The organism is Streptomyces sp. NPDC101393, from assembly GCF_044767385.1.
GTDB lineage: Bacteria > Actinomycetota > Actinomycetes > Streptomycetales > Streptomycetaceae > Streptomyces.
The window spans coordinates 828,032-884,608 of sequence record NZ_JBIWNU010000002.1 but is presented as its reverse complement, the minus strand read 5'-3'; the positions used below and the strand labels follow the sequence as shown (position 1 = coordinate 884,608).

Below are 56,577 nucleotides of genomic sequence, written 5' to 3'. Positions count from 1 at the left end.
GTCACCGCTCCACCCACTGCCGTCGCACCCGCACCCGCACCCGTTTCCGTGACCACTGCCGCACCCGTTTCCGTGACCGCCGCACCTGTATCCGTGCCTGCTTCCGCCCCCATCAGATGTAGCCCTCCCGCAGCGCGTATGCGACGGCGTGCGCGCGGTTGTGCAATTGCAGCCGCGTCATCAGCGCGTGCAGGACGTTCTTGACGGTGCGCTCGGAATAGGCGAGCTTCTCGGAGATCTGCCGGGTGTCCAGCCCCTCGGCGACCAGCCGCAGCACATCGACCTCGCGCGGCGCCATACCGAGCGCCGGTACGAACGCCACCGAGGCGGAGGACACCGCCGACCGCCGCAGCCGCCCCACCTGGGTGAGCAGCCTGCTGATCAGGTCCGGCGGCAGATCCCCCTCGCCGCGCGCCGCGCTCTGCACCGCCCGCAACAGCCGCTGCGGGGTGGCCTGATGGCGCCAGAGTATGGCCCGTACGCCGTACTCCACGACCGTCAGCAGCTCCGGCTCGCGCAGGTCCCGGGCGATCAGCACCACACGCTGCTCACCACTGCGTACAAGCCGTCTCAGCTCGGTCGCGGCGATCTCGTCGAACCGGTCGATGAGCATGATCGCCACGGTCCCGACCGGGTCTCCACCGCCTTCCTTCTCCCTGCCGCCCTCGGCCTGTTCCGCCCGCTCCCTGACCGCCACTGCGGCCTGGTTCTGGACGATCTCGACAGCGGGCTGGTGCTGTAAGTGGCTGACGACCCCGGCCCGACTGAGCGGGTCGGCGGCGTGCACCGTCACCGTGACCTGTGTATCCAGCACTTATGTTCCTCGTCTCGCCCCCGTTTACCGACTGCCGCAGAGTCCGTGAAGGCAATCAACAAACGCTTACCGGGAAATAAACGCCGGAAGTGGACTCTTCGGCGATCTGAGCATGTCCCTGTGATCCGCAGCCAGTTGGCCCGACGCGAGTGCGCTCCTTTCGTGGAGCGAGCGCGGCGGGCGTCGTACTGAGTGCACGATCAGAGCTTGTGGGGTGATGCGTCCCAGCTGCCAGGGAAGCCGGCCAGTTGGGACGGCTGGAATGCCCAACCGGGGCTTGACCAGGGGTGACGTGGGAGGTTTGGAACGCGGAATCGGGACGCTCCGTCGCGCCGATCGAGAGGCGGCCGCGGGCTCTCGGCGGCATACGCGAGGGCGTTGAGGGCCAATATGGCCGCGGCCAGTGCGGGCTGAGGGGTGAAGGTTGGTACCGGTCTTCGACACCCTTGTGGGCTGGTCCGAGGCACACCTGCCGCAGGTCGCCGCCGCGCGCCGCGCCTATGACACCGCACGGGAGGAAGAGGAGGCCTGGGTCCAGGGCTGACTGGTGACCCCGCTCCCATCCGGCCCACGGGACCGCACGCAGCATTTCAGCCGGCCGTGTGAGGACCTGCGAGCCTGTGATGATCGGCGGGCTTGTGAAGGCCTGCGGACCGATGGGTTCGTTCGTGCGGCGGCTTCACCCCGGTGGCTTGGCGCTCATCGCCCGGAGCTCACCGGCGCGCGCGTTCCGCAGTCTTGGGCAGTTGCTGGGTGGAGCAGTGGATGCCGCCCCCTCCCTCGCCAAGGGTGTCGACGGGCACTTGGAGGACCTTCCGACCCGGGTAGAGATCGCGCACGATGGACGCGGCTTCCCTGTCGGCCCTCTTGTCGCCGAAGCCGGGCATGATGACCGCGCCGTTGGCCACGTAGTAGTTCACGTAGCAGGCAAGGAATCCGTCCCCGCGGCGGCCGATGTCGAACGGTTCGGGCAGCTCGACGACCTCGATCCGCTTGCCCCGGGCGTCCACGGCCCGGTCCAGGACCTTCCGGGCCTGATCGTAGGCGTCTGTCCAGACGTCCCGGGGGGCCTGCTCGTCCGGTGTGCTCATGACCACGACGCCGGGTTCGGAAAAACGCGCCAGCGCATCGATGTGGTAGTCCGTGATGTCCTTGCCCCTGACGCCGTCCACCCAGATCACCGTGGTGATGCCGAACAGCGTCTTGAGGGCCCGCTCGATGTCGTCGCGGGATGCGCCGGCATTGCGATTCCCGTTGACCAGAGAACTCTCGGTCGCCAAGAGCGTGCCCTTGCCGTCGACCTCGATCGAACCGCCCTCGCCTGTGATCGGCGCCTTGATCCTGGTGAGGTGCTCATCGTCCAGGATCGCCTCCGCGACCTGGCTGTCGCGTCCGTGGGCCTGCTTGCCACCCCAGCCGTTGAAGTTGAGGTCGACTCCGGCGATGCCCTCGGGCCCGACGACGAAGGTTGGCCCGATGTCGCGCATCCACAGGTCGTCCACCGGAATCGGCAGGACCTCCACCCCGGAGCCGCAGGCCGCCCGGGCCGCCTTCACGTCCTGCTCATTGGCCAGCAGGACCACCGGCTCGAACTCGGCGATCGTCCGCGCGATCCGCGCGATGTCCGCACGCACTCCGCGGGTGTCCGACGTCCAGATCTGCCGGGTGGGCCATGCCATGTAGGTCAGCTCGTGGGGGTGCGACTCGTCGGGCATCCGCCATCGAGCGGCCGGTGTCGCCCCCACGGGACCAGCACCGCCACCGCCCTGCGCAGGCCGGCTGTGGCCTTCGGTGCTGCAGGCGCTCAGCGCCGCACCGAAGGCGGCCAGGGCCCCGCTCTGCAGGGTCCGACGTCTGGACATGCGCATGATCCAACCTCCTGACTGAAAATTTAGTCAGAACGATGATAGGACATGATCAGACCAGTCACCTGTTGATCGTTCAGACCGTGGGAGCACTCGATGCCGGACAGGCCCGCCCAGATCCTCGAAGCCGCAGCCCGGCTGATCGCCCGACGCGGGGTGCGCGGGCTGCGCGTCGAGGAAGTCTCCGCAGAGGCCGGCGTCTCGACCGCACTGATCTACTACCACTTCAAGGACCGCGCCGGGCTGCTGCGCCGCACCCTCGAATTCATCAACCAGCGCGCCGTGCGCTACACCGACGCCGCCATGCAGCCCTCCGGCGACCCGCGTACCCAACTCACCGAAATGCTGCTCCTGGAACTGCAGGACGCCCCCCAGGTCAGGGAGAACAGCGCAGCCTGGGGCGAGTTCCGCGCCACCGCGATCTTCGACCCGGACCTGCGGGAACAGCTCGCCACCTCGACCAGGGAATGGGTGGAGGACCTCGCAGACCTGGTACGCCAGGCCCAGGCCGCCGGCCTGGCAGGCCCCGGGATCGCCCCGAGTGCCGCGGCCGAACGCCTCACCGCCCTGGTCGAGGGCCTGAGCGAACGATGGCTGAGCGGGACCACGCCACTCCCTCGCGCCCACGAGCTGCTCCGTGACGCCATCGACATGGAACTCCGCCAGCCATGACCACGGGACGGGGCTGACGGCTCGCCGACAAACGGAGGGACACAGCACCCGCTGCGCCCATCCGTTCGTCGTGCCACCCGACAGCCCCCCCGTACGCGCCGTGCCGGCCGCGCCGTCAGCCGAGGGTGACCGAGTCTCCCTTGACGTTGACCTTGGCCGGCGCCAGCGCGCTGGTCGCGGGGCCGTCCTTCACGCTGCCGTCGGTGATGTCGAACTTGCTGCCGTGGCAGAGGCAGTTGATGGTGCCGCCGGAGATCTCGCCGACGACACAGCCCGCGTGCGTGCAGATCGCGGAGAACGCCTTGAACTCCCCGTCCTGTGGCTGGGTCACCACCACCTTCTCGGCCTTGAAGATCTTGCCGCCGCCCTGGGGGATCTCGGCTGTCTTCGCGAGGCCGCCCCCGGCCCCGGCCTCACCTCCGGCCTCGGACCCGCCCCCGGTGTCGGACCCGCCCCCGGCCTCCGATCCGGCCTCCCCGGCGCCCTTGGGCCCGCTCTTCTGGGGGGCGGCCGCCTTTCCGCCGCCTTCCTCCATGCCGCCGCACGCGGCCAGGGCCGCCGTCAGCCCCGCGGCACCTACGGCCGCGACGACGGCTCGTCGCGACGTGCCCGCTCCCGCCACGTGATCCGGTCCGTCGGCCGCACCCGCGCCTGCCGCCGCTCCCGCTGTCCCGTCCGTGTCGCCCGTCCGCTCGGGTGCTGCCTGTCGAGCCATGGTGTGCCTCCGGTTCCTGGTGCCTTCGGTGCGCGATGTACGGCCGGTGGCCACGTACGTCGTCACGTGAACCACCCGCCCCACACAGCCGTGCAGTGCACACGTCACGCGCCCCGCGGAGCGCCCAAGTACCCGGGCGCGCGGGGCTCGTGTGAGCCGTGTGCTCCATGGACGTTGCACAGATCCATACGGACGCGCGGCGCCCCGTGTTCAAACCGGGCCGACGCACTTCGTCAGCAGGCTGCCAGCGCGCAGCCGGCGCCCCGCACTCCGTCAGCACGCGCCGCCGAAAAAACCGGACGTCTTCAACGCACGTCTTCAGGGCATGACGTCACAGCGCGCCGCCGGCCTCCTCCGCCCCGCTGCTGGGTGCGCCCGCCCCGTTCGTCGCCCCTCCCGGTGCGCGGCCCAGTGCGTCGAGCAGGAAGTCCCGCTGGAACCGGAGCAGGTTTTCGTTGACCCGTTCGTCTGCCGGGAGATGGGTGGCACCGGAGAGCGGCAGCACGCTGTGCGGCCGGCCCGCCGCGAGCAGTTCGGCCGAGAAGCGCAGGGTGTGCGCGGCCGCCACGTTGTCGTCCGCCAGACCGTGGACGAGCAGCAACGGGCGGCGCAGCAGATGGCCGTGTCCGGCCAGCGAGGAGCGGGCGTAGTTCTCCGGCTTCTCCTCCGGGTGGCCCAGGAACCTCTCCTTCCAGTGGGTGTCGTACAGCCGCTGGTCGGTGGGCGGGGCACCGGCGACCGCCGCGTGGAAGACGTCGGGCCGGTGCAGCACCGCGGCGGCCGCGAGGAAACCGCCGAACGACCAGCCGCGGATGGCCACCCGCTCCAGGTCCAGCTCCGGGAACCGGGCGCCGGCTGCGCGCAGCGCGTCGACCTGGTCGTCCAGGACAGGGGCCAACTGATCGCCGTGAACCGCCTTCTCCCAGGCGGGGCCCCGGCCCGGGGTGCCGCGCCCGTCGACGACGAGCACCGCGAAGCCCTGGTCGGCGAACCACTGGGACACGCAGGCGAACCACGGCCGGGCCCGCCCCACCAGCTGCATGCCGGGCCCCGCGTACGGGTCGAGCAGCACCGGAAGCGTGCCCTCCCCTTCCGCGTGCCATGACGGCAGGTAGAGCGCGCCGCGCAACTCCCGCTCTCCGAGCGTGAGAGGGAGCGGACGCGGGTCGACGACCGGGTCCTCCGCCGACGAGACGATGACGTCGTACGGCGCCCGGCCGGCTCCGGAGGCCGCCCTCGCTGCCTGGTCTCCCGTGGCCTCGTCCGCCCGCACCACGCTCACCTCGTTGCCCCGAGGCGTCGCCGATTCCAGCACGACCGTGCCGCCGCGCCCCGTGCCCGTATGGCGGCCGGGATCCCGGCTCAGGCGGCGGAGGGCGCGGCCGGGTTCGTGGCGCCACACATGGGTCTCGGTCGGGTCCTCGGTCGCGCGGAACAGCACCTGCTCGCCCTCGATCGCGAGGACCTCGCGCAGCTGCATTCCCTCCGGGGTGACCCGCTCGCCGCCGACGGTCAGATACCGGGTGCCGCCCGCGTCCTCGGGCAGGACCAGAGCCCCGGACGCGGTCCTGGCCGGAGTGCCGGACACCAGCTCGACCCAGGCGGGGTCGGTCCGCTCGTGCAGCAACGTGGTGGCCCCGGTCGCCGGATCCACCGCCAGCATGCGAAGAGTGCACTGGTCACGGCTCTGTACGGCGAGGAAGGGGCCGTGCGCGTCCCAGCCGGCGTCCACGAGGTACTCGTACGCCGCACGGTCCCAGCGCACGTCGATCCGCTCACCATCCAGGGAGTGCAGCTGGACCGTGACGTCCGCGTTGGGGGTGCCTGCCGCCGGATAGGGGATGGACCGCGGGGGTTTCGCCGGGTCGGAAGGGTCGCTGAGGTAACGCCGTGCCACCGGGCCGGTGTCCACCCTGGCGACCAGGAGGTGGCGGCTGTCCGGCGCCCACCAGTATCCGCGCAGCCGGTGCATCGACTCGGCGGCGACGTATTCGGCGAGCCCGTAGGTGATCTCCGGCCCTTCGGGGCGGGCCAGCCGCCGGTCGGTGCTGTCCAGGCCGACGACGTGGAAGGCACCGCGGCTGACATACGCGATATGCCGCCCGTCGGGTGAGGGACGCGGGTCGACCACCGGACCGGCCGCGGGGACGGAGAACGGCGCGCCGCCGTCCGTACGGACCGCCCACAGGGCTCCGGACAGGGCGAAGGCCACAAGACGAACGGCGTCGTCCGCGGCGTACGTCACCACGCCACCGGACCGCTCGCGTGTCCTCTCCCGCCGCAGCCGCTCCTCCTCGGGAACCGCCCGGGGCCCCGCGCCCACCAGGAGCGGCGGATCGGCCAGTACCCGCTCCGCGCCGTCCTCGTACTGCCGGAGCCGGCCCACGGGGTCGGTGCCCGAGCCTGTACGGACGAAGAGAATCCGGCGGCCGTCGGGGGAGACCGTGAAATGCCGCGGCACGCCGAGGGAGAAGCGGCGGGTACGCGCGAACTGGCGGGGAAAGGCGTCGGGGTCCGGGGCGTTGTCCACGGTGCGGTCCTCCAGGTGCGGCCGGCCGGGGGCGGAATGCTGTCGGCCGCTGCCAGGATGCTGACAACCGGAGCGCTGCTGTCCAGGGGTGTGCCGTCCGTAATTCCGGCCGGTGCCGTCGTCCGCCACCCGCTCGCCACCGCCCGCTCGCCACCGTCCGCCGCCCGGACGCCGGCTGACCCCTGACACGCACGGTGGCGGGCCCGAAGGGTACGGGCCCGCCACTGTCATCGGGTGGAGGCGGCCTGGCCGCCCACGAAGCGTGCTGCTCGGTCGGCTACTTGGTGAAGCCGATGTGCTCGTAGACCACGTCGGTCATGCCGAGAGCGCCCATGTTGGCGAGGTTCTTCTTGATCGCGGCGATGTCGGGGCGCTGGTAGAGGGGCAGGACGCCGGCGAGCTGCCAGGCCTCGGCGTCGGCCTGGTTGGTCTGCTCCAGCGCGCCTGCGGGGTCCTTGGCATTGGAGCTGGCCGCGTACAGCAGGTCATCCAGCTTCTTGCTGCCGACCTTGGCGCTGTTGTTGCCACCCTTGGCCGCGTAGACGTTGGTGGAACCGCTCGCGGCGAACGGCGTGCCGATCAGGCTGTAGGGCGTCACATCGAAGTCGCCCGGGGTGACGTACTTGTCGAAGAAGTCGTTGACCGGCACGGTCTGGACCTTCAGCTTGACGCCGATCTGCTGGTACATCTGCGTCAGCATCGACCCCTCGTTGGTGGACGCGGGGGTGCCGGAGGGAACGACGAACCGCAGCGACAGCTCCTGGCTGCCCTTCTTACGGATCTTGCCGCTGAGCTTCCAGCCGGCCTCGTCGAGCAGCTTCGCCGCCGCCTTCGGGTCGTACTTCCCGAGCTTGCCGGAGTTGTCCTGGTAGCCCTTCTGGTTGGCGACCAGGAGGTGGTTGTCGAGGGTGGACGGCTTCCAGCCCAGGCCCTTGAGGTCCGACTTGGCGATCGTGGCGCGGTCGGTGGCCATGAACAGCGCCTGGCGGACCTTGGGGTCCTTCAGCTTGGCGCTCTTGCCGTTGAAGGTGAACTGACGGGTGTTGGGGCCGCCCGCCTCGCGGATCTCGCCGGTCGCCACCTTCGACACCTGCTTGTAGGCGGAGGAGTCTCCGCCGACGTCGAAGTAGTCGATCTCGCCGTTTGCGAAGGCACCCGGCATCGAGCTGTCGTCCAGGACGTGGAAGACGATCTTGTCGAGCTTGGGCTTGTCACCCCACCACTTCGGATCGGCCACCACCGTGACGGTCTTCGCCGACTTGTCCATGCTCCCGAGCTTGAAGGCGTTGCCGGTGACCGGGATCTTGTTGACGTAGGCGGTGTTGAAGGACTCCGGGTCGGAGTAGTACTTCGCCGGGTACAGCGGCTGGTTGGCCGCGGCGTTGAACATGCCCTTCCAGTCCGCGAACGGCTTGGCGAAGGTCATGACGGCCTCGTAGTCGTCCTTGCCCTTCTTGACGCTCTCCACCTGGTCGAAGCCGACGGTGGAGCTCACCTTGTACGTGTCGTCCTTCCCACTCAGGGCCGTGGTGCCGGCCGCCAGGTCCTTCCAGGTGATCGGCTTGCCGTCGGACCACTTGGCCTTGGGGTTCAGATGCCAGGTGACGACCTGCTTGCCCTTGACGGTCGCGGTCGTGGCATCCAGCAGGAACGCCTTGTTGGGGTGCTGCACGCCGCTCGCGTCCGAGTGCCACAGGCTTGGCATGAGGGCCTTCATCACCTCGGTCGGACCGGCCTGCAGACCGTCGATCTCCGCGATGTTCCACTGCGTGGCGAACGTGGGGATGGCCCAGTTCATCGTCCCGCCCTGCTTGAGCTTCGCGGGGGCCGTCGCCTTGATGTTGAGCGCGGTCGTCTTCTCCGTCGGCTTCTGCTGCGCGTCGTCATCGCTGTCCGAGCCGCCACAGGCGGTCAGCACCAGCGAGGACGCGGCGAGTGTCGCGACGAGGGCGAGTGGATATCGGGAGACCTTCACGGATACCTCTTCCTGGGATGGCGAACGTAGGACTGGGGGGAGTGCGGACGTATGGGAGGGCCGCCGGCTCACGGCGATACGGGCTCCACGACATCGAGCGCCGTCGCGTAGTGGCAGGCCGCCGAGTGGTCCGGGCCGAGAACGGCCGTGGCCGGGTCCTCCTCCCGGCAGCGCGCCTGTTCGGCGGCGCCGAGCCCGGCGTACTTCGGGCAGCGGCCCGCGAACCGGCATCCGGACGGCACATCCGCCGGACTCGGCAGGTCGCCGCTGAGCAGAATCCGGTTCCGCTCGCGCTCCTTGCGCGGATCGGGCAGCGGGACCGCGGACAGCAGCGCCTGGGTGTACGGGTGGGAGGGCGCGGCGAAGACGTCGTCGGCCGCGCCGAGTTCCACGATCCGGCCGAGGTACATGACGGCGATGCGGTCGGCGATGTGCCGTACGACGGACAGGTCGTGGGCGACGAAGAGGTAGCTGAGACCCAGCCGGGTCTTCAGTTCGTCGAGGAGGTTGAGGACGCCCGCCTGGATGGAGACGTCGAGCGCGGACACCGGCTCGTCGAGGATGACCAGTTTGGGCTCCAGGGCGAGCGCTCGCGCGATGGAGATGCGCTGGCGCTGGCCGCCGGAGAATTCCTGCGGGTAGCGGTCGGCGTGCTCGGCCTCCAGGCCGACCATGTCAAGGAGTTCGGGCACCCGGGCCGCGATCCGGGCCTTGTCCCAGCCGTGCGTCTTGAGCGGTTCGGCGAGGATGTCACCGACCGGCATCCGGGCGTCCAGTGCCGCCATCGGGTCCTGGAAGACGATCTGCATATCGCGGCGCAGGCCCTTGCGGTCCGCCCGGCTCAGGCCGCGGATGTCCTTGCCGAAGACGGTGACGGTGCCGGCCTGGCCGCTGGGCAGGTCGAGGATCTCCAGCAGGGTGGTGGTTTTGCCGCAGCCGGACTCGCCCACCAGACCCAGCGTCTCGCCCTCGCGGATGTCGAGGCTGATGCCGTCCACCGCCCGCACCGCGCCGACCGTACGCTTGACGATCGCGCCCTTGGTGAGCGGGAAGTGCTTGACCAGCCCGTCGAGTTCGAGGACCGTCGGGCGCTCCGCGCGCGGCAGCCGCTCGATCGCACCGGCCTCCGGCAGGACCGGCACCGGGTAGACGGTGTCGCGGTCAAGCCCCACGCCGATCTCGTGTGCGCGGTGGCAGGCGGCCGGGTGGCCGGAGCCCTCGGCGACCGTCAGCTCCGGCTCCCGCGTACGGCACGGGTCGATCGCGATGGGGCAGCGCGGTGCGAAGGGGCAGCCGGGCGCCAGGTCGACCATCTGGGGCGGGTTGCCGTCGATCGGGGTGAGGGCACGGCGGGCCGTGCCGTCGGACCGGGCCTCGTCCAGCCGGGGGATCGAGCCGAGCAGGCCGATGGTATACGGCATCCGCGGCCGGTAGTAGACCTCGTCCACCGGGCCCGCCTCGACCGGTTTGCCCGCGTACATGACCTGCACCCGGTCGGCGAAACCGGCGATCACACCGAGGTCGTGGGTGATCATCACGATGCCCGCGCCGGTGACCTCCTGGGCGGTCTTGAGCACCTCCAGGACCTGCGCCTGGATCGTCACGTCGAGAGCCGTGGTCGGCTCGTCGGCGATGATGACCTTCGGATCGTTGGCGATCGCCATGGCGATCATCGCGCGCTGGCGCATACCGCCGGAGAACTCGTGCGGGAACGCGTCCACACGGCGCCGCGAGTCGGGAATGCCGACCACATCGAGGAGTTCGACGGCGCGCTTGCGGGCGACTGCCTTGTCCAGCGACTGGTGGACCTGGATGGCCTCGATGATCTGGTCGCCGACGGAGTAGACCGGAGTCAGGGCGGACAGCGGGTCCTGGAAGACCATGCCGATGTCCTTGCCGCGGATCTTCGACATGGGGGCGTCGCCCAGGCCGAGCAGTTCGCGCCCGTCGAGTTTGACGGACCCGGTGACCTCGGCGCTCTCGGGGAGCAGCCCCAATACGGCCATGGAGGACACGGACTTGCCGGATCCGGACTCGCCGACGATGCCGAGGACCTCGCCGGGCCGCACGGCGTAGGAGACGCCGCGTACGGCCGCCACGTCGCCCGCTTCGCTCGGGAAGGAGACCGTCAGATCGCTGACGTCGAGGACGGGCTGCGCCGCTTCGGCGGCCTTGGTGGGCGGGGCCGGCCTGGTCTCGGTCACCGTCGGGGTCCTTCCTGGGGCGCGCGGTGCGCGGTGTGATCGTGCGGGATGCGGACGGCGCGGTTCACGAGACGGCGTCCTGACTGTCGGCGGATGCCGCCGGGGCTGCGCGACGGGTGGTGTCCGACGCCGCCGGCTGCGCGGGAACCACGGCGCCCGAGGCCGGTCGCGCCTGCCCGAGCTGCTTCTTCTTCCGGGACGAACGCGCCTTCGCGCCCGCGGCGTTGGGGTCGAGGGCGTCCCGCAGTCCGTCGCCGACGAAGGAGATGGACACGCCGATCAGCACCAGGCAGCCGGCCGGGAAGAAGAACAGCCACGGGTAGGTGGAGGCGTTGGTGGTGTTCTCGGCGATGACCGTGCCGAGGGAGACGTCCGGTGCCTGCACGCCGAACCCGAAGTACGACAGGCTGCTCTCGCCGATGACCGCGGCGCCGACCTGGATCACGGCGTCGATGATCAGCATCGAGGCCATGTTGGGCAGGATGTGCCGGAAGATGATGACCGGTGCCGGGACCCCCATGTACTTGGCGGCCTTGACGAATTCGCGGTCCTTGAGCGTGAAGGTCATGGACCGTACGACGCGACCGGTGATCATCCAGCTGAAGGCGCCGAGCAGGAACACGAAGATCAGCCAGGTGGCGCCGCGGAACGCCGGCGACAGGACGGCGATGATCAGGAACGACGGCATCACCAGCAGCAGGTCGACGACCCACATCAGCACCCGGTCGGTCCAGCCGCCGAAGTACGCGGCGAACGCGCCGACGGTGGCGGCCAGGAAGGTCGAGATGACCCCCACCAGGAGGCCGATGACCAGCGACTTCTGCAGACCGCGCATGGTGAGCGAGAAGAGGTCGACGCCGCCTTGCGTGGTGCCCCACCAGTGGTCCCCGGAGGGGTCGGAGAGGAAGTTCATGTAGTCGTGCTGCTGGTAGTCCCATTTGGTGAGGAACGGCCCGGCGTACGCGCCGAGGAACAGCAGCACCAGCAGCACCAGCCCGAAGAGCGCCAGTCGGTTACGGGCGAAGCGACGGGCCGTCAGCCGCAGCCGTGAGGTGCGGGCCTTGGCCGTTCGGCCTTCGGGGTCGCCGGGTGGGACGGGGCCGGGGACCGGTTCGGTCGCGGGGGGCAGCTGGACGCTCATCGCGCGCTCTCCTGAAGGGCGGTGGGGTGGGGCCGGTCGGCGACGGTGTGCCTGCCGGCGGTAGCCGGGGGAGGGTCAGCGGACCCGTACGCGCGGATCGAGCGCCGCGTACAGCAGGTCGGACAGCAAGCCGGCGATCAGCACCAGCACGGCCGTGAACAGCCCGACCGTGGCGACCGAGTTGACGTCCTGTTTGTTGATCGAGTCGACGAGCAGCTCACCCATGCCGTGCCAGCCGAAGGTCTTCTCGGTGAAGGTCGCGCCGGTGAAGAGCAGCACGATGTTGTAGACCAACAGGGGCACGACGGGCAGAATCGCAGTCCGCAGCCCGTGCTTGACCAGGGCCTTTCGTCGCCGCAGCCCCTTGGCGCGGGCGGTGCGCAAGAAGTCGCTGCCGAGGACGTCGAGCATGGTGGACCGCTGGTAGCGGCTGTAGAGCGCGACCTGCAGGATGATCAGGGTGAGCGCCGGGAGCAGCATGTGCTGGGCGCGGTTGACGAGGGCTTCGAGATTCCACTGCCCCGCGTACTGCGCGTCGTACTCACCGAGCACCTTGATGCTCTGCGAGCCGTTGTTGAGCGCGGTGGCGCCGATCTTCAGCGCGACACCGATCACGAACACCGGCATGGCCAGTACGAAGAAGGAGGCCAGGGTGGTGAAGCGGTCGAAGAGACGGTACTGGCGGATCGCACCGAACGCGCCGAGGGCGACACCCCCGATGGAGCCGACGATGGTGGCCATCAGCAGCAGCCGGGTGGAGACCCCCACCCGGCGGCCGAAATCGTCGTTGACGTTGTCGCCGTCGATGGTCTTGCCGAGGTCGCCGTGGACGACGCCGTTCGCCCAGTGACCGAACCGGGACAGGATCGGGGTGTCCGGGTTCATGTGGTAGTCGTCGAGCGTCTTGGTGATCGACGACGCGGGCAACGGCGGGTTGCGGCCCTCGAACTTGGCGCGGGGGTTGAGGCTGAGCCCGGCCAGGAAGTAGGTGAGGGAGGCGGCGACGATCACCAGGACCAGATAGTTCGCCAGTCGGCGCAGCAAATAGCGGCCCATGGTGATGCCTCTCCCTTGTGCGCACCGAGTCAGCACGTGTGCGGCTGAGGTGGGGTCGGTGCGGATCGAGCACATCTTTTATGTGTTTGACAAGTTTGTCGATCACAGGATGTTTACGGACCGATAACGCGAACTCCCGTGCCAGGTGAGGGCATTGCGGGTGCCGCAAGCGGATTCGATGGTCATGTCGCACGTTTGGGTTCGATTCGCAGGCGCGACCGCTGATGCGGGTGCTGAATCCGATATCCGAACACCCTGCGAACGTGACGTGCTACGCGGCCAGTTGGCGAAGACTTTACGCCCGGGTAGCACGTCGGGAGCGGTGCGGACCGGCGGTCTCCCCGCGCCGAGTGTGTCTCCGTCGGCCAACTTGGCCGTACCCGCCGCCGCGTCCTCCCGGTGCCGGGGCCCCGCGGCAGCGCGCACCGTGATCACGGGGACATCGGTCGGGTCGGGGTCAGGACCGCGGTCGGGGTCGATGGAGTGGTCCGGAGGTGTGAGCTGCCGCTACAGTGCGCTCTTTGTTCGAATTGCCAAGGTGATCCAGGGGGAGATCATGAGTGTCCAACTGCGGGAAACCGCACAGGCTTTGGCGCAGACACTGTGGCGGGAGCACACCGTCTACCGCGAGCGGTCCGGGGGAGTGGTCATCCGGGGCGAGCATGTACAGCGCTGGATCAGCCTCGCGCCGGCAGGAGGCAGGGACGAGATCCTCGTCCGCGTGGGGCGCATCCTCGACGGTGGCACCACCGCGCCTGCGCGATCGGAAGCCGTGGTGCCGCTCTCCACCGAGACCGTCCAGCTCGCGGCGACCTGCCGCCGGCTGCTCGCCGAAGCGGCCTCCGGCCCCACTCAGGGCGCTGCCAGGCCGGCGTCCTCTCATCGCACGGGCAACTCCGGTGCGCGAAGCGGTCGGAGAGCGGGCGGCAGGGGATTCGGCTACTGGGCCATCGTCGCCTGCGTGGTCGGGATTGCGGCCCTCGCGGTCTATGGCGCTTCGGTGGGGACGTAGCGGGCCCGGCCGTGTCCCGTGCTTGGGGAGGCGTCTGCCCATGAGCGAGGACGCCGCTGGGGGTGGCCGGAGGCCGACGAGGTGTCAACGGCCTCTGGTCCAAGGGACCTCTGACGTACGGGGTCCCTGACGTGCGGGTCCCTGACGTGCGGGTCCCTGACCTGCGGGGGTCCCTGACGTGCGGCGGTGGGCTCGTCATGTACGCCGCACACAGGACCGTGCCGGCCCTTTGGTGACCACCCGCCTGACCGGCGGCAGGCCCGTCGGCCGGGTGGGCGCGCTATCGCCCCGGTCGTCTCAGCACGCAGTCTCCGCACAGCCCTCCGCCCGGTACGCGGTAGTACAGGCAGCAGCTGCGCCGTGAGAATTCCGGGACGGTGGGATCCAGGGTTCCGCAGTCGCGCAGCGGATCGTCGTCGAGCAGGGAAGCCGTCAGTGCCACGGCCCGTTCCGCCGCGTCCGGATGACCCGTCTTGCGGCACCAGCCGTGCAGCACACGGAGAGTGCCGACGAGCGCGGAGGCGGCGTTGCCCCACAACAGCCGGGCGGAGATCGAGGTCACGGCGCTGATGGCCTCCTGCAGCGGCACCAGGTGACCGTGCAGGACCGCTGCCCGTAGCCGGCTCGTGAGGTCTTCCTCCGCGGCCGGGCGCAGGGGCGACGGGGCGGGAAGCCAGAGTTCGTCGGGGGTGCTGCGGTCCGGATGCCACCACAGGGCGTCGCCGCCTAGATCGGGGACGCGTCCGGCCAGCACCGCCGGCGCGAGGGCGATCGACCACAGGCGCCCGGCGAGCCCCTGCTGAACGAGGGACGCGGCGACCCGCCGCTCCGCCGTGCCGAGCCGCACGGCCACGGTGTCCACGCGGCTGCGCAGAGCCGGTGAGGCTCCCTCTCCGTACAGCTCCGCCAAGGGCAGAAAGCCCTGGTCGCGTGGTGAACCGGCGCCGGTCCGTACCGAGAAGAACGGCCCCACGGCGGCGCTGCGACCGAGGGTCGCGGCCATCGGCTCCTGCGGCACCGGTCCTCCTCGGCTGGGCTGGGCTGCCATCCCGGATCGTACGGCCGAGGTTCGAGGTTTTCCGCCGTGACCTCGGTCTCGCGGGCGCTGAAGCGGGCCGCTCCCGTTCGCGTGCAGGGCTCGCGCTGCGAAAACCTGTAAAAGGTGCCAACGACAGGACGCCTGGACACCTTGGTATCTCGCGTCGGAGTATCCGGCTCTTTGTTAATTCTGCCAATGTTTTCTGGAGGGTCTTCCGCATAGGCTTGAGCCTCGTCGAAGGGGAGTTCCGGTGAGCAAGATCTATGCGGGTGCGCGGCTGAGGCGGTTGCGGGAGGAGCGCAGGCTCAGCCAGGCGGAGCTTGCGCGCAGGCTGGAGATCTCGCCGAGCTATCTCAATCAGATGGAGCACGACTCACGGCCGCTCACCGTCCCGGTGCTGCTGCGGCTGACCGAGGCGTTCGGTGTCGACGCGAGCTTCTTCTCGGAGCGGGACACCAGCCGACTCGTCGCCGACCTGCGCGAGACCCTCGCGAACGAGGTCGCCACGGCCCAGGTCTCCCCGTCCGACCTGGCGCAACTGGCCACCCAGATGCCGGCCGCCGCCTCGGTCCTGCTGGAGCTCGGCCGGCGCAACCACGCCCTGACCCAGCAGCTGGCCGTGGCGGCCGAAGGCCGGGACGGCGAGGTGCCGGCTCTGCCACGGTCCCCGCACGAGGAGATCCGGGAGTTCTTCTACCGCCGGCAGAACTACCTCCACGACGCCGACCTGGCCGCGGAGGGTCTCGCCCGCGACATCGGCATCGGCCCCGGTGAGGTGCTGCGGGTCCTGACCGCACGGCTCACCGACCACCACGGGGTACGCATCGCGTCGGACTCCGGACAACCGCACCGCTACGACCCCGTGGCCCGCGTACTGCACCTGTCCAGCCGCCTGCGACCGGGCCAGCAGGCATTCCGGATGGCCACCCAGCTCGCACTCCTCGAATGCGGCGACGAGCTCTCCGCGCTGGCGGCTGAGGACTACGCGGAGGGCTCCGACACCTGGTCGCTCGCCCGGATCGGCGTGGCGAACTACTTCGCCGCCGCCCTGATCCTTCCCTACCGCGCCTTCCACGCCGCCGCGGAGGAGGTCCGCTACGACATCGAGCGACTCACCGACCAGTTCGGCCTGGGCTACGAGACGGTGTGCCACCGCCTCAGCACGCTGCAGCGCCCCCGGCTGCGCGGAGTGCCGTTCTCCTTCGTCCGCGTCGACCGGGCCGGCAACATGTCCAAGCGGCAATCCGCCACCGGCTTTCACTTCTCGCGCGCCGGTGGCACCTGCCCGCTGTGGAACGTCTACGAGGCGTTCGCCGCGCCCGGCCGTATCCATGTCCAGATCGCCGCCATGCCGGACGGCCAGCGCTATCTGTGGACCGCCCGTGCCGTCACCCGCCACCGCGGCGGCTGGGGCGAGCCGGGCAAGACCTTTGCCATCGGCCTCGGTTGCGAGATCCGGCACGCCTCCCGGCTGGTGTACTCCGACGGCCTCGACCTCGACAACACCGCCGCCGCCACCCCCATCGGCATGGGCTGCCGCATCTGTGAACGCCTCGACTGCCCCCAGCGTGCCGTGCCGCCCCTGGGACAGCCGCTGGCCATCAACGAGAACAGCAGCACCTTCGTGCCCTACCCCGTGGCGGATGCATCGGCCTGAGCCACCCGTTCGGTCTGGGCCTCCCGTTGGCCGGATGGGGCCCGAGTCCGGTCAGCCGTCGGCGGCGGACAGGCGCATCGCCTCACCCGCCGTCACGGGATCTCCCGCGTCGACGGAGTGCAGGACGTGCGCCAGGACCTCCGCGCCCCGGACCACCCGAGGCCCCGGCCGGTTGAAGTACGCGGGCCCGTCGAGGATCCAGACGGCATCGTTGCGTACGGCGGGCAGTTCGTCCCAGCCCGGCAGTTCGGTGAGCACATGGCGTTCCCGCAGGGTGCGTTCGGGGCTGAAGCCGCAGGGCAGTACGAGGATGACGTCGGGGCGCGCGGCGCGTACGGCACTCCACTCCATCGGCGCGGTGTGCTCGCCCGGCGCCGCCAGCAGCGGCGCGCCTCCGGCGCAGCTGATCTGCTCCGGGACCCAGTGGCCCGCGGGCCAGAGAGGGTCGAGCCACTCGATGGCGACCACGCGGGGCCGTGGCCGCCCGGCGGTCAGCTGTTCCACCTTCGCCAGGCGTGTACGCAGCTCCGCGCGCCGCAGTTCCGCACGTTCGCGCACGCCCAGCTGCGCGCCCACGGTGACCAGGCAGTCCAGTACCTCGTCCAGGGTCCGCGGCTCCAGGCTGAGCATCTTGGTACCGGCGTCCAGGACCCGCACGGCCTTCGAGACGCTGCTGTACGACACCGCGCACACGTCACAGAGGTCCTGGGTGAGTACGACGTCCGGGGCGAGGGCGGCGAGGGCCTCGGTGTCGAGGGTGTAGAGCGAGGAGCCGGTGTGGGAGGCGCCGCCCACCGCGTCGGAGATCTCCCGGCTGCTCAGGGTGTCCGCGGAGAATTCGGCAGCCGTGACGGCGGGCACCCCCGAGACGGCCTCGGGCGGCCAGTCGCATTCGTGGGTGCGGCCCACCAGGTCGGCGGTCAGACCGAGTTCGGCCACGATGTCGGTGGCGGCCGGGAGCAGGGAGACGATGCGCATGGTTCGACCCTAGGGTCTGTCGTGTGGATCACGCCGGGCTCGCGGGGTCCGGCACGCGCATCTGCTGCGTTGTCGTCAATCAGCAACGCTCCGCGTTGCCTCGATCCTCCGCCGTGCAGCTGCACGCACCGGACCCCGCTCCCTGATCCGGCGTGATCCGAACGACAGACCCCAGGTCCCCTCGGGCGGCGGGGCGGGGTGGACTTACTAGGACGTCCAACTATATGTTCGTCGGCAAGCCCGCGGTGCAGGGAAGCCGGTGTGAATCCGGCGCGGTCCCGCCACTGTGACCGGGAAGTGTGCTCTTCGAGCAGGACAGGCCACTGACGGAGAAATCCGTCGGGAAGGCCGGAGAGCGCGCGGTGATCCGGGAGTCAGGATACCGGCCGCGGGGTGTTCCGTGTTGTCCACGAGGATGGAGCAGACACGCATGGCACCGGTCCGTACCCACGACCCAGGTGATCCGGCGGAGCAGGCGGCGGCATACGCCGACCTCTAGTTCCGCGACGGCTCTTCGGCCTTCGCGTCCCACGGCCTGCCCGTGCCCGCACCCCACAGGGTGCGGTCCTCGGCCTGCCGTGCCATCCCCGGATCGCACCTGACGAGAGCAGGCTCTCATGGTCCGTGAACTGACACATTTCATCGGCGGCAAGCACACACCGGGAACCTCCGGGCTCTTCGCCGACGTGTACGACCCCAACACCGGCCTGGTCCAGGCCCGGGTCCCGCTGGCCGGGCGGGCCGACACCGAGCGGGCGATCGCCGATGCCGAGTCGGCGCAGCAGGAGTGGGGCGAGTGGAATCCGCAGCGCCGCGCCCGGGTGCTGCTGAAGTTCCTCCAACTCGTCGACGGAGAGCGGGAGTCACTGGCCCGCATGCTCTCCGCCGAGCACGGCAAGACCGTCGCCGACGCGCACGGTGACCTTCAGCGCGGCTTGGAGGTCGTCGAGTTCGCCGCCGGGATCCCGCATCTGCTCAAGGGGGAGTTCACCGACAATGCGGGGGGCGGCATAGACGTCCACTCGCTGCGCCGTCCGCTCGGCGTCACGGCCGGTATCACCCCGTTCAACTTCCCCGCGATGATCCCGTTGTGGAAGGCCGCCCCGGCCGTCGCCTGCGGCAACGCCTTCCTCCTCAAGCCGTCGGAACGCGCCCCGTCCGTACCCCTGCGACTCGCGGAACTCTTCCTGGAGGCCGGCCTGCCGCCCGGTGTGCTGAACGTCGTCAACGGCGGCAAGGAAGCGGTCGACATCCTTCTCGCGGACCCGCGCGTACAGGCCGTCGGCTTCGTCGGCTCGACCCCGATCGCCGCCGACATCTATGCCACCGCCGCCCGGCACGGCAAGCGCGCCCAGTGCTTCGGGGGCGCCAAGAACCACATGATCGTGATGCCGGACGCCGATCTCGACCAGGCCGTGGACGCCCTGATCGGTGCCGGGTACGGATCGGCCGGCGAGCGCTGCATGGCGATCTCCGTCGCCGTTCCGGTGGGTGAGGACACCGCCGACCGCCTGGTCGCCCGCCTCAAGGAGCGTCTCGCCACCCTGCGGATCGGTGCCTCCCACGACCCCGACGCCGACTTCGGCCCGCTGGTGAGCCGGGACGCCCTCGACCGGGTACGCCGCTACGTCGACATCGGCGTCACCGAAGGAGCCGAACTCATCGTCGACGGACGGGACTTCAGCCTCCCCGGCCATGAGAACGGCTTCTTCGCAGGGGCCTCGCTCTTCGACCGGGTCGCCCCGGCGATGCGGATCTACCGGGAGGAGATCTTCGGCCCGGTCCTCTGCGTGGTGCGCGCCGCCGACTACGAGGAGGCACTGCGACTGCCCAGCGAGCACCCGTACGGCAACGGGGTGGCGATCTTCACGCGGGACGGTGACACCGCCCGCGACTTCAGCCGCCGCGTCAACACCGGCATGGTCGGCGTCAACGTCCCCATTCCGGTACCCGTCGCCTACCACACCTTCGGCGGCTGGAAGCGGTCCGGCTTCGGCGACCTGAACCAGCACGGGCCGGACGCCATCCGCTTCTACACCCGTACGAAGACCGTCACCTCGCGCTGGCCCTCCGGGGCCAAGGAGGGCGCGAGCTTCACCCTCCCGACGATGGGCTGAGCCCGATGAACAGCACTCTCACCAAGGACCAGCTCGCCCTGGCCGAAGTCACCCTCGACTTCACCGAGGAACACCTCACACCGCACGCCGTCGCCTGGGACCGCGACAAGCACTTCCCGGTCGATGTGCTGCGCAAGGCCGCCGGCCTCGGCCTGGGCGGTGTCTATGTACGGGAGGAATCCGGCGGCTCCGGCCTCACCCGCAGCGACGGGGCCCTCATCTTCGAGGTCCTCGCGACCGGCTGCCCGTCCATCGCCGGCTATCTCTCCATCCACAACATGGTCGCCTGGATGATCGACCGGTACGGCGACGGGTCCCAACGCGCCCGCTGGCTCCCGGATCTGTGCTCCATGGAAGCGCTGGGCAGCTACTGCCTGACCGAACCGGGTGCCGGATCGGACGCCGCGGCACTGCGCACCCGTGCCGAACGCGACGGCGGCCACTACGTCCTGACCGGCGTCAAGCAGTTCATCTCCGGAGCGGGCGCGTCACAGGTCTACGTCGTGATGGCCCGCACCGGCGAGGGGGGCCATGACGGGATCTCCGCCTTCGTCGTCGAACGGGACGACCCGGGGCTGTCCTTCGGCCCCAACGAACAGAAAATGGGCTGGAACGCCCAGCCCACCCGCCAGGTGATCCTCGACGGCGTGCGCATCCCGGCCGACCGCCTGCTCGGGGCCGAGGGCGAGGGCTTCCGCATCGCCATGTCGGGCCTCAACGGCGGTCGCCTCGGGATCGCCGCCTGCTCCCTGGGAGGCGCGCGGAGCGCACTGCACCGCAGCCTGACCTACCTCGCCGACCGTGAGGCGTTCGGCGCGCCTCTCCTGAACGCGCAGGCGCTCCAGTTCCGGCTCGCCGACATGGCGACCGAGCTGGCCGCCGCCCGCGCGCTGGTACGGCAGGCGGCCGACGCGCTCGACCGGGAAGACGCGCAGGCGCCGCAGCTGTGTGCCATGGCCAAGAGGTTCGCCACGGACACCGGCTACTCCGTAGCCGACCGGGCGCTGCAACTGCACGGCGGCTACGGCTACCTCAGCGAGTACGGCATCGAAAAGATCGTCCGGGACCTCCGCGTCCACCAGATCCTGGAAGGAACCAACGAGATAATGCGCCTCATCGTGGCCCGCGGGCTCACGGAGGTCGTCCGATGAGCGCACACGAGGACGCCGTACTGGCGGCCGTCGAGGGCCGCATGGGGCGTCTCACCCTGAACCGGCCCCGGGCCCTCAACGCCCTCACCCACGAGATGGTGCGCCGCATCACCGCGACCCTGGAGGAATGGGAACGCGATCCTGCGGTCGAGACCGTGGTGATCACCGGGGCGGGGGAGCGCGGTCTGTGTGCCGGCGGCGACATCCGCCAGATCCATGCGGACGCCCGCGCCGGCGGCGGCGACACCTCGGCCGCCTTCTGGCGCGACGAGTACCGGCTCAACGCCCGGATCGCCCGCTGTCCCAAGCCCTACGTGGCCCTCATGGACGGCATCGTGATGGGCGGGGGAGTCGGCGTCTCGGCGCACGGCAGCGTACGCATCGTCACCGAACGCTCCCGGATCGCCATGCCGGAGACCGGCATCGGCTTCGTGCCCGACGTGGGGGGCACCTACCTGCTGGCCCTGGCCCCGGGGCAGTTGGGCACCCATCTGGCGCTGACCGGGACGACCGTGGGAGCCGCGGACGCGCTGCTGTGCGGGCTCGCGGACCACTTCATCCCCTCACACCGGCTGCCGGAACTGCTCCAGGCCCTCGCCACGAGGGCGGTGACCGACGTACTCCCCTCATTCGTGGGTGCGGCGCCGCCCGGCGAACTGGGCGCGCACCAGGAGTGGATCGACCACTGCTATGCCGCCGACACCGTCGAGGAGATCGTGAACCGGCTCTTCGCGAACGGTGCCCCGGCCGCGAAGACGGCAGCCGAATCGATGCTCGCCAAATCCCCCACCGCGCTGAAGGTCACGCTGGCCGCATTGCGCAAGGCGCGCAGCCTGGGACCGCTGGAGGCGGTCCTCGACCAGGAGTACCGCGTCTCCTGCGCGGCCCTGTCCGCCCCGGACCTGGTGGAGGGCATCCGCGCGCAGGTGATCGACAAGGACCGCACACCGCGCTGGACGCCCGCCACCCTCACCGAGGTGACGGACGACGACGTGGCCCGCTTTTTCGCCCCGCTCGGTGACCGGGAGCTGTCCCTGGCCACCGGCGACTCCCCGCAGGAGGTTCCGTGGTGAGCAAGGTCATCGCTTTCATCGGCCTCGGCCACATGGGCGGCCCCATGGCCGCCAACCTGGTGCAGGCCGGGCACCGGGTCCTCGGCTACGACCTGGCGGCCGACTCGCTGGCGGCTGCCACCGCGGCGGGTGTCGAGACCGCCGGATCGGCGCCGGCAGCCGCGTCCGGCGCGGACGTGGTGATCACCATGCTCCCCGCGGGCCGGCATGTCCTCGCCCTCTACCGCGACGAGGGGCTTCTCGCCGCGGCCAGGCCGGGCACGCTGTTCATCGACTGCTCCACCATCGACGTCGCTGATGCCCGCCGCGCCCACGAGGCGGCCACCGCCGCCGGTCACCGGGCCTTGGACGCACCGGTCTCGGGCGGTGTCGTGGGAGCCGAGGCGGCGACGCTGACCTTCATGACGGGGGGCGGCGCGGCCGAGTTCGCCGAGGCCGAGCCGCTGCTGTCCGCGATGGGCAGGAAGGCGGTCCACTGCGGGGCCGCGGGGGCCGGACAGGCCGCGAAGATCTGCAACAACATGATCCTCGGCATCTCGATGATCGCCGTCAGCGAGGCCTTCGTCCTGGGCGAGAGCCTCGGCCTGTCCCATCAGGCCCTCTTCGACGTGGCCTCCACCGCCTCCGGACAGTGCTGGGCCCTCACCGTCAACTGCCCGGTCCCGGGCCCCGTCCCCTCCAGCCCCGCCAACCGCGACTACCTTCCCGGCTTCGGGGCACCGCTGATGGCCAAGGACCTGGGGCTGGCCGCCAATGCGGTGCGAGCGAGCGGTGTGCGAGCCGAACTCGGCCTGAAAGCAGCAGAGTTGTACGCCGCGTACGCGGCGAACACCGGCACGGACGAGGACTTCTCCGGAATCCTGCGGACCCTGCGGGACCAAGCGCCCGGCGAGCCCGGGGGCGCACCCGGCAATGACACGGAAGGCGGCACCCCCGCATGACCCACCCCTACGACACGGCATACGAGACGATCCTCGTCGAACGCAAGGGCCGCACCGCCCTGGTGACCCTGAACCGCCCGAAGGCGCTGAACGCCCTCAGCCTCCAGGTGATGACCGAAGTCGTCGCGGCCACCGAGGCACTGGACCGGGACCCGGACGTCGGCTGCCTCGTGCTCACCGGATCGGCCAAGGCCTTCGCGGCCGGAGCCGACATCAAGGAGATGGCCCCGCAGGGTTATCTCGACATGTATCTGAGCGACTGGTTCACCGCCTGGGACCGGCTGGGGCAGCTGCGCACGCCGACCGTCGCGGCCGTCTCCGGCTTCGCCCTCGGCGGCGGCTGCGAACTCGCCATGCTCTGCGACATCCTGCTGGCCGCCGACACCGCGGTCTTCGGGCAGCCGGAGATCAAGCTCGGTGTCATCCCGGGCATCGGCGGCTCCCAGCGGCTGACCCGCGCCGTCGGCAAGGCCAAGGCGATGGAGATGTGCCTGACCGGCCGCACCATGGACGCCACCGAGGCGGAGCGCGCCGGCCTGGTGTCCCGGGTCATCCCCGCGGACGACCTGCTCGGCGAGGCCCTCACGGTCGCCGGGACCGTCGCGGGGATGTCGCTGCCGGTCGCGATGATGGCGAAGGAGGCCGTCTCCCGGGCCTTCGAGACGACCCTCACCGAGGGCGTCCGCTTCGAACGGCGCCTGTTCCACGCGGTGTTCGCGACCGCCGACCAGAAGGAGGGCATGAGCGCCTTCGTCGACAAGCGGCCGCCGGACTTCCGCCACCACTGAGCGGACGGGCCGTATCCGGTGTGGGCCGCTGTCCCCGATGACAGCGGCTCACGCCGAAGGCGATGGCCCGCGGTGCTCTCGTCACCCGAGGCCCGGTGGGCCCGGGAGCGCGGGGGTGCCGTCCTGCCGGGCGTCACCTGTCGCGCGCAGCACGGTGGAGGGCTCGGTAGGGTCGTCGGCGTGCGGGACGTGCGAGTGGTGTTGATCGGCGGGACGTCGAATGTCGGCAAGTCGACCCTCGCGCGCGAGGTTGCGGCGAGGCTCGGCTTCGCGTGTCGGTCGACGGACGGGCCGGCCCGGCATCCCGGGCGCCCTTGGCGGACTCCTGAGTGGGAAGTACCGGCACACGTCGCCGAGCACTACCGGTCGCTGGCGATGGACGAGCTGATCACGTCGGTTCTCGACCACTACGGGCGCCTGTGGCCCCGCATCGAGGCGCTGATCACGGCCCACGCGGCTGAGAACTCCGACCGGCCAGGACTGGTCCTGGAAGGGTCCGCGCTGTGGCCCGTCCACGTCGCGGGGCTCGACGCTCCCGGCACGGCCGCCGTGTGGCTCACGGCGGACGACGCCGTCCTCCGTGCCCGGGTGCATGCGGCGGGGAACTACCAGGGAGCAACGGCCGGAGAGCAGCTCCTGATGGAGAAGTTCCTGGCTCGCACGGAGCGCTACCAGGCCCTCATGGCCGAGGCCGTCGACCGACTGGGCCTGGAACGCATCGACTCGGGGGACGGGCGGGACGTTGCCGAGCTGGTCGACTCGGTGCTCGCGGCCGTCTACGCCCAGAACCCGACGGGTCCGCCATCCGCCGGTCGGTGACCCACCTGGTGTGCTCGTCCGGACCGATCGGGTGGGGGCGGCTCAACCAGCGGGACCCCGGAGACCCGCACCTGCCGGCCGCGGCCCGGGGCCGTCGGCGCGCAGCAGGCACGCATCCATGATCCAGCCATGACGCTCCCGGGCCGCGGCCCGCAACTCCAGGACCTGGTCGGCCACTTCGTCCAGCGGCCCGGAGACGAGCAGCTCTTCCGGTGTCCCGACGTAGGCCCCCCAATACATCCACCAGCCCTCCGTCCGGTGAGCGGTGAGTGCCGCGCCGACATCGAGCATCACGGCGACGTCCTCGCCCTCGGCGAGCCCGGCCCCGGCGACCTGCCGCCCGGGGGCGATGCGGACCGGACGGCCGAGCCGGGTCAGCGTCGTACGGTGGCGGGCGGCCAGTACCGAGACGCTGCTCACCCCGGGAATCACGTCGTAGGTGAAGGGCACCGCACCGCGGGCGGTGACCTCCTCCAGCGTGTCGATCGTGCTGTCGTAGAGCGCGGGGTCGCCCCACACCAGGAACGCGCCGGTCCGGCCCGGCTCCAGCTCGTCGAGGATGAGCCGCTCGTACAGGTCGGCGCGGCGGTGGCGCCAGTCGACGACCTGGGCCTGATAGCGGGCCGGGCTCGCGGGGGAGCGATCGCGCCTTGGGTCCGCCGCCTCGACCACCCGGTGCCCCGGGCCGGCGTGCTCGGCCACCAGATCTCTGCGCAGCCGGGTCAGCTCGGACGCCCGCGCGCCCTTGTCCAGCAGGAAGAACACCTCGCAGGTCCGCAGGGCGCGCACCGCGGCCAGCGTCACATGCTCCGGATCCCCCGAGCCGATCCCGATGACCCGGATCCGCCGCAAGCCTTCCTCGCTCATGAGGACACCGCCGCGGACGGCCCCGCCGCACAGACGGCCGGAAGGGGGTGGCCGGGCGCGGTACCGCCGTCCGGGCCGGCCGCGCCGGCCTCCCCCTCCTCGGTCTCTCCCGGGTACATGATCTGGACGTCACGCAGCAGACCGTCCACAAGGTCGTCCACGTCGAGTCGCTTCTCCACCGAACGCAGATCGGTCAGCCCGGCCCGGAGGGAGGCACGGGGCGGCGCGAGGAGCTTGCAGCAGTCCTCGTCCGGCAGCACGGAGATCTCCGCGGTGCCGATGGACCGGGCCTCGTCGATGATCTCCTGCTTCTCCCAGCCGACCAGCGGCCGCAGCATTGGCAGGGTGGCGGCCTCGTCCACCGCGGCCATGTTCGCCAGGGTCTGGCTGGCCACCTGCCCCAGGCTGTCACCGGTCACCAGCGCCTCCGCCCGGGTCCGGCCCGCCAGTGCGGAAGCCGTGCGGGCCATCAGCCGCCGCTGTGCGACGACCTGGAGCTTGCCGGCTCCTGCGATGGCCAGTTGCTTCTGGGCGTGGCCGAGGGCGATGACGTGCAGCCGCCCGCCGGGCTGATAGCGGTTGAGTTCACGGGCGAGGGCGTACGCCTTGTAGACGGAAGCGGCGTTCGTGTAGGGAGCGCCGGTGAAGTGGACGAAGTCGCAGCGCAGCCCGCGGCGCATCGCCCGGTAGGCCGCCACCGGTGAGTCGTACCCGCCGGAGAGCAGCACCAGGGCGCGGCCGCTGGAGCCGACGGGCAGCCCGCCCGCCCCCTGGTGACGGGTCCAGGAGACGTAGCTCTCCTTGTGGTCGATCTCGACGGAGACCCGGACATCCGGGCTGGAGAGGTTCACCGGCACACGTCCCAGAGCTTCCTGGACGCGCGCACCGAGAAACCGCTCGAACTGCGACGAGGTCATCTCGAAGCTCTTGTCCCGGCGCTTGACCCGCACGGCGAAGGTGATCCCGGGCCGCTCGGCACGGGCGCCGGCGAGCGCGTCCACGACTGCCGTCGTGATGTCCGCGACGGTGCTCGGGAGGCGCAGGGCGGGCTCCACCGCGTTGAACCCCATCACCCTGCGGGCGCGCTCCACGAGGACGTCCTGCGGTACCTCGCCCCCGAGCACGGTGATGTTGTGGCCGGACGTGATCCACGTGGAGCCGCCGATGCCCCTCAGGGCGCGGCGGAGATTGTCGTGCAGCCGCTCGGTGAACAGGTGCCGGTTGCGGCCCTTGAGAAAGATCTCACCGTGTTTGAGCAGGACACAGGGCCCGCTCGGGTGCCCAGTTCTGGGGGAGGGGATGGACGTGATGCTCGGTTCACCGGGCACGAAACTCTCCTTCGCGAGTTCGTCGTGCGGACCGGCGCCGGGCCGTGAACGGGATGCGGCCCGCCCTCGTCGTGCGCAGGGTTGAAGGAATCGCACCACTCGCTCAGCGGCCCCGTCACCGGGTCGCTGTGCATACGTGCGTGGTGATCGCACCGCGCACGAGCAGTGGCAGGTCTTCGGACTCGTGGGCACGTCCCTGGGGACGGGACACCTACTGGCCGTCGCTTCCCGGGTCACACGCGTACCCAGTGCTCGATGACGGCGGTCGTTCCCACTCACCGCTGCGAGGCAGTCCCGGCATCCCACCGGGTTCCCTCTTACGACACCCCGCCTGGCGGACGGGACGAACCAGCTGCGGGTCCAGGGTAGACAAGGCTGCGCACGGTGCGTGCACCAGCAGGGGGAGGGGAGGCAGGGGGAGACGGAAGCACCGTCCGCTGGGGGAGTGGCGGCACGGGCGTGAGCGCGGGTGTGAGCGCGAGCCTGCCTACCCCGCGTGCTGTCGGCGCACCATCTCGGTGATCCAGATGGGCGCGAACGGAGACGTGCAGCCCGGGGGCGTCGGGTAGTCCTTGAGCACCTCCAGGCGCTCACCGATATCGAGGGCACGGGTGCGGAGCTCGGCGTGCTCGATGCCGATCTGAGCCAGGCAGTGATTCATCGCCCACTGCAGGCGAGCCGGGGCGTCCTTCATCTCCGCCTCGATGACGTCGAGCAGTCCTGCGAGGTCGAGGTCCTCGGGCTTCTTCGCCACGCGTTCGGTGGTCAGGGCCCAGCCGGCACTCGCCACCACCGGATCCGGATCGGCGGACCAGGCCAGGCGCAGCTCCTGGGAGTGCGGGTTCTTCTTCACCACGTAGTTCACGAGCCAGTCGTGCACCTTGGGCGTCCGTGCCTCGCGCAGCATGACGTCCAACTCGTCACGCCCGAACGCCTTGGGGCGGCAGATCAGGAGCGCCAGCAGCCTCGCCGCGGTGTCATCCGTCTCCCAGAGCCGGCACGCGAGGTCCTGCTGCGTCTTCAACCGCTTCGCGAGCGCGCGCAGCTTGGTGAGGTTCACACCGTGATCGTCACCGTGCTTCTCGTTCACCGCGCGTACCTTCGGGTCTTCCAGCGCGGCCAGCTCGGCCCTCACCTCGGCCACCGTCGGTGTCGTCCCGGCCATCTCGGCCTCCCCTCTCTCACGTGCGGGAACGACCCTATGACGGAAGTCGGCCTCTTGTCGTACCTACCCGGGCCGGGCGAGGGCGTGGGCGGTGGGCCGTGGCCGGTCAGGCCGGCGCGGGCCCGCTTTGCGTTCCTGGGGCCCGGCCGCCACCTTCTCTTCCGTACGTCCACTTGCCCGGTGTGCCGCTTCCGGTGCCTTACGCCGGCCCGCATGCGCGGTAGGCATCAGCGGCGAGCGGAAGCGGCTCGCCCGCGGTCTCGGCTTCGCAGGCGATCGGCTTCTTGGTGAGATCCAGCAGATCCAGTGTGGGCATGTTCCTCTCCAGCGTAGGGACGTCCTGCGGGTCGAGAAGGGCCTTGGTGATCTTGTGCAGGGGGTTGCCGGCCGGCTTGAGTCCGTCACCGGTGTCAGCTGACGCGGGGGAGGCGAGAGCGGTGGCTGCGGCGGCGACCAGGACCGCGGCGAGGATCGTGCGCTTCACGTGTTTTCCCTTCTCGGTCGGCGCGAGGTGCGCCGACGCACCCTGGGACAACGGGAGCGGCTTGCCGGGGTTACGGCATCCTGTGGTGCCCGATAAAGACCGGTACCGCCGCTTTTCTCTCGGCGCGCCATCGCCGAGGCCCCCACCGTCCCGCTGCGGGCGACTGCGGGCGGCCGGGCTGCGGGGCAACCGGGCCCGGCCGCAGATACGGCGGAGTCATGGTGCCGACCGTTCTCGGCATCCGGATCCTCGACCTTGCCTTGCCTTGCCTCGACCTTGCCTTGCGGTGCGGTGCGGTGTCAGCAGCGCATCCTGTCCAGTTCGCTGCCGATCGCCTCCCGTAGCGCTTCATGCCGCGGACCGAGCCTGAACTGCTCGTCGCTCCAGCGTTCGCGGGGATAGAGCCACACCGGAGCGCCCACCAGATCTGCTGGCTCCCACGCGAACCGCGGCCAGACATGCGCATGCAGGAACGGGTCCGTGTTCCCCAGGATCTCCAGATTCACCCGGCGGAAGGCCGGGTCCAGTCGTCGGCAGGACCGCTCCACGGCCTCGCCGAGCTGGTCCATGTCGGACAGGAACGACAGCCGCTTGGCCCTCGGCAGGTCCGAGAGGCGCTGCACACCCGGTTCGTCCACGAGCAGAACCGAGTAGCCAGGCAGGAACTGCACATCCCCGATCACCGCGAAGCCCGACGTCAAACGCCGCAGCACGGTCGGGTTCTCACCCCTCAGCGCGGTCCCGATCCGGTCCGCCCGCCAGTCACCAGTCATCACCGGAACCTACCTTGAGGTGGCAAGGAACTCTCTGCGCCTCCCATCCTCCGCTCGCCGGTGAAAGCCGAAGCAGGTGGGTGAGGAGCGGGCGGGCGTGGCCCTGCCGACCAGAGGAGCGGCACGGCACCGCGGGGTCAACTCGTCGTGCTCGTCGCCCTGTTGGTGACACAGAAGCCAGGCGCGGTCGCACGATCTCCACCGCGTTGCTGAGATCGGCACCTGGACTGCCTACTTCAAGCCGACTGTGATGTCGCGCCACACAGGGATCGGTGACTTAGGCGGTTCGCCGTCGTGCCGGGGCCCCGCACCGGGACTCCGGGGGGTCCGGCCCGGCACTTCCTGGGGCGGGGCTGCCCCAACCGCCACTTCCCTCCCACCGGTGGCCGACCGTTTCCCGGTACTCACCGTCCCGGTCGAGTAAAGAAACCGTGACGATGAGTAGTGCGTGGCCTTGCGACAAGTGGCCGGTAAGGACTGTCCCCGAAACGGCCTTTAGGCAATCATGGAGAACGACCGAGCGCCGGGGTGGTCATCGTGGCTCACCTGGAGGGTGGATAAGGGTTCCGTAATTCGTCTGCCTTCATCGAGGGGAGTGGCCCGTCGGTTCTCTGGTTCTGACCGATTCAGGGACTCAGGGTTTTTCCGACGAGGCATGGTGCACAGGAGCGGCGAACGCCCTTCCTTCCGTCCGCGGGAAGCAGCTTCCCTCGGTCCCTACGGTTCTCATGGTCCTCATGGCAGGAGTGGGCGAAGTCGCGGGTGACCTCGCGCAGTTCGCCGGCCGCCGGGCCGCCACGATGGCCCCTTTAGTGATCATGCGCGTTCGAAGACGTCGGTACGGTATTTATCCAGTGGACCGGTGCGTCAATGTGGCCCCCACACTGACCGCGATCCAGACCTGCGTGAACTGGAGTGAAGCAAGATGACGACAAGCACGGCAACCACACTTCACGATCAAGTCGCCTCGCTCATGGATGAGCTGGACCGCCACCCGGTCTACGACAACGAGTACTTCAAGTTCCTGGAGAACTCGCCATGGAACAGCAGGACCTACGACTTCCACCGGGCGAACTTCTTCCAGCGCACCGAGGGCACCGTCAAAGGCATAGCCCACGTGTGCGCGCAGGCGGCGGCCAACGACGATCGGGACACGCTGGTCCTGTTCTCGTACATCCTCAATGAGGAGGCGGGCAACGGCGAGGCCGCGCATTGCCATGAGGTGTTAATGGAAAATGCCCACAATCTGCATGGTGCGGTCGAGTTCGGTCTGCCGCCGTTGCTCGTGAAGGGCGCGCGGAACAGTGACCTGGTCATCCCGGAGACGTTCGCCTACCGCGAGCGCACCCGGGAGCTGCTGGGCGCCAACTACCACCGCATGCTGGGCGTCGCGATGGCCCTGGAGTCCCACGCCGACAGGATGCTGCAGGTCTGCCGTACGGCGTTCCGCAACAGCAACAAGAAGCAGCCGCCATCCGAGTTCGTCGACAACGTCGAGATCTACTTCAACGTCCACGTCGGCGATGAGGGCGTCGAGGAACGCCATGCCGCCGATGCGAAGAAGTGCGTCCAGAACAACTGCCGCACCGACGCCGACGTCGCCGAGATCGCCTACGGCGCGAACGAGACGCTGAAGATACAACAGGAAATGTGGAACGCGATGCACAAGGCCGTCAGCGAGTTGAATTCCTAGCGGGGAGAGGTGACTCGGCCGATCGTGCAGAAAAATCGTGGCATTTCTGACGCCGTCCTGAGCATTCCGGAATCGGCGACTCACGGAACCGCGGCGAAGATCGTCGCGCTCAACCAGGCACTCCCCGAGGGCGATCAGATCATCGACCTCAGCATCGGCGCGCTGGATACGCCTACCGATCCCCGGATCGACCGAGGCGTGATCGAGTTCGTGGAGAAGCAGTCCGAGACGATTCATGCGTTCGCTCCGGTCAAGGGATTCCCGTTCCTCTTGGAGTCCGTGGCCGCGCGTGTGGCTCGCCTGCACGGCATCGCGTACGACCCGGGCAGTGAAATCATGGTCACGCCGGGCGGTGTGAAAGGTTCGATTTCGGCGACCTTCCATGCCCTGCTGAATCCCGGCGACGAAGTCGTGATCCCCGTGCCCAACTGGCCGCACTACTCGGACATGTTGCGGCTGCACGAAGCCATCCCGAAAACCGTCCTGGTCACGGCGCAGGAGGGCCTGACGGCGCCGGCTCTTGAGGCAGCGCTTTCGGAGCGAACCAAGATGGTCGTGCTGGGCGACTGCATCAACCCGACAGGAAAGGTCTACTCGACCGAGGAACTGTCGGCGCTGGCCGATGTCGTCGCCCGGCACAATGCGCGGCGCGAATCCCGCGGCGAGAGCCCGGTCCATGTCCTCTTCGACTCTCCCTATGAGGCCCACATCGTGGGGGAGCGTGCCAAGACGTTTGCCGCCATCGACGTTCCGCTCCCCGGCCGCGGCAGCTGCTCGATGCGGCAGTGGACCGTGGCAGTCACCGGACCGGGCAAGACGTACGGCATGCACGGCGATCGGATCGGCTACCTCTGCGGTCCGCAGGACATCGTGGACGCGGCGGCACGCGCACAGGTCAACCTCACCTCGTTCGCGTCCACGTACGGCCAGGTCGCCACGCACATCGCCCTGCAGCCGGAAATGGACGAGGTGGCGACCTCCAGGGCGGAGGTCGCGCGCACTCATCTCACGGCCATGCTGCGCGAGCTCGATGCCGTCCCCGGGTTGAAGATCAGCCCCGCCCAAGGGGGCTACTTCCTGTTCGTCGACTTCTCGAGCTATGCCGACGCCTACCGGAAGCACGGCTACGACACCGCCGATCAGTTTCTGCTGGCCGAGGCCAAGGTCGCCACGATCGGAGGCGGCCACTTCGCGGAAGGCCACCTCCTGGACCACTTCGTGCGGATCAACTGCGGCCGGACCGGCTCGCTCGTGAGCGAGGCCGGTGCCCGTATCAGGCGCGCTCTCACACGCTTGGAGTCCTGACCTGAATGCCAACATGAGGGGAACCGTCGCCTACTGCATCATCGGCACCGGTTTCGCCGGCACCTGCGCGTTATGGCATCTGGTGCAGCGACTCACCGATCCACGCCGCAGGCCCTCGCTCCCACCCTCGGCCCTCACGATCGTCACGGTGGAGCGGGGGTCGGTGAACGGGCCGGGATACCCCTACGCGAAGGACAACGTCCAGCTTGCCCATCGGTGCAACAACGAGGCGAGCACCATGGGCATCCACGGCAATGATTTCGTCGATTGGCTGGTCGAGCGCAAGCCATGGCTCATCAAGGAGCATCCGGAGTTGGTCCTGGAGACCCACCCCGGAATCGAGCTCGATGCGTGGCAGCCCGACGACGGTGAGTTCTATCCGCGCGCGTTGTTCGGCAGATATCTCGAAGAACGGTTCCAGGAGGCCGTCGAGCGGGCCCGCGCTCATGGCATCGGCACACAGCAGTACCTGCGCCACGAGGCCGTCGACGGCTACGCGACGGAGCAGGGTTTCGCCCTCTCCCTCCGTAGCCTCGATACCGGCCACGAAGTCACCGTGGACGGGCTCGACCGCGTCCTGCTGAGCACCGGGCACTGGCAGGCCAGGACGACCGACGCACTCTCCGCAGACGGCGGATACGTCGCGTCGCCCTACCCGCCGGACGCAGTGAAGGCTGCCGTCGCCGAACGCATCCGCTCACGGCGCGCACGCGGCGAGCGGCCCTGTGTGTTCGTTCAGGGGATGGGCCCGAGCGGTATCGACGCCATCATGACCTTGTGCGGTGACGGCGAGTTCACGTACACCGACGACGGTCACATCGCGTCGTACCGGCCGGTGGCGTACGCCGGCGAGGAGCCGTTGCACATTGTCGCCGGGTCGCGCAGCGGGTTCTTCTCTCCCGTGCGGGGGCCGCTCGCACCCTACGAGCCGCACCATCTCACGGAGGAGAATCTCGCGGAGATCCGGCGCGATCACCAAGGGCAATTGAAGATCGAGCGCATTCTGGACCTCTTGGACAAGGACCTGGAGCGGGCAACGGCGGGGGCGGTGAGGTGGCACGACGTCACCCACCCCCGCTATCCCTCCGCCAGGGAAAAGCTCGCGAGCGATCTCCGGGACTCGTACACCGGAAACCTCGTCTACACCATCGCCTTGAAAGCGCGCAGGATGCGCTTCTACAGCCGGCTGGAACCGTCTGACAAGGCGACGTACGACCGTCTGCTCGACACCCACTTCATCCGGACGGCCGTGCCGATGCCGTCCGCGAACGCGGAAAAGCTCCTCGCCCTGATGGACGCCGGAATTCTGACGACCGTGCGGCAGGGCTATGACGCGCCGCGCACAGCGGTGGGGGAGGACGGCGATTTCCGGATCTCCTACCGGTCCGACGAGGGCGGGCGGTCGACCTTGCGGGCAGACTGTGTGATCAGTGCCGGCGGGCACGACTTCAGCATGGAGAACCATCCGTCACCGCTGGTGCAGAACCTTCTGACGCGAGGCGAGATCGTCCCGCATGAGGAAGGCGGATACGTCACAGGCGGCATCGCGCTCGACGCCCGCGGTGGGTACCGGGTGATGAAGCGGACGGGCGGCGTACGTGTTCCGTCGCCGTATCTCGCCTCCTACGGTTCGCCCGTCAGGTTCTGGCAGCACGAACACAATTTCGCCGGCGCATTCGTCGAGGCAGCCGAGTGGGTTGCCGAGGACTGGCTCGACGCCGCGGCGGCCGTCACCGCACGATCCGCGGCCGTCGATGGACCCGGGTTGGTCAGTACCGAGACAGGGAGTTGAGCCATGGAGATGAAAGAGTTCCACTATCAGGACGGTCTGCGGGTCAGTCTGTTCAATCTCGACCACAAGGCAGTCCCGTATCACTTCCACAATGAAGTGTCCGACATGATGTATTGCTCACGGGGCCAGATCGCGATCGAGTTGCCCGACACGGACGAGGTGTTCACCGTCCATCCGGATCAGGTGTTCCAGGTTCCCCACCCGAGCAAGCACCGGTTCGTCAATGGGGCACCCGTCGGAACGCCGTCCCGCTACGTCCTCCTGCAGATCGGCGCATTCGACATCAACTTCGTCCCGGCCGCCAAGGACATCGCGGGGCAGTTCGCCGAGCGCACGGCGACGCGCGTCACGGGCGACGCCGTCTACATCGAGGATCGCAAGAGCGACATCATCAAACTCGCCGATCACTTCGAACAGGAGAGGCCCGAGGTCCTGGACCCGGAGGAGCAGGCGGACGTCGTGGCGGCACTGCGCTGCTTCGCTTCCCGTGGCGTGGAGAGCGTGCACCCGGGGGGCGGCCGCAACTCTTGACGGACACGGCCCTGGCCTCCTTCGACGTGGCCACCGTCACGTTGATCGTGGTGACGTTCTTCGTGGGTGGGTTGGTCAAGGGTTTGACCGGCCTCGGTCTGCCACCCGTCGTTCTCGGGATTCTCGCTGCGACGATCGGGATCAACCCCGCGAAGGCGCTGATTCTCCTCCCGACGTTCCTGACCAATGTCCTGCAGGCCTCGCGAGGTGGTCACGGCCGGGAAGTCGTCCGGCTCACGTGGCCGTTCCTGCTGGCGGCCACGGCCTTCACCGTCTCGGGTGCGTTCACGCTGAGCTACTTCCGGGCGGACGTGATGTCGTCGCTGCTCGGCCTGGGGCTCGCGGTGTACGGGATGCTGGGGCTGTTCAGGTTGCGGGTGAACATCAGAGACAGATGGTGGCACCACCCCGCGGGTGTGGTCTCCGGAGCCGTCAATGGTTTCCTCACCGGAATGACCGGCTCGTCAGCCGTCCCAGGGGTTTTCTATCTGCAGTCCATTGGGCTGCTGCGCGATCAACTGGTGCAGAGCATGGGGATCCTCTTCACGCTCTCCACCGTTGGTCTCGCATGGTCACTGCGGACGCAAGACCTGCTCAGCATGAATCTCGGCGTCATGTCGGCCGCCGCCCTGGCCCCGGCGTTTCTCGGTATGTCGATCGGTGAACGGATCCGCCGGGGGATCTCCGAGGACAAGTTTCGAACGGTGCTGTGTGTCGCCCTGCTGCTCCTCGGCCTCTACATCGCGATACAGAGTCTGACCGGCTGATGAGGCCTCATAAAAAACGAGAGGACGCCATATGGATCACGGTCTCGCCGAACTGCTGGGTGAGCTGGAGGAATTCGGCCACGCCAACGACACGGCGGCGGACGACCGAAGTCGGAAGATGCTGAACATCACCCACGACACCGGCGTATTCCTCGCGCTCCTCATCAAGGCTTGCAAGGCCCGGAACGTGCTGGAGATCGGGACGTCGAACGGCTACTCGACGTTGTGGCTCGCCGATGCCGTGGGTGAGGGCGGGTCGGTCACCACCATCGAAAAGGCACCTCACAAGCTCGCGATGGCTGAGCGGAACTTTCAGCGCGCGGGGCTGGGTCCCCGGATTCAGCAGATCGCGGGCGACGCCGGCCGATTCATCGCGTCGTGCGACGCGGGTGCGTACGACTTCATCTTTCTGGACAGCGACCGCGAACAGTACGCCGACTGGTGGCCGTCGTTGCAGCGGATCCTCGCGGACGGCCGCCTCCTCGTGGTCGACAACGCGGTCTCCCACGCCCACCAGTTGGAGGACTTCAACCGGCTGGTCGCGGCATCGGACGGCTACCTCGACTCCCTTTCCCCGATTGGGAAAGGCGAGTTGGTGATTCTCAAAGACACCTAGCAGGCCCTGATGCTCTTCCTGCCGCGGGCGGCCGTCCGGATCTGAGGCGAATTCACCGACGCACGCGAGGGGTCCGACCGGGTTGCACCGGTCGGACCGTGGCACCGCGTCCCAGGACTACCGTGCCGCTCGGCGGCGTGTCAGGAGTCGTACCACACGACTCCGTCACCGCCGTCGTTGCCGATGGTCTGCGTCATGACGTTGCCTTCCTGCCAGTACTTCGGATGCTGCTTCAGGAAGCCTCCGACGGACTGGAGCGAGGTGGCGTCGCACACCCCGTCGGTGCGGATGCAGAAGCGCTGTACCGGAACGCCATCGAACGTCGCCGGGCCGGCGCCGGGAGAAGTGAAACCGAAGGCGCTCCACCCCTTGGGAATCCGGGACCAGATGCCGGTGCCGGGCTGGAAGGGGTCCGCGTACAGCATGCCGTTCACCTGCGAACGGGGAATGTCGGTGTCGCCGTTGGCGATCGTCTGGAGCACCTGGTCGGCCACGTGCGCGCCTTGGGAGTAGCCGACGAGCGTGAAGCGGGCGCTCGGGTCGCGGTGGTAGGTGTCCTCGGCCTTGGCCAGCAGGTTGCGGTACCCCTCGCGCACGCTGGCGTCGAAGCTCGGCGCGTTGATGTCCGGAGCGTTCTGGCCGTTGAGCCAGGGCCCGGCGCTCGCCGGGTAGCAGACCGGCACCGCTATGCCACCGTTGAGGTGTTTGTTGGCGAAGGTGTACGTGGAGGTGCAGTCGGGGGCGGGCGCAGCCGAGCCCGTGCCGCCGACCTCCAGGTAGTAGTGGTGCACCGGTTCGGCGTGGGCAACGGCGGGCGTGGCGGCGGTGACGGCCACCATGGCTGCCGTCGCACCGGCAGCGCCGATCGCCTTCCTCCATCTGCGGGACAGGGACATCGCTCTGCTTCTCCTCAAGGTGGGTTCGTACACGACTGCGGTGTTCGACGCTGACGCTAGCGACGGGCGGTGTATTAGCGATGAAACGCATACGTGCTCGGGTCCACCCGCGCCCGGATCGGCCCACCGTCATGGGCGCGGGCCGCCGGCGTGGAGGCGTTCGACGAGTGTGCGGAGGACGAAGAGGTTGGGGATCGTGGCGCCGGTCGCCAGGGTGGGCCCACTGCCGTCGAGGGTCAGCCTGACGGTGTCCTGCGTGATCTCCAGCCGCCGCACCTGAGGCCACCGGGCGGACACCGCTCCGGACCCGATCTCCTCCCTGGTCAGCCAGACATCGCCGAAGGACAGCCGTTCGCCCGCGTCGAGCGCGGACCATGCTCGGGGCAGTTGAGCACGGGTGACGGCCCGTTGGATCTCCGGCACCCACTTCTCCGCGGCACCGTCCACCGGTCCGCCGTACAACTCGACCTGCTTCCCTTCGATGTCGGTCAGCGTGAGGGCGCGAGTGGTCCCCCCGCGGGCCGGGGCCTGCGGGAGCCGGATGCTCTTCTGGAGGACAAGGGTGGTGTCGTACCGGACGAGGTGGATCCGCCGACCGACGGCGACCGTCATTCCGTGCTCGTACAGGTCCAGTCGTGCGTGCGCGGACGCTTTCGCCGCACAAGGGCGGCCGTATCGGGCGAAGGCCAGCAGGCCCAGGAGCGCTCGGGCCGGGACGGCGTGGGGTGTGCGCATGGCTCCCTGGTAGGTGGCGCGTCGCCTGCCGAGGTGTGCGCGGCCGGCAGCTGCGGAGATCCTCGCCAAGAGCAGCTCGTCGCCGCGCGTGTGCGGCGTCGGTCCGGTCATGGCGCGGTTCGGGCAAGGCCGAGGTCGGCGTCGTCCCCGCGAAGGATCATCTGGTGCGTCCGCTTCAGCAGGGGGCCCGGCGGCATGCCCAGGCCGTCGGCCAGCGCGCGGCGGGTGCGGTCGAACACGCTCAACGCGTCCGCCTGCCGGCCGCTGCGGTACAGCGCCCGCATCAGCATCGCGGCGACCGGTTCGTTCAGGGGCTGTGCCACTGCCAGTGCCCACAGCTCCGCGATCGCCTCGGCATACCGGCCCAGCCGCAGCTGCCAGTCCAGCTTCCGCTGTACGAGGGCGATCCGGCGCTCGGTGAGCCGCAGCCGCTCCAGCTCGGCGAACGGTCCCGGCAGACCGGCCAGGAGCTCCCCGCGGAACAGGTCCAGCGCCTGGGAGCAGACGCGGACCGCCTCGGCCAGTTCGCCGGCCCGCTCGGCCGCGGCAGCGGCGGTGACCAGTCCCTCCATGCGCGTCACGTCCACCTCGACCGCGCCGGGGGCCAGCCGGTAGCCGTAACGGTCGCGCTGGATCACCGGGTCAGGGCTGACCTCGCCGCGCAGCGCCTTCCGTAGCCGGTAGATGTACACGGGCACCACCTTCGTGATCGGCGGCTCCATCCCCCATACCCCGTCGAGCAGTTCCTGCTGGCTGACCGTCCGGTCCGGGCACAGCGCCAGCGCCGCCAGCACCGCTTGCTGGCGGAGGTGGCCCACGTCCAGGGGCTGTTGGCCGCGCCACGCCCGCAGCGGTCCGAGTACGGAGATCCGCATCCGCGGTGCGCGCACCGGGCCGGCGGTGGTCCGGGGCACCGGGCCTGCGGTCTCGCGGGGCCCGTGGCCGGGGACGACCAGGCCGCAGTCGAAGGCGTGGACGATGGCGGCGGACCGGTCGCGCAGCCCGAGTCCGGCGAGGATCCGCGCGAGGTGTCCGGCCACGGCGTCCCCGGGGAGGGCGAGGGCGGCGGCGACCTCGGCGTCGCTCAGGCCACAGCCGACCGCGTAGAGCACCTCGCGCTCCTCAAACGTGAGCGTGGTGACGGTCGGTTGGCCGGTGGTGGCGGTCGTCGGCATCGCGGGCTCCCTGACTCCGGGGGTCGGTCGGGTGGATGCCGTCGACGCTGGTCCCGGCGCCGGACAACGGACAGGCCAACAGACCGGCCGTATCCGGCCGGTGGCCGCGCTAGAGTCCCTCACCTGGGGAAAGTGCCGTGCCGGGGGAGAGGCCATGACCTGTGACCAGTGAGTTCAGCGCGCTGTTACGGCGGCTGCGGCACGCGGCGGGGATGACTCAGGAAGCCTTGGCGGAGCGCGCCGGAGTGGGCGTGCGCACCATCCGCGGGCTGGAGACGGGCGAGCGCGCCGATCCCCGGGTGACCACGGTCCGGCTGCTGGCCGATGCGCTCCGGCTGCGCCCCCAGGAACGCGAGGAGCTGCTGGCGGCGGCCGTGCACCGGCCCGTGGGCGGCGGCAGACCGGAGGACCCCAGCGGGGACGGGAGCCGGCCGGACGTCCCGGACGACCGCGCGGAGCCGATCGAGGCCGGCCGGCCCGCATCGGCGTTGCACGACACCCTGGCCGACACGTCCGAGCAACTCGCGCAGGCGGTGGCCACCCGCTGGCGGCGCGAGGAGGAGCAGCGGCAGGTCCACGATCCCTATCCGCTGCCGGTGCGCTGGCGGCCAGTGGCCGAGGAGCTGACGGATCACTGGGCCAATATCCGCCGTCTGCCCGCCGGGGGTACGCACGGTCCGCTGGACCTGAGCGGGCAACTGGACGAGATCGTGGGCGTGTACGGGCGGATCCCCTCCGGGCGGCTGGTGGTGCTGGGCCGCTCAGGCTCCGGGAAGACCGTGCTCGCCGTGCGGTTCGTCCTGGACCATCTGCGGTCGAGGGGCCGCACCGAGGCCGTACCGGTGATCTTCAGCATCGGTTCGTGGGATCCGACCGCCGTCACCTTCCGTGACTGGCTGGCGGCGCAACTGACACGCGATCACCCCGGCCTCGCCGCCCCGGGGCCCGGCGGGCCGAGCCTGGCCGCGGCACTGGTCGAGACCGGCCGGGTGCTCCCTGTGCTGGACGGCTTCGACGAGATCGCCGACGGCCTGCGACGCCCCGCACTGGAAGCGCTCAACGCCACCACCCTGCCGCTGCTGCTGACGAGCCGCCCCGCCGAGTACGCCGCGGCGGTGGCGGAGACCGACGTACTCACCTCCGCCGCCGCGGTCGAGCTGACCGATCTCACCGTGAGCGACCTGGCCGACTACCTGCCGCGCACCACGCGCAAGGCCCGCGGCGGGGCCCTCCCGGCGACCGCTTGGGATCCCGTGCTGAGCGAGCTGCGCGAACAGCCGCTCAGCGCTGCCGGTGCCCACCTCGCCGCGGTGCTGACCACTCCGCTGATGGTGACGCTCGCCCGCGCCGTCTACAGCGACACCCCCGGCAACGACCCGGCCGCGCTCCTGGACACCCAACGGTTCCATGGCCCCGAGCAGTTGGAGGACCATCTCCTCGACAACTTCACCACCACCGTCTACCGCGCACTGCCCGGACACGGCCAGGGCAGCGGGGGACGCCGCACCGTCGACCCGGAGCGCGCCAAGTACTGGCTCGGATACCTGGCCCACCATCTGACACGGCTCGACACCCCGAACCTGGAGTGGTGGCGGCTCGGTCACGGGCTGCACCGCACCACACGCACGTGGGTGACGGCGCTGGTGATCTCGCTGTGCATCGGGCTCGTCGACTGTGTCGTCGGCACCCTCTTCGACCCCCTCCGGTTCCAGCTCGCGGACGGGCTGGCGGTGGGCTCCCTCGCCGGCCTCCTGTTCGGGGTGGCTTATTGGTTCATGGTCGCGGCCAAGGACACGGTTGTGGCGCCGTCCGGCGTGCGGATGAAGATATTCGGCAGGGAAGGGAAGACCCGGCGGAAGTCCCTGCGCCGGCTGGCGGTCGGGCTGCTGTGCGGGCTGGTCTTCGGCGTCGGCTACGGCTTCGTGCACGGAGTGCTCAACGGCGTCCTCGCCCACATCGACGTCCCCACCATGCTGGCCGCCGGCCTCGGCGACGGCATCATCTACGGCCTGGTGTTCGCCCTGGGAGCCGGCCCCACCCTCGGCCTCCTGACCCTCTTCGAATCGCCGCTCGACATCCGGTCCGCCGTCAATCCGATCAGCCTGCTGCGCACGAACTGCCGGACGGTGGCCACCCAACTCCTGCTCTGGGCACCCGCCTTCGGGCTCCTGGTCGGCCTCGCGTTCGTGGTGGTGATCAGGCCCCTGCCGGCGCTCCTGGGCCCGCTCGTCTGGAGTCTGGCGACCGCGCTCAAGCTGGGCGTCATCAGCGGGCTCGGCGGCGCCCTCGGCTACGCGCTCAGCCTCACCGCGTGGGGTCAGTGGGCGGTCTTCTCGCGGTTCTGGCTGCCGCTGACCGGCCGGCTGCCCTGGGCCGTCGTGCCCTTCCTCGAAGACGCCTACCGGCGGGGCGTGCTCCGCCAAGCCGGCGCGGTCTACCAGTTCCGCCACGCCCGCCTGCAACACCACCTCGCCCGCGCCTACCGGTCACCCGGTGTCCGGCAACCGCCGACCTGACCGGGCAGGCCCACGCCCACCCGACAGCAGGGGCACCGCCGTCTCCCGCCGGAATCGCCCTGCCGGGCTGCCTGCGCAGACAGCCCGGCACCCAGGGATCAGGGCGACGAGGTGGGTGCCCGGCCGGGCGAGCCCTGACGGGACTTCTCAGCCGGAGCGCACATCTTCCACACGCCCTCCTCCTTCAGGAGGTGGACCGTGGCCGGCTTCTGCGCGGGCCTGCTCACCACTACGCCGGCGGTCTTCCCCTCGATCCTGACATCCGAGGTGGTCACCGGTATCGGCTTCGAACGGGTATCGCGCTCACCGTCGCCGGTGCCGTCGTCGATGACGCCGCGGGCCTCCTCCCGGCAGAGCAGCTTCCTCATCCCGGGGGTGTCCCCTCGGTCGACCGCCAGGGCGAAGTCCGCGACCACCTTCGTGATCCGCGACTGCTCGGTCTCACCCCCGCCCGGCAGCAGGTATGCCGCGACCCCACCTACGCCGGCGAGGAGTACGGCGGCCGCCGCGAGACACCACCACGTCGTCCGGCGACGGGATGACGGACGCGAAGGCGATGCGTCCGCCGGTATCGGTGACCGGGGCTCCCTCCCCGGCGGCGGGGACGGTGGCCGTTGTCCTTGTGGAGGCCAGGGCTGCGGCTCCTGGCCGGGCGGATGTGCCATGGCAACGCCTTTCTGATCAGGACGGGTCCTCGAAGCGCAACATCAGGAGGTCGTCCAGCTCCTGACCGAAGTCCTTGGGGTCGATATCGCCTTCGTAGACGAGGGCGACCTTTCCCACGGCGAGGTCCGGGGACAGGCAGTACTTGAGGAGGCCGCCGTCGGTCGTGACCTGCAGCAGGCGCGTTGATGAAAGGCGCGATGCGCCCTCCCAGCCGGGCACGCCGTCGGGGAAGTCGGACAACTCGGCGAGGGTGCCCATACCGGCGGGCCGTGCCACGCCGAAGGCGTCCCTGCTCGCCGAGACGAAGCCCGCATGAACCTGGTGCAGGAACACCCTTACCGCTTCGGGGAAGCTCTCCCAGAATGCGGGCTCCTCGAAGGTGGCGGGGTCATAGCCGACCCAGGAGACCAGGTCGCCGTCTTCCGTCTCCAGAACGTAGACCAGTACGGGAGAGCCGTCGGTGATACAGGCGCGCACGTCGACGCAGTGCGCGTGCAGCACCTCGGCGAACTCGGGAATCAGGTCGAGGAAACCCTGGTTCCACAGCGACAGCGCCGTCCTCCGACGGTCTTCCGCCTCGGCCGACAGCGCGATCGGCCGCCACGCCTCAGGGATACGAGCGGCCTCCCCGGAGCGGTCCCCGACAAACGTCAGTGACCATTCCTCCAGTGTGGCGGCGATTTCTGCAGAGTCCATGGCTACCTTCGGTACTGGCTCTTGAGGAGCTGGTCGATGATCTCCTGCAACTTCTTACGGGTCTCGTTCTCCAGCGTGACCTGGTCGTTGATCCATTTCGGGTCGGCCCCCGACACATACGCCGCGCTCCGAGATTGCTTCGATTCGTTCGCCGACCTCGACATCCACTGAAAGTTCAGCGGGGCGCGCGAGAGCACGTACATGTTCGTGGGCGTGAGCTTCATGAAGCCCCGCATCTGCACGAGTTCAGCCAACGGGATGATGTGGTCCGGCGAGACCTTCGACCTCCCGGAGTCCCAGGCGCCGATCTTACGGCCCGACGCGGCGGGATATGCCGGATCCCTGTCCGTGACGCGCGGCCGCGCGATGCCTCGTAGCGGGATGTTGCCCACTCGTCCCGGGTTGCCCTTTCGGAGGGCGTCGTAGACCGGACGTATCACGGAGTTCTTGGGAATTTCCCAGTTGCTTCCCCTTTTGGGCGGTGGGGGTGCGGTCCAGTTCGACGGAACCTGCTCCCGGGCCCGCTCGATCTTGTCCAGCGTCCGCCGGACAGGCGACTTGAGGCCCAAGGGGCTCGTGCCCACGGCCTGGAGCGCCTGCATCGCCTGCATACAGGCCCGCAGTTGGGCAAAGACAGCGGTCCTACGGGATTCCAGGAGCGCCTTCTCCGCGTTGTATGCCGCCGATGCCGCGGATTGCTGTGGCATCCGGAAGACATGCGGACGCGCGTTGTGCGCCTGGATATCGGCGGCTAGTTGCCTGACCTGCGCAGCCTGCGCCGAGCACAGGTCCAGGGGCTGGACCGGTTTCGCCTCCGCGGGGGAGATGAACCCGAACAGTGCGAACAGCACCACCAGCGCGGCCAGGAAGGACTTGCCTCTGAGTGGCAGCCGCACGCCCTCGCCCACCGATCGCAATCTGGCCATCTCAATCCCTTGCTGGAGGGGCGACGAGACTGCCCGACAAGGGGAGGGGCCCATTCTCATGTGCGTGAGAAAGCGCGCGTCGGACGTCGGTGGAGTGCAATCCCCGACGACGCCCACGGCGTGATGAGTCCCCCGTGCCGAGTTCCCGTGCCGAGCGGCGTGTGCGCCACCGCTTCCCGAGATTCCGCACGGTTTTCGGTGGCGACTCGCCCACCATGACGGGACGCAATGAAATGGCCATGAAATGAAGCTGATGCGCGCGATCGGTGACGTCGGGACGGTCGGGACCAGCGGCGCGGCATCGCCACGCGCGGCCCGCCCCGCCTCCGCCCAACACGCTGCGCGCAACGGCAAAAGGCGCCTGAACCGGGATGTTGCCCGGTTCAGGCGCCTGTGCCCGGCCCGCTCACCGCAGACTCCGGCGCGCGCCGTACCTCGCGTTCAGCTCACCGTCGCGGCCCCGGTCGCCCTCCCCTTGGGGCAGTGACCTTTAGGGATCTACCTAACTCGGGCCCCACGGCTCTATGTTCGATGCCCGGGGTCGGAAGGGTTGAGGGGGGCCGCTGATATCACTCCGGGTCGAGTTCGATGCGGATGTATGACACGTCACCCGCGTCGTCGTCATCCTGCTCGGCTTCTTCCCAGTCGGTCTCCGGATCGCCGGGGCGGCGTACGTGAAGTGCCCGGTAGGAGTAGCCGTCCTGCGGAAATTCCTCCCAGGTGAAAAGGACGCTCTCTCCCGGGTCCAGGGAGGCGAACGCACCTGGTTTCGCGTATACGGCGGAGAAATGGGCCCAGATCTCGCCCTGAATGCCGGGTGAGGTCAGTACGCCCCACCCCTCCTCGTTGTCCCACGACTGGACGGTTCCATGAACCGGATGGCTGGTGATGACTCCCCCAAAACTTCTCTGACTCCTGCAGGACCACACATTGTCAGCACAGCGCGGAAAGAGCGTCAACGCCTCTTTCCGCTACCCGGAATGGAGATACTTTGCAGATCACGGCGATACGCTCAGCCGGCCGGCAGGCCGCCGCTCCCCGGAAGATGAACCGTCTGGGCCGTACGGCTGTCGCGTCCGGCGTGGTGGTCATGGTGGCCATGGGAGGCATGGGTGCGGCCGAGGCCGCCCCGGCGAACGTGAAGGCCCAGAAGACCACCGTGTTCACTCCCAAGCACCAGAGCTACGTGACGCCCAAGGCGAAGCGGAAGGCCGGGGTCCTCCATGCCCAGGTCGATCTGACGGGCAAGTACCACAAGTACTACCCGATGCCCTGGTCGTGGAAGGTCACGAACAAGAAGCTGAAGTCCATCGCCCGCGGCCCGATGAAGTGCACGGCCAAGGGCCTGAACGGCAAGTACCACGACACCCACGGGTCGATCCCGGTGGGCTACCAGTGGCACTCCAAGGTGGGTAGCAAGGCGCACCCGCACAAGGCGAAGAAGGTCTACGGGCTGTCCGGGACCTGTGTGTTCCCGGTGCAGGTCGGCAACAAGACCGGCAAGGCCACGGTGGGCTTCCACTTCAAGTACGCCATCAACCCGGGCAAGAAGGCGCGAGCCTCGGTCGCCGCCCCGACGGTCACCAGCAAGGTCGTCCTGAACAAGTGACCTGAGTGCTCCCGTTGCGGGAGCACGCCGCTTCATGAAGGGCCCGTCACGCGGAAGCGTGGCGGGCCCTCTTCCGCTTCCGGCCGGCGGTCGGGGGCGGCTTTGCGGAGCCGCCGCCCCTCGGCCATGGTGCGCGCGACCACCCAACGGCCCTCCGGCGGAGCCGGCCGGAGGGCCGCGCCGTGCCCGGACGCCTGCCCAGCGGGCCGAAACCCCACGTAAGGCTCGGGCCGTTGCGCCGTGCCGGGGCCGTGCGCGGTGCATGGGGACCCCCGCGGCGCGTGTGCACCGACCCCGGCGGATGCGCCCTCACAGACGCCCCCGAAGCGGGCAAGCGGGAACGGCGTATGCGGAGTTCGTACCTCCGTCCCGAGGCATGCGCCCCTCCTCGGCGGACCGGCACGTCCTGCGCAGACATCGCGGTCGGCCCGGCGTCAAGGGGACAGGGCGGGCTGCGGAGGCGCTACTGCGCGCTCTGCCGGGGCGAACTCCGTGCGTGGTTGTCTCCTCCACGTCACCTTGCTGCTGCCTGGCGGACATCACCGACCACCACCTCACCTCTCGACCGCACGGCACGCACAGGCAGCAATTCCGAACAGCCGCCGCAGCACTGCGCGGCAATCGACGGGAGCGCAGCACATGGGATTTCCTCAGGTATCGCAAACAACCGCGCGTAGCGAATTCCGGGGCCTCGGGGCCCGGGGCGTCACCGCGGCGGCGGTCCTGTTGGCGGCCGGCACGCTGAACCTGGCAGCCGAGGGGACGGCCGGGGCCAGCGGTGGGGCATGGGACCGCCTGGCCGGATGCGAGAGCGGAGGAAACTGGCACATCGACACGGGGAACGGCTTCACCGGTGGACTGCAGTTCACCGACTCCACCTGGCGCTCCTTCGGCGGCGGCGCATACGCGTCACGGGCGTCGCGGGCGACCAGGGAGCAGCAGATCCACGTGGCGCAACGGGTATTGGCCCGGCAGGGCTGGGGCGCCTGGCCCGCCTGCTCGCACTCGCTGGGACTCAACTCGGCCACCGGCGGCGGCATGCCGCGCCGGACGGTCACCGCGCCGGACCGCGACCGCGTGCGGCACCCGCTTCCCCAGAAGCAGCACAAGGCGCGGCCCCACCGGGGGCGCGGTACCTCGGTCGTCGTCAACTCCGGGGACACGGTGAGCGGTATCGCCTACGCCCACGGCTTGGGCTGGCAGCAGTTCTATCGACTCAACCGCCAGGTGATCGGCGCGAACCCGCATCTCATTCACCCGGGAATGCGGCTCGCCGTACGACATTCCGGCGCCGGCTGAGGCGTCTTGGCGTGCCGTTGACTGTGCGTAGGTGCGTAGGTGCGTAGGTGCGTAGGTGCGTAGGTGCGTAGGTGTGTAGGCGCGTAGGCGCGGGAGCCCGTACGCCCACCCTCTGCCGCGGGGGCGCGTACGGGTTCCGTCACCTGCGGTCCCTCAGGCGCCGGCCGCTGCCGCGGCGGTGATCCAGTTCCTGAACTCGACGGCGTAGTGCCGCAGGTGGTGCTCCAGGACCTCTTCCGGGCAGGTGGTGGGCAGGTGGACCGTCAGGCTTGCGGTGAAGCCGTCAGCGGTGTCACCGAACTGGGTCATCGCCCGTCCGACGACGGTGCCGTCGCTCAGGAAGAGGTTCGAGGACATCGTGTGCGGAAACTCGGACTCCGGGAGGAGTTCGTCCGCGTCGGCGGCCCATGCCAGCGCATCCGTTCCCCAGCCGCCCATAAAGAAGGAGCAGACGTGGGGGCCGATGTTCTCCACCACATGGAACGATCCGTCGGCCTCGGGGGCCATCACGTAGTGCTCGGGGTGCGCCGCGAGGAGTGCCTGCTCGTTGCCTGCGAAGGCCTTGTCCATCCAGGCCAGGAACGCGCCCGACGTAAGGCCCTGCGCCGTGAGCACGGTGGTGCCGGCCGTGAAGCCGCCGCCGGAGGTGCGGGCGCTCTCCCGCAGGAAGGAATTGCCTTCTTCGATGTCCGCGGCCAGCAGGTCGAGCAGGCCCTGGCGTCCCAGCCGTGTCCGGAGGCGGTCCAGGGCGCGGCGGGCGTAGAAGAGCTCGAAATCGTCGATGCTCCCCGCGCCGGTGGGTCCCGACTCGAGCGTCACGGCAACGGTCGGAGAAGTCTGCGGGGAACTCTGGCTGTCGGGCATGGGTGACCTCCCATAGAATGTGAATGTGAACTCGCATTCGCATATTACCCGGGGTCGGGAGGAGCGCACCACTTGGCAAAAGGACCTGCAAAGATCGCCGCCGCTACCATGCGGGACATGACTGATGAGCCGGATCGCCCGGCGCCCTACCGGGAACCCCGACAGGCGCGCAGCGCCGCGACACTGGCTCGTGTACTGCGGGCGGCCGAGGAGATCGCCTCCTCGTCCGGCCTGGAGGAGATGACGATCACCGGCGTCGCGGACCGCGCCGGGGTGGCGGTCGGCTCGATCTACCGCCGCTTCGAGGGCAAAGAGCAGCTGATCACCGCCCTGACCGAGCGCATGCTGGAACGGCGCGAGGAGTACGTGGCCGAGCAACTGCGCACGGCCGAGCCGTCACTCTCCGGCGTGATGGACGCGTACGCGCACGCACTGCTGCAGTCCTTCGCCGACGGCGGCAACCTCTTCCCCGAACTGCTGCGTGCGCGGGTGACCGGCGCGGTGGACCGCGGGGCGCGCACCATCACCGCAATCCACCGCCACCTCCTCGACGCAGCAGCTCCCTACACCCGCCAGATCCGGCGCTCCGACCCAAAAACAGCGCTGGACACCGTGGCGCGTGCCATCCTCGGTGCCTGCTTCCACAACTCCGTACGCCCCGACCCCGCCACCGGCGAGGCGGCCCGGCGCCGGTACGCGGACGAACTCAGCGATATGGCGATCGCCTACCTGCACACTCCCGACCGCCGCCACGCCGCGCGCCCCTGATCGCCGGGTACGACCCGTGCCGGTCGTGCTCAGCCGAGCAGCCGCGACAGGTGGGGGCCGGAGCGGCGGAGGGCGAGGGCCATCCCCGCGCAGCCGACCGCTCCCCAGCCGAGCATGACGGCGACTTCGGCGAGTACCGGCCCGACGGGCACACCGTGGCCGGCGACGGCCTGGCGTGCTGCGGCCAGGCCGTGCGCGGCCGGGACCACGGTGGCCAGGAGCCCGGCGAGACCGTGCGTGGGCCGGGCGACGTTCACGCCCGCGAGGAGAAGCACGGCGATCGTGGTGCCGCCCGTCAGATACATCCGGCTCTCGGGCCAGCGGAGACTGACCCCGGCCAGCGTCAGCGCCAGGCCGTAGCCGCTCAACGTGATCAGGGCTTGCAGCGCGAGCACCAGCGGCAGCGCCGTCCAGGCCATCTGGAGGCCCACGATCCAGGGGAGGAGCACCATCACCACACAGGAGGTCAGGAAGCCGTCGGCGACCCAGTACAGCCCGCGTGAGGCGATCACCAGGAAGGGGCTGCTGGAGCTGATGACGATGAACTGGAGGGTGCCGCCTCGCCGTTCGCCGACGCAGGAGGAGACCACACCGAGCGCGCCGAGCGGACCCAGGACCATCGCGTTGCCCAGGGCGATCGCCTGCTCGGTGTGCACGGAGCCGACGAGTCGGCCGAGCGAGGCGAAGAACAGCACCTGCGAAACCAGCCGCAGCACCCAGCCGAAGAGCCAGGAGCGCCAGGTGAACATCGCCCGGTAGTCCTGGAAGCTGCTGATCACACCGAACCACAGCCTGGTGAGGAACAGTTCCACGCGGTCAGCCATGCAGGATCACCTTGCCCTCGCGCGCGCGGTTCAGGATCCGGCGCAGGATCAGGTAGCCGGCAACTGCCTGCAGCGGCGCCAGAAGCGCCAGCACGCCCAGCGCCGTGAGGTCGAAGCCGGTCTCGCCGATGGCGGCGCGCAGCGACGTCGCACCCCACGAGAGGTAGAAGGCGCGGGCGGGCCACTGCAACGCCGTCGGCAGTGCGGCGACGGGCAGGACGAGGCCGGCCAGCAGGTAGAACGGGTAGGTCATGGCGTTCTGCAGCGTCCTGGCCCCGCGCACGACGACCAGCAGCCCGCTGATGGTGAGGGCGATCCCGGCGCTTCCGCACAGCACCAGGAGCAGCACCAGGCAGGTGAGGACGGGGTGCGCGACGGTGATCGGGTAGCCGAAGCCGAGGCGCCCGATCAGCAGGATCTCGCCGAACGCGGGCAGGCTCACCGCGGTGGTGGTCAGCACGCGTACCGCCAGGGCGTCGGCGTAGCGCCGGGGGTTGACCAGCCCCGCTTCGAGGGTGCCCTCCCAGCGGTCGTAGTCGACGGCGTCGGAGGCGACGAAGACGGCCTGGGACCACATGCTCATCAGGAACGCGGTGGTGGCCACCGTGGTCGCCAGTCCGGCCCTGTGGTGTTCGCGCAGCACCGAGAAGAAGACCAGGGAGTACAGCGGGGTGACCACCAGCGGGCCGAGCAGCCGGGGCGAGCGGAGCAGCAGCCACCACTGCGCCCGGAAGTAGGAACCCATCACACCGCCAGTTCGCGGTCTTCGATGACGCTGCGGTAGACGTCGCTCAGGCTGGGGGCCGTCATGGTCACGTGGGAGGCGGGTGACCGGGCGAGCAGGCCCATGACCTTGGTGGGGGTGCCGGCTCCCGCGGCCTCGACGCGCAAGGAGCCCTCGGCGTCGTGTTCGGCACGGCGGACACCCGGTAGCGCGCGGACGTGTGCGGCGGTCGCCACGTCCACGCCGACGGCGGTGATGACGTGGTAGCGGCCCAGTTCGGTGAGGAGTGCCTCGGGGGCTCCGATGCGCAACAGCCGGCCGCGGTCGATCAGGGCCACCCGGGTGCAGAGCGCCTGGGCTTCGGCCATGTCGTGGGTGGCCAGCAGGATCGTCACGCCGGTCGACCGGAGTTCCCGCACCATCGTGCGGAAACCGGCCGCGGCGTTGGGGTCCATCCCGGCGGTCGGCTCGTCCAGGACGATCAACTCCGGCCGGTGGAGCAGCGCACGGGCCAGGTGAACCCGCTGGATCATGCCGCGGGAGAAGGTCTCCAGACGGTCGTCGGCACGCTCGGCGAGTCCCATGCGGGCGATGAGTTCCTCGGTGCGCCGCCGGGCGTCGGAGGAGGCCAGCCCCTGCAGGGCCGCCCAGTAGCGCAGGTTCTGCCGGGCGGTCAGCCTGCTGTACAGGCCGCGTTCGCCGCCGAGGACCAGGCCGGTCCGCCGGCGCACCGGCTCCGGGTCCGCGACCACGTCGAAGCCCAGGACGCGCGCGGTTCCGGAACTGGGTACCAAGAGGGTGGTGAGGATGCGGGAGAGGGTGGTCTTTCCCGCCCCGTTGGGGCCGAGCAGGCCGACGACCTCGCCGCGCTCCGCGGAAAGGCTGACGTCGTCGAGCGCCACGACCTCTTTGCCGCGCCGGGTACGGAACCGGCGGGCGAGGTGCTGGACGTCGAGGGCGGTCAACGCACGGCCTCGCGGACGGCGGCGAGGGCGGACTCGTACTGCCCGGGGTCGACGATCTCGCCGTCCACCAGGAGGAAGTCGCCGACGGGTGTGCGCAGCAGCGTTCCGTCGGAGAAGTCCTCGGTGACCGCGTACGCGTCCGCCCGCGGGGTGTCGGCCCTCTTGAGGAGCATGCCGTGGACCGGCATCCCGGCGTCGAGGCGTTCGCGGACCGTCGCGGTCCGGTCGGCAGGGGCGGCGTCGACCGCAACGGCGCGGCGCCTGTCCTGCTCGGCCGGCGCCCACTCCTCCAGAGCGCGGGTCAGCTCCCGGGGGACGGTGTGCGCCAGCGCCGGGAGGCCGGAGACCGCCTGGCACAACTCCAGGAGTTCGGGCGCCAGACGGAAGCGGTCCGCGGTCCGCGCGAGGTCGGCCCAGGGTGGCAGGCCGGGGGAGGAGAAGACCACCGCCAGGTCGAGCATGTCCTTTGCGGTGAAGGGGCGTTGGAACCTCTCCTCGGCGAGTGCGAGCACATCCGCCTGGACCTGCTCGGGCGGGGTGGCGGCGCGCAGCGGGACGGCGCCGGAGTCGCCCGGGTAGGCGAACGTGGAGATTTCCACTTTGAGTTCGGGGTCGATCATCGGGTCCTCGGAAGGCCAGTGCAGGGCGATGGCCGTGTGCCGTGTCCCATCGGCGCGGAGGACGGTGATGTCGATGCCGTCGACGGGCCGGCCGGCGAGTACGCGGGACGCCGCCTGCCACAGGCGGGGCTCATCGGGGACCACCACATCGAGGTCGCCGAGCGGGCGCAGCACGCCCTCGGGATAACGGGCAGCCAGCGAGGGCCCCTTGAGCACCCGGGTGCCCGGTATCCGGGTGAGCTCGTCCGCGATCGCCCGGTAGGTGGCGGCCCTGCGCTGCATCCGGTCGAGCTCCGCCAGGGAACCCGGGCCCATCGCGGCGCCCGACGTGCGTGCCACGGAGAGCACCAGGGGCGGAAGATGCCCTCGTACGATGCGCGCGTTGCGCAGCAGCAGGATGGGTTCCCAGTGCCGCTCGATGCCGAGGAGCTCGTACAGCAGGTCGAGCGTGATGTCCACAGGCGCGGAGCGCGCGGCGGGCAGGTGGTCCACGGTGCTTCCTTCCTCGGTCCGGGAGGGCGACGGTGATCGACGCCTGCCGGCAAAGCGGTGATGGGGTGGTCGCCGTCACGGCCTAGTGGGTACGTGAAGTGCCCATGTCGCCACGTTCGTTGAGTGCTCCACGCTGCGCCGCAGCGGTGGTCGCCCCGGCCGGGAGCGCCACCCGGTTCCCGTTGGGCCGGGACGCGAACCGGCCCGCTATGCGGTGCGTGACGAAACCGAGTCCGATGGCCAGGTCGCGGACCGGTTTGACCAGGAGGTACGTCGCCCGGTGGAGCAACGGGGCGCCGCGCAGTTCGCGCAGGTGGAGACAGGTGTTGGCGACGACGGGCAGCAGGGCCCCGGCTGCCGCCCATGGCTGGAGGAGCGCGGCCCCCAGACACGCCAGCGCCACGGCCCAGGACACCAGGGCACGCCAGGGCCGCCACCGGCACCGCTGCCAGAAGTCCGCGGCATACAGGGCGGAGCACCTGGCCATGCCCTTGCCCGAGTGCCACGACTTGCGCAGCAGGGCGGACACGTCGAGCTCGTCGTGGTGCTCCACTTCGAGGCGGCTGTGGAACTGCACGATCCAGCCGTGCCGGGCGGCCCGCAACTGAAAGTCGACGTCCTCGAAGGCGGTACGGGAGAACAGCGGCCCGGTCAGCCCGAGTTCGCCGGCCGCCGCCACACTGACGATGATGTTGCCGGCCGCGGACAGGACCTTCGGGTCGACCACGGCTTCGGGGGCGTCGGGCCCGGTGACCAGAGCCAGTTTCCGCGAGGACCGGGTCTCCAACGCCCGTACCAGAGAGCCTGCCCCGGCCGCGGCGACCGGGTAGCGGGGCCCGAAGAACAGGGCGGTGGGCAGCGGATCCGCGCATGCCGCCCGCACGGCCGGAAGCCAGCCCGGCAGGGGCACGCAGTCGTCGTCCAGGAACGCCACGAAGCGGTACCGCGCCGTGTGTTCGATCAGGAACTGCCGGGCCTCGCCGGCTCGCATGGCGTGCGGTGTCCTCATGACGTCCACGTTCCGGTCACGGAGCAGCGCGTCCAGGGTGCGGCCGGCCGCGGCCTGCGGGGACCCGGTGTAGAGGACGACGACGTCCACCGGTTCCGTCCCCTCCCTCCGCAGGGCGTCCAGCACCAGCGACAGGGTCGACTCGGGGACCGTGTTGGTCACCACGGCCACCAGCAGCTCGTACTCCGTGTCCGGATCGGTGCGGGCGCTCACCGGCAGGCCCCGATCCGGGTGAGCAGCCGGTCGACGACCCGGTCGACGGCGTCGGCCTTCGCGGCCTCCACCGCCTCGGCACTCATGCGGCGCAGACGTTCCTCGTCGAGCAGCAGCCGGGCGGTCTCGTCCACGAAGCGTTCCTCCACGGCCGGGTCGGTGATGTCGCCCTCCACCAGCACTCCGGTGGATCCGGGAGTGACGCGCTCCCGCAGTGCCGCGACCGCCGAGAGGACCGGAACCGTGCCGAGCGCCACACATTCCAGTGCGCTGATGCAGCACATCTCCTCGTACGCCGTCGGGTACAGCATGACCTCGCTCTCACGGATGATCTGCGCGTAGCGGTGGCGGGGCACCGGCCCGAGGCGGCTGACGCCGGCCGGGAGCCCGGCGAGCCCGGGGACTTCACTCGAAGCCAGGTCTCCGGCGTACTCCGGGGAGTAGCCCCACAGTTCGTAGCCGCCGAGGACCACCAGTCGTGCCTGCGGTACCCGTTCGCGGATGCGGGGCCACAGGCGCAGCAGCTGCCCCAGCCCGCGGTAGGGCGCCGCCATGTGCACGCACTGGAAGCGGCGGCGTGCGACGTCGTCGACGTGCGGCAGGGCGTGGCCGAGGTTGTCCACGTGGTAGCCGTGCCGCGGGCGCAGCAGCGGCGCGTAGCGGTCCCGCGCCGCGTACGAGCCGACGAGTGCCAGATCGCAGGCGCCCGCGGCGTCCAGCGCCTCGACGCCGGGGGTCTTGCGGTCGCCGACGAAGAGCACGCGCAGCGGTCCCTCAGGCGCGGTCAGCAGGGGCGCCGCGTCCCGGAAGGCGACCAGGACATCGGCGCCGGCCGGGCCGGGGTACTGATCGCCGCCCAGCCAGCCCGTGTCCCGCAGTTCACGCGTGCCGGGCCCGTCGAGCACCACCCGGAAGTCGATGCCGCGTGCGCGCATCTCGCGCCACCACAGGACGAGGGTCGCCTCGTTGCCGCCGAGGCCGCGTCCGTCGAGGTCGGCGGGGTCGAACCAGGATGTTCCGGGAACGATCACGTCAATGCGCATGCCCGGCCTCCTTGCGCGCGGTCCACGGCTCGCGGTGCGCGTAGCGGGTCAGGACGTCCATCGCGTCCTCGCGGGGTAAGCGGACACCTCTGGCCTGGTAGCGGCGCAGCGCGTCGCCGAGCCCGGAGGCGTCCCGCAGCAGCAGGGCGAGCGCGACGACGCCCGTGCGGTCGAGGCCGAGCGTGCAGTGGACGACGGTCTGCTCCCGGCTCGCGCAGTCGGATATCTCCTGGACCAGGCGGTCCAGGAGCGTGACGGGGTCCGCCGACTCCCAGTAGGTGAACGGCCGGTGCAGCACCCGGGACAGCGGCGCCCGCGCCCGGTCGTACACGTCGGGGCCGGGAAGGGTCCTGGACAGGCAGACCACGGTGGTCGGCCGGTCGGGCAAGGCCCATTCCGCGGTGCGGCAGTCGGCGGCGTACACCTGGGGCAGGACGGGCCACGCGCGGTCCGTGGCGCCGGCTTCGGTGCGCGGCTCAGTCGGCATAGACCGCCTCCGTGTCCGGCCCGGCCAGCAGGATTCCCAGGTCCCGCCGTGCGACGTCGGCCGCCACGTCGGCCTGCGCGAAGCCGATGTCGCCCCAGTCGAGCAACCCGGGGGCCTTGTCCACCGGCGTCATCAGCCGCCGCAGGAGACGGCCCGTCGACACGTCGGGAGCGCGGTCGAGGAAGCGGGTGATCCGCGCCGTCATCCGCACCTGGGCGTAGGGCTCGGTGTCCGGCTCCTCGACCCTGACGTAGCCCAGGTAGGCGGCCGTGCCGACTTCCACCTGGCTTTCCTCGACGGCCTCACGGAAGAGGGTCGCCTGGAAGTCCTCTCCTGCTTCCGGCTTCCCACCGGGCAGGTTGAAGTATCCGTGGTCGTCCTGGACCAGGACCCGGCCTTCGGTGTCGAAGAGAAATCCGTAGACCTGGCGCACCCGCAGTCCTTCAGGCACCTGTTCCACGTTCCACGTTGCTTTCATGATCCCTTTTCCATGCTCTGCTCGATGAGCGCCGTGATGCGGTCTGTTGTTTTCCGGTGGTCGCTGTCCGTGTTCTCGATGAAGAGGTATCCGGCTTGTTGCGCCAGGTGGCGCAGTTCGGACTCCAGCCGCTCCTCGAAGGGCCGCTGTCCGGTCGAGAAACGGCGCTCGTCACGCTCGTTGCGCTCGCCCGAACGCCGGTAGCGCAGGCGGCGTTCGTCGAGCGGGCAGTCCAGGAAGATCCACAGGTCGACCCGCCCGGCCAGCCGTCGCGCCAGCCGGCCGGCGAACCGGCCCAGCAGGCGCCTGCCGCTTGCCCGGTCGTAGGCGAGCACGCGGTGGACGTAGCTCTGCTGGAGGAAGACCCCTCCCGGCCGGTTCCTGTGCCGGGCCGCCGGGAGCAGATCGGCCAGGTAGGCGAGGTGGTACAGGGCGCTGCGCAGCAGCGACGGCAGCCGCGGCGCCCGGTAGACCACGTCCAGGAAACGGTCGACGGGCCGTCCGTAGAGGCACGTTGTGGAGTCCGTGACGGGCGTGCCCGCCTCGGTCAGCCGGCGTCGCACCTCGCGGCAGACCGTGGTCTTGCCGGCGAAGTCCAGGCCCTCCACCACCACTGTGATCACCGGACCGTCTCCCGTCGGTCTGCCTCGCCCAGCCACCGCACCACCTCTTCGGTGATCTGCTCCGTCGTGTGCTGCGAGGTGTCATAGGTCAGTACCCGGCGATGCCGCCGTCCGGCCATCGCCAAGGCTGCCATGAAGTCGTCGTGGAACGTCTCGCTGAGGACGGACAGCCGGTCGATGGAATTCGCGTCGACGCGTCTGCTCAGCCGCTCCCGTCGGACGTGCAATGGGGCACTGAGGTATATCGCGAGATCGAATCCGATGAACATCCCCGGATTTCTCAGCGCGATCCTGGCGCTCGGCCACGGTCCGCTCGCATACCCGTACGCGAGGCATCGGTCCACGTACGACTCCTGGATGAGCAGGCCGCGCCGCTCCCAGAGCTGAGCGCCCCGTAGCGCCTTGTCGAGCACGCAACCCACGAGATAGGAGGAGTTGAGCAGGGAACTCGTGGGGTGGTCGGGAGCCTTGACGTTCTGCAGCGGCCCGGCCAGGGGGTTGCGGGGGGAGAGGAATCCGCGGTGGTGCACGGGCCGGTGGTGCGTTTCCCGCAGCACCGTGGTGAGCCGGGAGGCCAGTGTGGTCTTCCCGGAAAGATCGAGACCGTCGATAAGAATCCGCATGGTAGCCCTGTCACCTCGACACTCTGGAGGGGCGGCTGTGCTGTGGGGTGGCCGGCAGGTGGTGTCCGTGTCCGCCCGCTCGGGTGGGGGCGTCCCGCCACTCCGGGGGCGCGGCGGCGCTCACCAAGTCCGCTCCCAGAAGACGTGATCGATGGACCAGTTGGCGCGCAGCAGCGACTCGACCACCGCATCCGCACCACGGGCCGCTTCCGGCTCGGAGGGATGCACCACGTGACCGCGCAGCGGGCGCCCTCGTGTGGCGTGTGCGAGGGCCGCCACGAGGGCGGAGGTGGCCGCGCGCCGGTAGGCCGCGTCGTCGATCAGGATGTCCACCAGCTCGGCGAACGCCTCCCCGGTGACCTCGTCCCGCTGGTCGGTCAGCACCGTGCCGTGGCCGAGGGGTTCACCCGCGACATGCGCGATGAACGAGCGCCGGTCCGGGGCGGCCAGCACGTCTC

At 69.9% G+C, this 56,577-nt stretch carries 53 protein-coding genes and 2 riboswitches (1 of these 55 running past the window's edge); of the genes, 19 read left to right on the top strand and 34 right to left on the bottom strand.

Annotation, left to right across the window (positions count from 1 at the left end):
* Positions 1-112: 112 nt before the first annotated feature.
* A complete protein-coding gene (locus ACIRQ7_RS09615; protein WP_404261244.1) occupies positions 113-814 on the bottom strand; it encodes a response regulator transcription factor in 702 nt (233 codons plus the stop codon).
* 713 nt (positions 815-1,527) lie between these two features.
* Complete coding sequence (locus tag ACIRQ7_RS09610; RefSeq protein WP_404261242.1) at positions 1,528-2,676, bottom strand: agmatine deiminase family protein; 1,149 nt, start codon at positions 2,674-2,676, stop codon at positions 1,528-1,530.
* Between the two features lie 99 nt (positions 2,677-2,775).
* On the opposite strand from ACIRQ7_RS09610, the gene ACIRQ7_RS09605 reads away from it, so the two are divergent.
* Positions 2,776-3,351: a TetR/AcrR family transcriptional regulator gene (locus tag ACIRQ7_RS09605; protein ID WP_404261240.1), complete on the top strand. Its 576-nt coding sequence runs from the start codon at positions 2,776-2,778 to the stop codon at positions 3,349-3,351.
* 115 nt (positions 3,352-3,466) lie between these two features.
* Here ACIRQ7_RS09605 and ACIRQ7_RS09600 read toward each other — a convergent pair whose 3' ends face one another.
* From ACIRQ7_RS09600 to ACIRQ7_RS09575, 6 genes are all read right to left on the bottom strand, one after another.
* On the bottom strand, positions 3,467-4,066 hold the full coding sequence (locus tag ACIRQ7_RS09600; RefSeq protein ID WP_404261238.1) for a Rieske (2Fe-2S) protein: 600 nt from the start codon (positions 4,064-4,066) through the stop codon (positions 3,467-3,469).
* A gap of 331 nt (positions 4,067-4,397) precedes the next feature.
* Positions 4,398-6,596, bottom strand: a complete 2,199-nt coding sequence (locus ACIRQ7_RS09595; RefSeq protein WP_404261236.1) for a prolyl oligopeptidase family serine peptidase — start codon at positions 6,594-6,596, stop codon at positions 4,398-4,400.
* A 277-nt stretch (positions 6,597-6,873) separates the two neighbouring features.
* On the bottom strand, positions 6,874-8,571 hold the full coding sequence (locus tag ACIRQ7_RS09590) for an ABC transporter family substrate-binding protein (RefSeq protein WP_404261234.1): 1,698 nt from the start codon (positions 8,569-8,571) through the stop codon (positions 6,874-6,876).
* 68 nt (positions 8,572-8,639) lie between these two features.
* The gene (locus ACIRQ7_RS09585) at positions 8,640-10,775 is read right to left on the bottom strand and encodes a dipeptide ABC transporter ATP-binding protein (RefSeq protein ID WP_404261232.1); all 2,136 of its coding nucleotides are present in this window, start codon (positions 10,773-10,775) and stop codon (positions 8,640-8,642) included.
* Positions 10,776-10,839: 64 nt separating this feature from the next.
* Positions 10,840-11,916, bottom strand: a complete 1,077-nt coding sequence (locus tag ACIRQ7_RS09580) for an ABC transporter permease (protein ID WP_404261230.1) — start codon at positions 11,914-11,916, stop codon at positions 10,840-10,842.
* A 75-nt stretch (positions 11,917-11,991) separates the two neighbouring features.
* Positions 11,992-12,972: an ABC transporter permease gene (locus ACIRQ7_RS09575; protein ID WP_401467812.1), complete on the bottom strand. Its 981-nt coding sequence runs from the start codon at positions 12,970-12,972 to the stop codon at positions 11,992-11,994.
* Between the two features lie 556 nt (positions 12,973-13,528).
* On the opposite strand from ACIRQ7_RS09575, the gene ACIRQ7_RS09570 reads away from it, so the two are divergent.
* A complete protein-coding gene (locus tag ACIRQ7_RS09570) occupies positions 13,529-13,984 on the top strand; it encodes a hypothetical protein (RefSeq protein ID WP_404261228.1) in 456 nt (151 codons plus the stop codon).
* A gap of 280 nt (positions 13,985-14,264) precedes the next feature.
* Here ACIRQ7_RS09570 and ACIRQ7_RS09565 read toward each other — a convergent pair whose 3' ends face one another.
* A complete protein-coding gene (locus ACIRQ7_RS09565; RefSeq protein WP_404261226.1) occupies positions 14,265-15,002 on the bottom strand; it encodes a (2Fe-2S)-binding protein in 738 nt (245 codons plus the stop codon).
* Between the two features lie 271 nt (positions 15,003-15,273).
* Here ACIRQ7_RS09565 and ACIRQ7_RS09560 point away from each other — a divergent pair, with 271 nt between their 5' ends.
* A complete protein-coding gene (locus tag ACIRQ7_RS09560; RefSeq protein WP_404261224.1) occupies positions 15,274-16,680 on the top strand; it encodes a short-chain fatty acyl-CoA regulator family protein in 1,407 nt (468 codons plus the stop codon).
* A gap of 51 nt (positions 16,681-16,731) precedes the next feature.
* Here ACIRQ7_RS09560 and ACIRQ7_RS09555 read toward each other — a convergent pair whose 3' ends face one another.
* On the bottom strand, positions 16,732-17,658 hold the full coding sequence (locus tag ACIRQ7_RS09555; RefSeq protein ID WP_404261222.1) for a cobalamin-binding protein: 927 nt from the start codon (positions 17,656-17,658) through the stop codon (positions 16,732-16,734).
* A gap of 215 nt (positions 17,659-17,873) precedes the next feature.
* A riboswitch (cobalamin riboswitch) is annotated at positions 17,874-18,064 on the top strand.
* A 211-nt stretch (positions 18,065-18,275) separates the two neighbouring features.
* Between ACIRQ7_RS09555 and ACIRQ7_RS09550 the strand changes: the two genes are divergently transcribed.
* The 6 genes from ACIRQ7_RS09550 to ACIRQ7_RS09525 all read left to right on the top strand — a co-directional run bounded on the left by ACIRQ7_RS09550 (position 18,276) and on the right by ACIRQ7_RS09525 (position 24,547).
* Positions 18,276-19,775, top strand: a complete 1,500-nt coding sequence (locus ACIRQ7_RS09550; RefSeq protein ID WP_404261220.1) for a CoA-acylating methylmalonate-semialdehyde dehydrogenase — start codon at positions 18,276-18,278, stop codon at positions 19,773-19,775.
* 5 nt (positions 19,776-19,780) lie between these two features.
* On the top strand, positions 19,781-20,926 hold the full coding sequence (locus tag ACIRQ7_RS09545; RefSeq protein ID WP_404261218.1) for an acyl-CoA dehydrogenase family protein: 1,146 nt from the start codon (positions 19,781-19,783) through the stop codon (positions 20,924-20,926).
* Positions 20,923-21,999, top strand: a complete 1,077-nt coding sequence (locus tag ACIRQ7_RS09540) for an enoyl-CoA hydratase/isomerase family protein (protein ID WP_404261216.1) — start codon at positions 20,923-20,925, stop codon at positions 21,997-21,999. The genes ACIRQ7_RS09545 and ACIRQ7_RS09540 overlap by 4 nt, the downstream gene beginning before the upstream one ends.
* Positions 21,996-22,940: a 3-hydroxyisobutyrate dehydrogenase gene (mmsB, locus tag ACIRQ7_RS09535; protein WP_404261370.1), complete on the top strand. Its 945-nt coding sequence runs from the start codon at positions 21,996-21,998 to the stop codon at positions 22,938-22,940. Before ACIRQ7_RS09540 ends, mmsB begins: the two co-directional genes overlap by 4 nt.
* Positions 22,937-23,728, top strand: a complete 792-nt coding sequence (locus tag ACIRQ7_RS09530) for an enoyl-CoA hydratase (protein ID WP_401467831.1) — start codon at positions 22,937-22,939, stop codon at positions 23,726-23,728. Before mmsB ends, ACIRQ7_RS09530 begins: the two co-directional genes overlap by 4 nt.
* A 180-nt stretch (positions 23,729-23,908) precedes the next feature.
* Positions 23,909-24,547 (top strand): AAA family ATPase, encoded by a 639-nt coding sequence (locus tag ACIRQ7_RS09525; protein WP_404261214.1) that lies wholly within the window; start codon positions 23,909-23,911, stop codon positions 24,545-24,547.
* A gap of 42 nt (positions 24,548-24,589) precedes the next feature.
* On the opposite strand, the gene cobF is transcribed toward ACIRQ7_RS09525, so the two are convergent.
* The 5 genes from cobF to ACIRQ7_RS09500 form a co-directional block, all read right to left on the bottom strand.
* Positions 24,590-25,414, bottom strand: coding sequence for a precorrin-6A synthase (deacetylating) (cobF, locus tag ACIRQ7_RS09520; RefSeq protein ID WP_404261212.1), 825 nt, complete (start codon positions 25,412-25,414; stop codon positions 24,590-24,592).
* On the bottom strand, positions 25,411-26,742 hold the full coding sequence (gene thiI, locus ACIRQ7_RS09515; protein WP_404261210.1) for a tRNA uracil 4-sulfurtransferase ThiI: 1,332 nt from the start codon (positions 26,740-26,742) through the stop codon (positions 25,411-25,413). Before thiI ends, cobF begins: the two co-directional genes overlap by 4 nt.
* A 149-nt stretch (positions 26,743-26,891) precedes the next feature.
* Positions 26,892-27,110, bottom strand: a riboswitch (cobalamin riboswitch).
* Positions 27,111-27,229: 119 nt separating this feature from the next.
* Positions 27,230-27,907: a DNA alkylation repair protein gene (locus ACIRQ7_RS09510; protein WP_404261208.1), complete on the bottom strand. Its 678-nt coding sequence runs from the start codon at positions 27,905-27,907 to the stop codon at positions 27,230-27,232.
* A gap of 199 nt (positions 27,908-28,106) precedes the next feature.
* Complete coding sequence (locus tag ACIRQ7_RS09505; protein WP_404261206.1) at positions 28,107-28,391, bottom strand: hypothetical protein; 285 nt, start codon at positions 28,389-28,391, stop codon at positions 28,107-28,109.
* A 299-nt stretch (positions 28,392-28,690) separates the two neighbouring features.
* Positions 28,691-29,164 carry a diadenosine tetraphosphate hydrolase gene (locus ACIRQ7_RS09500; RefSeq protein ID WP_404261204.1) on the bottom strand — a complete coding sequence of 158 codons (474 nt, stop codon included), beginning with the start codon at positions 29,162-29,164 and terminating at the stop codon, positions 28,691-28,693.
* A 925-nt stretch (positions 29,165-30,089) separates the two neighbouring features.
* On the opposite strand from ACIRQ7_RS09500, the gene ACIRQ7_RS09495 reads away from it, so the two are divergent.
* Genes ACIRQ7_RS09495 through ACIRQ7_RS09470 form a run of 6 tightly spaced genes read left to right on the top strand, consistent with a single transcriptional unit; the run spans position 30,090 to position 35,868 of the window.
* Positions 30,090-30,857 (top strand): hypothetical protein, encoded by a 768-nt coding sequence (locus ACIRQ7_RS09495; RefSeq protein WP_404261203.1) that lies wholly within the window; start codon positions 30,090-30,092, stop codon positions 30,855-30,857.
* Between the two features lie 24 nt (positions 30,858-30,881).
* Entirely contained in the window at positions 30,882-32,162 is a 1,281-nt protein-coding gene (locus ACIRQ7_RS09490; protein ID WP_404261202.1) for a pyridoxal phosphate-dependent aminotransferase, read from the top strand.
* 13 nt (positions 32,163-32,175) lie between these two features.
* A complete protein-coding gene (locus tag ACIRQ7_RS09485; RefSeq protein ID WP_404261200.1) occupies positions 32,176-33,954 on the top strand; it encodes an FAD/NAD(P)-binding protein in 1,779 nt (592 codons plus the stop codon).
* A gap of 3 nt (positions 33,955-33,957) precedes the next feature.
* On the top strand, positions 33,958-34,485 hold the full coding sequence (locus ACIRQ7_RS09480) for a hypothetical protein (protein WP_404261198.1): 528 nt from the start codon (positions 33,958-33,960) through the stop codon (positions 34,483-34,485).
* Positions 34,482-35,252: a sulfite exporter TauE/SafE family protein gene (locus ACIRQ7_RS09475; protein WP_404261197.1), complete on the top strand. Its 771-nt coding sequence runs from the start codon at positions 34,482-34,484 to the stop codon at positions 35,250-35,252. Before ACIRQ7_RS09480 ends, ACIRQ7_RS09475 begins: the two co-directional genes overlap by 4 nt.
* 31 nt (positions 35,253-35,283) lie before the next feature.
* Complete coding sequence (locus tag ACIRQ7_RS09470) at positions 35,284-35,868, top strand: O-methyltransferase (RefSeq protein WP_404261195.1); 585 nt, start codon at positions 35,284-35,286, stop codon at positions 35,866-35,868.
* A gap of 140 nt (positions 35,869-36,008) precedes the next feature.
* Here ACIRQ7_RS09470 and ACIRQ7_RS09465 read toward each other — a convergent pair whose 3' ends face one another.
* The 3 genes from ACIRQ7_RS09465 to ACIRQ7_RS09455 all read right to left on the bottom strand — a co-directional run bounded on the left by ACIRQ7_RS09465 (position 36,009) and on the right by ACIRQ7_RS09455 (position 38,674).
* Positions 36,009-36,764 (bottom strand): PE-PPE domain-containing protein, encoded by a 756-nt coding sequence (locus ACIRQ7_RS09465; protein WP_404261194.1) that lies wholly within the window; start codon positions 36,762-36,764, stop codon positions 36,009-36,011.
* Positions 36,765-36,893: 129 nt separating this feature from the next.
* Entirely contained in the window at positions 36,894-37,610 is a 717-nt protein-coding gene (locus tag ACIRQ7_RS09460; protein ID WP_404261193.1) for a DUF6585 family protein, read from the bottom strand.
* On the bottom strand, positions 37,607-38,674 hold the full coding sequence (locus ACIRQ7_RS09455) for a BTAD domain-containing putative transcriptional regulator (RefSeq protein WP_404261191.1): 1,068 nt from the start codon (positions 38,672-38,674) through the stop codon (positions 37,607-37,609). The genes ACIRQ7_RS09460 and ACIRQ7_RS09455 overlap by 4 nt, the downstream gene beginning before the upstream one ends.
* A gap of 161 nt (positions 38,675-38,835) precedes the next feature.
* On the opposite strand from ACIRQ7_RS09455, the gene ACIRQ7_RS09450 reads away from it, so the two are divergent.
* Positions 38,836-41,190 carry a helix-turn-helix domain-containing protein gene (locus tag ACIRQ7_RS09450; protein WP_404261190.1) on the top strand — a complete coding sequence of 785 codons (2,355 nt, stop codon included), beginning with the start codon at positions 38,836-38,838 and terminating at the stop codon, positions 41,188-41,190.
* Positions 41,191-41,288: 98 nt separating this feature from the next.
* On the opposite strand, the gene ACIRQ7_RS09445 is transcribed toward ACIRQ7_RS09450, so the two are convergent.
* From ACIRQ7_RS09445 to ACIRQ7_RS09430, 4 genes are all read right to left on the bottom strand, one after another.
* The gene (locus ACIRQ7_RS09445; protein WP_404261188.1) at positions 41,289-41,558 is read right to left on the bottom strand and encodes a hypothetical protein; all 270 of its coding nucleotides are present in this window, start codon (positions 41,556-41,558) and stop codon (positions 41,289-41,291) included.
* Positions 41,559-41,871: 313 nt separating this feature from the next.
* Complete coding sequence (locus tag ACIRQ7_RS09440) at positions 41,872-42,552, bottom strand: hypothetical protein (protein ID WP_404261186.1); 681 nt, start codon at positions 42,550-42,552, stop codon at positions 41,872-41,874.
* A 2-nt stretch (positions 42,553-42,554) separates the two neighbouring features.
* Positions 42,555-43,460, bottom strand: coding sequence for a hypothetical protein (locus ACIRQ7_RS09435; RefSeq protein WP_404261185.1), 906 nt, complete (start codon positions 43,458-43,460; stop codon positions 42,555-42,557).
* A gap of 587 nt (positions 43,461-44,047) precedes the next feature.
* Complete coding sequence (locus ACIRQ7_RS09430; RefSeq protein ID WP_404261183.1) at positions 44,048-44,437, bottom strand: cold-shock protein; 390 nt, start codon at positions 44,435-44,437, stop codon at positions 44,048-44,050.
* A gap of 86 nt (positions 44,438-44,523) precedes the next feature.
* Between ACIRQ7_RS09430 and ACIRQ7_RS09425 the strand changes: the two genes are divergently transcribed.
* Both ACIRQ7_RS09425 and ACIRQ7_RS09420 read left to right on the top strand, forming a co-directional pair.
* Positions 44,524-45,087 carry a hypothetical protein gene (locus tag ACIRQ7_RS09425; protein WP_401467888.1) on the top strand — a complete coding sequence of 188 codons (564 nt, stop codon included), beginning with the start codon at positions 44,524-44,526 and terminating at the stop codon, positions 45,085-45,087.
* A 639-nt stretch (positions 45,088-45,726) separates the two neighbouring features.
* Positions 45,727-46,386, top strand: a complete 660-nt coding sequence (locus ACIRQ7_RS09420) for a transglycosylase family protein (protein WP_404261182.1) — start codon at positions 45,727-45,729, stop codon at positions 46,384-46,386.
* 153 nt (positions 46,387-46,539) lie between these two features.
* On the opposite strand, the gene ACIRQ7_RS09415 is transcribed toward ACIRQ7_RS09420, so the two are convergent.
* Positions 46,540-47,205: a hypothetical protein gene (locus tag ACIRQ7_RS09415; protein WP_404261180.1), complete on the bottom strand. Its 666-nt coding sequence runs from the start codon at positions 47,203-47,205 to the stop codon at positions 46,540-46,542.
* 162 nt (positions 47,206-47,367) lie between these two features.
* Between ACIRQ7_RS09415 and ACIRQ7_RS09410 the strand changes: the two genes are divergently transcribed.
* Positions 47,368-48,018, top strand: a complete 651-nt coding sequence (locus tag ACIRQ7_RS09410) for a TetR/AcrR family transcriptional regulator (RefSeq protein ID WP_404261179.1) — start codon at positions 47,368-47,370, stop codon at positions 48,016-48,018.
* Positions 48,019-48,047: 29 nt separating this feature from the next.
* On the opposite strand, the gene ACIRQ7_RS09405 is transcribed toward ACIRQ7_RS09410, so the two are convergent.
* The 11 genes from ACIRQ7_RS09405 to ACIRQ7_RS09355 form a co-directional block, all read right to left on the bottom strand.
* Entirely contained in the window at positions 48,048-48,842 is a 795-nt protein-coding gene (locus ACIRQ7_RS09405; protein ID WP_404261177.1) for a hypothetical protein, read from the bottom strand.
* Entirely contained in the window at positions 48,835-49,587 is a 753-nt protein-coding gene (locus ACIRQ7_RS09400) for an ABC transporter permease (RefSeq protein WP_404261175.1), read from the bottom strand. The genes ACIRQ7_RS09405 and ACIRQ7_RS09400 overlap by 8 nt, the downstream gene beginning before the upstream one ends.
* A complete protein-coding gene (locus ACIRQ7_RS09395; RefSeq protein ID WP_404261174.1) occupies positions 49,587-50,531 on the bottom strand; it encodes an ABC transporter ATP-binding protein in 945 nt (314 codons plus the stop codon). The genes ACIRQ7_RS09400 and ACIRQ7_RS09395 overlap by 1 nt, the downstream gene beginning before the upstream one ends.
* Positions 50,528-51,643, bottom strand: coding sequence for a hypothetical protein (locus tag ACIRQ7_RS09390; RefSeq protein ID WP_404261173.1), 1,116 nt, complete (start codon positions 51,641-51,643; stop codon positions 50,528-50,530). The genes ACIRQ7_RS09395 and ACIRQ7_RS09390 overlap by 4 nt, the downstream gene beginning before the upstream one ends.
* Positions 51,644-51,725: 82 nt before the next feature.
* Positions 51,726-52,865, bottom strand: coding sequence for a glycosyltransferase family 2 protein (locus tag ACIRQ7_RS09385; RefSeq protein ID WP_404261171.1), 1,140 nt, complete (start codon positions 52,863-52,865; stop codon positions 51,726-51,728).
* Positions 52,862-53,908, bottom strand: coding sequence for a glycosyltransferase (locus ACIRQ7_RS09380; RefSeq protein WP_404261170.1), 1,047 nt, complete (start codon positions 53,906-53,908; stop codon positions 52,862-52,864). The genes ACIRQ7_RS09385 and ACIRQ7_RS09380 overlap by 4 nt, the downstream gene beginning before the upstream one ends.
* A complete protein-coding gene (locus ACIRQ7_RS09375; protein ID WP_404261168.1) occupies positions 53,898-54,395 on the bottom strand; it encodes a tyrosine-protein phosphatase in 498 nt (165 codons plus the stop codon). The genes ACIRQ7_RS09380 and ACIRQ7_RS09375 overlap by 11 nt, the downstream gene beginning before the upstream one ends.
* Positions 54,385-54,873 carry an NUDIX domain-containing protein gene (locus ACIRQ7_RS09370; RefSeq protein WP_404261166.1) on the bottom strand — a complete coding sequence of 163 codons (489 nt, stop codon included), beginning with the start codon at positions 54,871-54,873 and terminating at the stop codon, positions 54,385-54,387. Before ACIRQ7_RS09370 ends, ACIRQ7_RS09375 begins: the two co-directional genes overlap by 11 nt.
* Positions 54,870-55,496 (bottom strand): hypothetical protein, encoded by a 627-nt coding sequence (locus ACIRQ7_RS09365; protein WP_404261164.1) that lies wholly within the window; start codon positions 55,494-55,496, stop codon positions 54,870-54,872. Before ACIRQ7_RS09365 ends, ACIRQ7_RS09370 begins: the two co-directional genes overlap by 4 nt.
* Positions 55,493-56,119, bottom strand: coding sequence for a hypothetical protein (locus ACIRQ7_RS09360; protein WP_404261163.1), 627 nt, complete (start codon positions 56,117-56,119; stop codon positions 55,493-55,495). Before ACIRQ7_RS09360 ends, ACIRQ7_RS09365 begins: the two co-directional genes overlap by 4 nt.
* A 120-nt stretch (positions 56,120-56,239) precedes the next feature.
* On the bottom strand, positions 56,240-56,577 hold the 3' portion of the coding sequence (locus tag ACIRQ7_RS09355; RefSeq protein ID WP_404261161.1) for a hypothetical protein. 442 nt of this gene lie beyond the right edge of the window; 338 of the gene's 780 nt are visible here — the last part of the coding sequence; its start codon lies off the right edge, out of view; the stop codon is at positions 56,240-56,242.

Excerpts from the sequence above, each read along its gene's own strand:
- ACIRQ7_RS09540 (WP_404261216.1), top strand. The coding sequence starts at position 20,923 with ATGAGCGCACACGAGGACGCCGTACTGGCGGCCGTCGAGGGCCGCATG.
- ACIRQ7_RS09375 (WP_404261168.1), bottom strand. The coding sequence starts at position 54,395 with ATGCCGACTGAGCCGCGCACCGAAGCCGGCGCCACGGACCGCGCGTGG.
- ACIRQ7_RS09510 (WP_404261208.1), bottom strand. The coding sequence starts at position 27,907 with ATGGCCGGGACGACACCGACGGTGGCCGAGGTGAGGGCCGAGCTGGCC.
- ACIRQ7_RS09400 (WP_404261175.1), bottom strand. The coding sequence starts at position 49,587 with ATGGGTTCCTACTTCCGGGCGCAGTGGTGGCTGCTGCTCCGCTCGCCC.
- ACIRQ7_RS09405 (WP_404261177.1), bottom strand. The coding sequence starts at position 48,842 with ATGGCTGACCGCGTGGAACTGTTCCTCACCAGGCTGTGGTTCGGTGTG.
- ACIRQ7_RS09530 (WP_401467831.1), top strand. The coding sequence starts at position 22,937 with ATGACCCACCCCTACGACACGGCATACGAGACGATCCTCGTCGAACGC.
- ACIRQ7_RS09555 (WP_404261222.1), bottom strand. The coding sequence starts at position 17,658 with ATGCGCATCGTCTCCCTGCTCCCGGCCGCCACCGACATCGTGGCCGAA.
- ACIRQ7_RS09485 (WP_404261200.1), top strand. The coding sequence starts at position 32,176 with ATGAGGGGAACCGTCGCCTACTGCATCATCGGCACCGGTTTCGCCGGC.
- ACIRQ7_RS09380 (WP_404261170.1), bottom strand. The coding sequence starts at position 53,908 with ATGCGCATTGACGTGATCGTTCCCGGAACATCCTGGTTCGACCCCGCC.
- ACIRQ7_RS09480 (WP_404261198.1), top strand. The coding sequence starts at position 33,958 with ATGGAGATGAAAGAGTTCCACTATCAGGACGGTCTGCGGGTCAGTCTG.
- ACIRQ7_RS09420 (WP_404261182.1), top strand. The coding sequence starts at position 45,727 with ATGGGATTTCCTCAGGTATCGCAAACAACCGCGCGTAGCGAATTCCGG.
- cobF (WP_404261212.1), bottom strand. The coding sequence starts at position 25,414 with ATGAGCGAGGAAGGCTTGCGGCGGATCCGGGTCATCGGGATCGGCTCG.
- ACIRQ7_RS09445 (WP_404261188.1), bottom strand. The coding sequence starts at position 41,558 with ATGAGGAAGCTGCTCTGCCGGGAGGAGGCCCGCGGCGTCATCGACGAC.
- ACIRQ7_RS09570 (WP_404261228.1), top strand. The coding sequence starts at position 13,529 with ATGAGTGTCCAACTGCGGGAAACCGCACAGGCTTTGGCGCAGACACTG.
- ACIRQ7_RS09600 (WP_404261238.1), bottom strand. The coding sequence starts at position 4,066 with ATGGCTCGACAGGCAGCACCCGAGCGGACGGGCGACACGGACGGGACA.
- ACIRQ7_RS09465 (WP_404261194.1), bottom strand. The coding sequence starts at position 36,764 with ATGTCCCTGTCCCGCAGATGGAGGAAGGCGATCGGCGCTGCCGGTGCG.
- ACIRQ7_RS09500 (WP_404261204.1), bottom strand. The coding sequence starts at position 29,164 with ATGACTGGTGACTGGCGGGCGGACCGGATCGGGACCGCGCTGAGGGGT.
- ACIRQ7_RS09550 (WP_404261220.1), top strand. The coding sequence starts at position 18,276 with ATGGTCCGTGAACTGACACATTTCATCGGCGGCAAGCACACACCGGGA.
- ACIRQ7_RS09440 (WP_404261186.1), bottom strand. The coding sequence starts at position 42,552 with ATGGACTCTGCAGAAATCGCCGCCACACTGGAGGAATGGTCACTGACG.
- ACIRQ7_RS09610 (WP_404261242.1), bottom strand. The coding sequence starts at position 2,676 with ATGTCCAGACGTCGGACCCTGCAGAGCGGGGCCCTGGCCGCCTTCGGT.
- ACIRQ7_RS09580 (WP_404261230.1), bottom strand. The coding sequence starts at position 11,916 with ATGAGCGTCCAGCTGCCCCCCGCGACCGAACCGGTCCCCGGCCCCGTC.
- ACIRQ7_RS09455 (WP_404261191.1), bottom strand. The coding sequence starts at position 38,674 with ATGCCGACGACCGCCACCACCGGCCAACCGACCGTCACCACGCTCACG.
- ACIRQ7_RS09360 (WP_404261163.1), bottom strand. The coding sequence starts at position 56,119 with ATGCGGATTCTTATCGACGGTCTCGATCTTTCCGGGAAGACCACACTG.
- ACIRQ7_RS09575 (WP_401467812.1), bottom strand. The coding sequence starts at position 12,972 with ATGGGCCGCTATTTGCTGCGCCGACTGGCGAACTATCTGGTCCTGGTG.
- ACIRQ7_RS09410 (WP_404261179.1), top strand. The coding sequence starts at position 47,368 with ATGACTGATGAGCCGGATCGCCCGGCGCCCTACCGGGAACCCCGACAG.
- ACIRQ7_RS09495 (WP_404261203.1), top strand. The coding sequence starts at position 30,090 with ATGACGACAAGCACGGCAACCACACTTCACGATCAAGTCGCCTCGCTC.
- ACIRQ7_RS09370 (WP_404261166.1), bottom strand. The coding sequence starts at position 54,873 with ATGAAAGCAACGTGGAACGTGGAACAGGTGCCTGAAGGACTGCGGGTG.
- ACIRQ7_RS09460 (WP_404261193.1), bottom strand. The coding sequence starts at position 37,610 with ATGACCGGACCGACGCCGCACACGCGCGGCGACGAGCTGCTCTTGGCG.
- ACIRQ7_RS09425 (WP_401467888.1), top strand. The coding sequence starts at position 44,524 with ATGAACCGTCTGGGCCGTACGGCTGTCGCGTCCGGCGTGGTGGTCATG.
- ACIRQ7_RS09605 (WP_404261240.1), top strand. The coding sequence starts at position 2,776 with ATGCCGGACAGGCCCGCCCAGATCCTCGAAGCCGCAGCCCGGCTGATC.
- ACIRQ7_RS09470 (WP_404261195.1), top strand. The coding sequence starts at position 35,284 with ATGGATCACGGTCTCGCCGAACTGCTGGGTGAGCTGGAGGAATTCGGC.
- ACIRQ7_RS09545 (WP_404261218.1), top strand. The coding sequence starts at position 19,781 with ATGAACAGCACTCTCACCAAGGACCAGCTCGCCCTGGCCGAAGTCACC.